At 44.3% G+C, this 47,076-nt stretch carries 37 protein-coding genes; 28 read left to right on the top strand and 9 right to left on the bottom strand.

Going from position 1 to position 47,076, the window contains the following annotated elements; genetic code table 11:
* Positions 1–600 precede the first annotated feature (600 nt).
* Complete coding sequence (gene htpG, locus AC37HE_RS02900; RefSeq protein WP_500781278.1) at positions 601–2,655, bottom strand: molecular chaperone HtpG; 2,055 nt, start codon at positions 2,653–2,655, stop codon at positions 601–603.
* A 329-nt stretch (positions 2,656–2,984) separates the two neighbouring features.
* On the opposite strand from htpG, the gene ahpC reads away from it, so the two are divergent.
* The 7 genes from ahpC (at position 2,985) to AC37HE_RS02865 (ending at position 12,357) form a co-directional block, all read left to right on the top strand.
* Entirely contained in the window at positions 2,985–3,548 is a 564-nt protein-coding gene (gene ahpC, locus AC37HE_RS02895; protein ID WP_500781277.1) for an alkyl hydroperoxide reductase subunit C, read from the top strand.
* 122 nt (positions 3,549–3,670) lie between these two features.
* A complete protein-coding gene (gene ahpF / locus AC37HE_RS02890) occupies positions 3,671–5,251 on the top strand; it encodes an alkyl hydroperoxide reductase subunit F (protein WP_500781276.1) in 1,581 nt (526 codons plus the stop codon).
* A gap of 474 nt (positions 5,252–5,725) precedes the next feature.
* Positions 5,726–6,628, top strand: a complete 903-nt coding sequence (locus tag AC37HE_RS02885; RefSeq protein ID WP_500781275.1) for an EamA family transporter — start codon at positions 5,726–5,728, stop codon at positions 6,626–6,628.
* Positions 6,629–6,721: 93 nt separating this feature from the next.
* Positions 6,722–7,234, top strand: coding sequence for an O-acetyl-ADP-ribose deacetylase (locus AC37HE_RS02880; protein WP_500781274.1), 513 nt, complete (start codon positions 6,722–6,724; stop codon positions 7,232–7,234).
* Between the two features lie 71 nt (positions 7,235–7,305).
* On the top strand, positions 7,306–9,717 hold the full coding sequence (locus AC37HE_RS02875; protein ID WP_500781273.1) for an ATP-binding protein: 2,412 nt from the start codon (positions 7,306–7,308) through the stop codon (positions 9,715–9,717).
* A gap of 116 nt (positions 9,718–9,833) precedes the next feature.
* Positions 9,834–11,192, top strand: a complete 1,359-nt coding sequence (locus tag AC37HE_RS02870) for a sigma-54-dependent transcriptional regulator (protein WP_500781272.1) — start codon at positions 9,834–9,836, stop codon at positions 11,190–11,192.
* Positions 11,193–11,454: 262 nt separating this feature from the next.
* Complete coding sequence (locus AC37HE_RS02865) at positions 11,455–12,357, top strand: Cbp1 family collagen-binding glycoprotein adhesin (protein ID WP_500781271.1); 903 nt, start codon at positions 11,455–11,457, stop codon at positions 12,355–12,357.
* A 141-nt stretch (positions 12,358–12,498) separates the two neighbouring features.
* On the opposite strand, the gene AC37HE_RS02860 is transcribed toward AC37HE_RS02865, so the two are convergent.
* From AC37HE_RS02860 to AC37HE_RS02850, 3 genes are all read right to left on the bottom strand, one after another.
* The gene (locus tag AC37HE_RS02860) at positions 12,499–12,876 is read right to left on the bottom strand and encodes an SRPBCC domain-containing protein (protein ID WP_500781270.1); all 378 of its coding nucleotides are present in this window, start codon (positions 12,874–12,876) and stop codon (positions 12,499–12,501) included.
* A 10-nt stretch (positions 12,877–12,886) separates the two neighbouring features.
* Positions 12,887–14,854, bottom strand: a complete 1,968-nt coding sequence (locus AC37HE_RS02855) for a DUF3078 domain-containing protein (protein ID WP_500781269.1) — start codon at positions 14,852–14,854, stop codon at positions 12,887–12,889.
* Positions 14,855–14,922: 68 nt separating this feature from the next.
* Entirely contained in the window at positions 14,923–15,396 is a 474-nt protein-coding gene (locus AC37HE_RS02850) for a CYTH domain-containing protein (protein WP_500781268.1), read from the bottom strand.
* Between the two features lie 341 nt (positions 15,397–15,737).
* On the opposite strand from AC37HE_RS02850, the gene AC37HE_RS02845 reads away from it, so the two are divergent.
* The 4 genes from AC37HE_RS02845 to AC37HE_RS02830 all read left to right on the top strand — a co-directional run bounded on the left by AC37HE_RS02845 (position 15,738) and on the right by AC37HE_RS02830 (position 19,814).
* Complete coding sequence (locus AC37HE_RS02845; RefSeq protein WP_500781267.1) at positions 15,738–16,211, top strand: NADH-quinone oxidoreductase subunit NuoE family protein; 474 nt, start codon at positions 15,738–15,740, stop codon at positions 16,209–16,211.
* Between the two features lie 4 nt (positions 16,212–16,215).
* Positions 16,216–17,403 (top strand): NADH-ubiquinone oxidoreductase-F iron-sulfur binding region domain-containing protein, encoded by a 1,188-nt coding sequence (locus AC37HE_RS02840; protein ID WP_500781266.1) that lies wholly within the window; start codon positions 16,216–16,218, stop codon positions 17,401–17,403.
* Between the two features lie 10 nt (positions 17,404–17,413).
* A complete protein-coding gene (locus AC37HE_RS02835; RefSeq protein ID WP_500781265.1) occupies positions 17,414–19,204 on the top strand; it encodes an NADH-dependent [FeFe] hydrogenase, group A6 in 1,791 nt (596 codons plus the stop codon).
* Positions 19,205–19,331: 127 nt separating this feature from the next.
* Positions 19,332–19,814, top strand: a complete 483-nt coding sequence (locus tag AC37HE_RS02830; protein ID WP_500781264.1) for a methylated-DNA--[protein]-cysteine S-methyltransferase — start codon at positions 19,332–19,334, stop codon at positions 19,812–19,814.
* Between the two features lie 10 nt (positions 19,815–19,824).
* Here AC37HE_RS02830 and hydE read toward each other — a convergent pair whose 3' ends face one another.
* The gene (gene hydE / locus AC37HE_RS02825) at positions 19,825–20,910 is read right to left on the bottom strand and encodes a [FeFe] hydrogenase H-cluster radical SAM maturase HydE (protein WP_500781263.1); all 1,086 of its coding nucleotides are present in this window, start codon (positions 20,908–20,910) and stop codon (positions 19,825–19,827) included.
* Positions 20,911–21,056: 146 nt separating this feature from the next.
* Between hydE and sigZ the strand changes: the two genes are divergently transcribed.
* The 10 genes from sigZ (at position 21,057) to AC37HE_RS02775 (ending at position 31,003) form a co-directional block, all read left to right on the top strand.
* Positions 21,057–21,665, top strand: coding sequence for an RNA polymerase sigma factor SigZ (gene sigZ / locus AC37HE_RS02820; protein WP_500781262.1), 609 nt, complete (start codon positions 21,057–21,059; stop codon positions 21,663–21,665).
* Positions 21,666–21,676: 11 nt separating this feature from the next.
* Complete coding sequence (arsN2, locus tag AC37HE_RS02815) at positions 21,677–22,939, top strand: arsenic resistance N-acetyltransferase ArsN2 (RefSeq protein WP_500781261.1); 1,263 nt, start codon at positions 21,677–21,679, stop codon at positions 22,937–22,939.
* Between the two features lie 330 nt (positions 22,940–23,269).
* On the top strand, positions 23,270–23,524 hold the full coding sequence (locus tag AC37HE_RS02810) for a TM1266 family iron-only hydrogenase system putative regulator (protein ID WP_500781260.1): 255 nt from the start codon (positions 23,270–23,272) through the stop codon (positions 23,522–23,524).
* 10 nt (positions 23,525–23,534) lie between these two features.
* Positions 23,535–24,926, top strand: coding sequence for a [FeFe] hydrogenase H-cluster radical SAM maturase HydG (gene hydG / locus AC37HE_RS02805; protein ID WP_500781259.1), 1,392 nt, complete (start codon positions 23,535–23,537; stop codon positions 24,924–24,926).
* Between the two features lie 93 nt (positions 24,927–25,019).
* On the top strand, positions 25,020–26,426 hold the full coding sequence (locus tag AC37HE_RS02800; protein WP_500781258.1) for an aspartate ammonia-lyase: 1,407 nt from the start codon (positions 25,020–25,022) through the stop codon (positions 26,424–26,426).
* A gap of 105 nt (positions 26,427–26,531) precedes the next feature.
* On the top strand, positions 26,532–26,780 hold the full coding sequence (locus tag AC37HE_RS02795; RefSeq protein ID WP_500781257.1) for a hypothetical protein: 249 nt from the start codon (positions 26,532–26,534) through the stop codon (positions 26,778–26,780).
* Between the two features lie 142 nt (positions 26,781–26,922).
* Positions 26,923–28,362 (top strand): nicotinate phosphoribosyltransferase, encoded by a 1,440-nt coding sequence (locus AC37HE_RS02790; RefSeq protein ID WP_500781256.1) that lies wholly within the window; start codon positions 26,923–26,925, stop codon positions 28,360–28,362.
* Between the two features lie 3 nt (positions 28,363–28,365).
* Positions 28,366–28,905 carry a nicotinamidase gene (locus AC37HE_RS02785; RefSeq protein WP_500781255.1) on the top strand — a complete coding sequence of 180 codons (540 nt, stop codon included), beginning with the start codon at positions 28,366–28,368 and terminating at the stop codon, positions 28,903–28,905.
* 807 nt (positions 28,906–29,712) lie between these two features.
* Entirely contained in the window at positions 29,713–30,444 is a 732-nt protein-coding gene (locus AC37HE_RS02780) for a DUF6261 family protein (protein WP_500781254.1), read from the top strand.
* 190 nt (positions 30,445–30,634) lie between these two features.
* The gene (locus AC37HE_RS02775) at positions 30,635–31,003 is read left to right on the top strand and encodes an endonuclease domain-containing protein (RefSeq protein WP_500781253.1); all 369 of its coding nucleotides are present in this window, start codon (positions 30,635–30,637) and stop codon (positions 31,001–31,003) included.
* 80 nt (positions 31,004–31,083) lie between these two features.
* Here AC37HE_RS02775 and AC37HE_RS02770 read toward each other — a convergent pair whose 3' ends face one another.
* Positions 31,084–31,863, bottom strand: a complete 780-nt coding sequence (locus AC37HE_RS02770) for a Mut7-C RNAse domain-containing protein (protein ID WP_500781252.1) — start codon at positions 31,861–31,863, stop codon at positions 31,084–31,086.
* Positions 31,864–32,379: 516 nt separating this feature from the next.
* On the opposite strand from AC37HE_RS02770, the gene AC37HE_RS02765 reads away from it, so the two are divergent.
* A complete protein-coding gene (locus AC37HE_RS02765) occupies positions 32,380–32,730 on the top strand; it encodes a Rieske (2Fe-2S) protein (protein WP_500781251.1) in 351 nt (116 codons plus the stop codon).
* Between the two features lie 59 nt (positions 32,731–32,789).
* A complete protein-coding gene (gene hydF, locus AC37HE_RS02760) occupies positions 32,790–34,025 on the top strand; it encodes a [FeFe] hydrogenase H-cluster maturation GTPase HydF (RefSeq protein WP_500781250.1) in 1,236 nt (411 codons plus the stop codon).
* A gap of 315 nt (positions 34,026–34,340) precedes the next feature.
* On the opposite strand, the gene AC37HE_RS02755 is transcribed toward hydF, so the two are convergent.
* Both AC37HE_RS02755 and AC37HE_RS02750 read right to left on the bottom strand, forming a co-directional pair.
* Positions 34,341–36,545, bottom strand: coding sequence for a patatin-like phospholipase family protein (locus AC37HE_RS02755; RefSeq protein WP_500781249.1), 2,205 nt, complete (start codon positions 36,543–36,545; stop codon positions 34,341–34,343).
* An 85-nt stretch (positions 36,546–36,630) separates the two neighbouring features.
* A complete protein-coding gene (locus AC37HE_RS02750) occupies positions 36,631–38,685 on the bottom strand; it encodes an acetate--CoA ligase family protein (RefSeq protein WP_500781248.1) in 2,055 nt (684 codons plus the stop codon).
* Positions 38,686–38,847: 162 nt separating this feature from the next.
* Between AC37HE_RS02750 and AC37HE_RS02745 the strand changes: the two genes are divergently transcribed.
* Together AC37HE_RS02745 and AC37HE_RS02740 are read left to right on the top strand one after the other, a co-directional pair.
* The gene (locus AC37HE_RS02745; RefSeq protein ID WP_500781247.1) at positions 38,848–39,663 is read left to right on the top strand and encodes a hypothetical protein; all 816 of its coding nucleotides are present in this window, start codon (positions 38,848–38,850) and stop codon (positions 39,661–39,663) included.
* A gap of 29 nt (positions 39,664–39,692) precedes the next feature.
* On the top strand, positions 39,693–40,685 hold the full coding sequence (locus tag AC37HE_RS02740; RefSeq protein ID WP_500781246.1) for a lipid A deacylase: 993 nt from the start codon (positions 39,693–39,695) through the stop codon (positions 40,683–40,685).
* Between the two features lie 79 nt (positions 40,686–40,764).
* Here AC37HE_RS02740 and AC37HE_RS02735 read toward each other — a convergent pair whose 3' ends face one another.
* The gene (locus tag AC37HE_RS02735; protein ID WP_500781245.1) at positions 40,765–41,379 is read right to left on the bottom strand and encodes a hypothetical protein; all 615 of its coding nucleotides are present in this window, start codon (positions 41,377–41,379) and stop codon (positions 40,765–40,767) included.
* A gap of 730 nt (positions 41,380–42,109) precedes the next feature.
* Between AC37HE_RS02735 and AC37HE_RS02730 the strand changes: the two genes are divergently transcribed.
* The 3 genes from AC37HE_RS02730 to AC37HE_RS02720 all read left to right on the top strand — a co-directional run bounded on the left by AC37HE_RS02730 (position 42,110) and on the right by AC37HE_RS02720 (position 46,989).
* On the top strand, positions 42,110–44,197 hold the full coding sequence (locus AC37HE_RS02730) for a tetratricopeptide repeat-containing sensor histidine kinase (protein ID WP_500781244.1): 2,088 nt from the start codon (positions 42,110–42,112) through the stop codon (positions 44,195–44,197).
* Positions 44,198–44,328: 131 nt separating this feature from the next.
* Entirely contained in the window at positions 44,329–44,676 is a 348-nt protein-coding gene (locus AC37HE_RS02725; protein WP_500781243.1) for a hypothetical protein, read from the top strand.
* Between the two features lie 219 nt (positions 44,677–44,895).
* Positions 44,896–46,989 (top strand): ATP-binding protein, encoded by a 2,094-nt coding sequence (locus AC37HE_RS02720; protein ID WP_500781242.1) that lies wholly within the window; start codon positions 44,896–44,898, stop codon positions 46,987–46,989.
* Positions 46,990–47,076: the final 87 nt, after the last annotated feature.

Here is a 47,076-nt window from a genome sequence, read left to right as displayed (position 1 = left end):
CTTTTGCGAAATGAAATTATTGGCCCGTTTCAGGAGTGGCTATCAGGAAATAAAAGATGCATGATTCCGGCGAATCACCAACAGGGATGAAAGTGGAGGAAAACAAGAGAAGGCAGTTGAAAACAATCGAATGAAGATGGAAGCTTGCCAGGAGCGAGACCAGCCTTTTTTTGTCGAAGGTGAGAAGCGAAAGCTTAATGAAACCGCTATACCTGGAGCTTGCAACTCGAAACATGGAACTTTGAGGGTTGACGGATTGATGGAGCTTCAAGTACAAAGCTGATAGCCCGGTACTTGTCCCGAACTTGCTTCGGGAGGGCTTTGATATCAGTAGAAAACACATCCCCATCCTCATCCGCGATGTTGGGAAACGCGCCAATGTTTAACCGCGGAAAGCGCAGAGAAGACGCAGAGGGATGGATTAACGATTGCCGATTAAGTAACCAGCAACAGCCACTGGCCGCCACAAAGGTAACTATGCCCGCAACTTGGAACTTGGAACTTGAAACTTGAAACTTGAAACTCAGAAGAGACTTTCAGAAAAAAAGCCACCGGGCTAAACCCGATGGCTAAAGGATATCACGTTTATAAAATTGAAACCTAGTTAATCAGGTCAACACTGCGACGAACAAATTTGTCCAGATCGGCACCTTTTAACAGGCCGTTTGCCAACAGTGCCAAATCAACCAATTGTTTGGCCAATTTGCTGTCTTTTCCGAAAGCTTCCAGTTTGCTGCGTTTATCAGCCTCCAGTTCAGTGATCTTCTTGCTCACATCATCCAGCTTTTCTTTATCGGCAGCAGGAATTTCTTCCTCCTCCTTACCTTCCTTGGCTTTCTCTAAAGTATCTTGTTCTGCTTTCAAGGTAGCCAAAGCAGCATTTGCAGTCTCTAAATCACCACTAAGTGCAGCATCTTTATCGGCCAACACTTTTTTCACCAAGGCGTGATCGGTATTAACGACCAGGTTCAGGCTTTCCGGCATATCGCCATAAAAATTCATACCAGCACCTTGCAGCTTACTCATATCTTTCATACGACGCATAAACTCGTTGCGGGTAATCACCATCGGCTGAGCATTCGAGCCCATCGCTTTGAAATCAACCACATAGTTTACACCATTATCGGCAGGGCAAACGGATTGGAAAACCGGACTCAATTCCTCGCGTTCTTCCTGGCTGATTTTGTCGCTTTCGTCTTCTTTGGCAATCAGGTTATCCACCACATCCGAATCAATACGAACAAAACGTTTTTTCGAATCTTTCTGCTCAAACTTGTTGATCAGGTGTGTTGACAATACATCATCCATCACGATCACATCGTAGCCTTTATTCTTCGCATCCTGAATAAACGTATATTGCTCCTCTTCGTTACTGGTATACAAATAAATCAGGTTGCCGTCTTTATCGGTTTGGCTATCCTTAATCAGTGTTTCATATTCTTCCCAGGTGAAGTACTTGCCTTCGGTATTTTTAAACAAGAAGAAATTCATGGCTTTTTCTTCGAACTTCTCTTCGCTCAACATACCGTATTCAATGAAAATCTTCAGATCATCCCACTTTGCCTCAAAATCTTCCCGGTTGTCTTTAAACAACTGCTGCAAACGATCGGCAACTTTCTTGGTAACGTGGCTGCTGATTTTCTTCACATTCGAATCGCTTTGCAGGTACGAGCGCGATACGTTCAACGGAATATCCGGCGAATCGATTACCCCATGCAACAGGGTCAAAAAGTCCGGCACAATACCTTCAACCGAATCGGTAACAAATACCTGGTTGCAATACAGCTGAATTTTATTCTTCTGAACCTCGATGGTATTTTTCAGTTTCGGGAAATACAGAATACCCGTCAGGTTGAAGGGATAATCCACATTCAGGTGAATGTTGAACAAAGGATCTTCACCATAAGGATACAACTGACGATAGAATGAAGCATAATCTTCATCTTTCAGGTCAACCGGCTTTTTAGTCCAGGCCGGGCTTGGATCGTTAATTTGGATGTCCTCGTCGGTTTCAACTTCTTTGCCATCTTTCCAATCTGTTTTCTTGCCGAAAACAACCGGGATTGGTAAGAACTTACAGTATTTGTTCAGGATCTCGTCCAAACGGGCTTTATTCAGGAACTCTTCCGACTCTTCATTCACATACATGATGATGTCAGTTCCTACTTCAGCGCGTTCAGTTTCTTCCAAAATATATTCAGGGCTTCCGTCGCACTCCCAGCGAACAGCTGTCGATCCTTCTTTGTACGATTTGGTTACTACTTCAACTTTATGCGAAACCATAAACGAAGAATAGAAACCCAATCCAAAGTGACCAATGATCGCATTGGCATCATTCTTATATTTTTCCAGGAATTCGTTTGCTCCCGAGAAGGCAATCTGGTTAATGTACTTCTCGACTTCTTCGGCAGTCATCCCAATACCATGATCCGAAACCGTGATGGTTTTCTTTTCAGCATCAAATGAAACGCTCACTTTGGCGTTCTCCACCGAAACAGCTGTTTCACCACGTGCAGCCAATGTTTTCAGCTTTTGTGTTGCATCAACCGCGTTCGAAACAATCTCGCGCAGAAAAATATCATGATCGGAATACAGGAATTTTTTAATAATCGGGAATAAGTTGTCGCTTGATACGCCAATTTTACCTTTTTGCATCTTCGTTGTATTTTAAAATAGATTAAACTTCAATTTTTACAGCTCCTGTTTTTCAAAGCCTGTGCCAAGTCCAAAATGTGACGAATTGTCACCTCATCTTTTCAAAACCCCGTCACACCCCTTTTTAACCTAGCTGTTTTTCAGAAAAAGTGGCACCATTTCAGTTCGAAAAAAAAAGCAAAACCATCCGATTAATGATATTGATTTGATTTACTGATTCCATAAATTTCGTCTATTAGTCATAGAATAAATCAGTTTGACACGTGTTGAATTCGTCCGTATGTTTGCATCAGATAAACTGAAAAACAAACATTTAAAAATTAATGAATATGTCACAGATTGGTAAACAAATCGTAGATTTCAAAGCTCAAGCTTACGTAAACAACGGATTTCAGGAAGTAACCAAACAAGATGTTTTAGGTAAATGGTCAATCTTCTTCTTTTATCCTGCCGACTTCACATTTGTATGCCCTACCGAGTTGGAAGATTTAGCTGATCTTTACGATCAATTCAAAGCAACCGGTACTGAAATTTATTCCGTTTCAACTGACACACATTTCGTACACAAAGCATGGCAAGATGCTTCAGCAACGATCAAAAAAATTAAATACCCGATGTTGGGCGACCCAACAGCTGTATTGGCAAGGGGTTTCGATGTGATGATCGAAGAAGATGGTTTGGCTGAGCGTGGAACGTTCATCGTAAACCCTGAAGGTGAAATCGTAGCTTACGAAGTTGTTGCCGGAAATGTAGGTCGTAACGCAGAAGAATTATTGCGTCGTTTGAAAGCTCTTCAATTTGTAGCAAGCCACGATGGTGAAGTTTGCCCTGCAAAATGGAAAGAAGGCGCTGCAACCCTGAAACCAAGCATCGATTTGGTTGGAAAAATCTAATTGATACGTCAACGTCATAACAACATTCAGGGAGGATTAATTCGTTTAATTCTCCCTTTCTTTTTCGAAAAAAGAAGTAATCGCGCGAGAACGAAGAACCCGAAACTTTAAACAGAAAAGCCATGTTAGATCAAGCATTAAAAGACCAGGTAAAAGGAATCTTTGCCAGTCTTCAAAACAAGTATACCTTCCGCATTTCAGTTGCTCCGAACCACCCGTCCAAAGCAGAGCTGAAAGGACTGCTGGACGATGTAGCTTCGTGTTCCGAAAAGCTGGATGTTCAGGAAACTGAAGGAGAAGGATTGGCCTTCACCATTCTGAAAAACGGCGAAGCCAGTCCGTTTGTCTTCCGTGCCGTACCTAACGGACACGAATTTACCACCCTCTTACTTGCTATTCTGAACCAGGATGGCATTGGTAAAAACCTGCCCGACACGATGATGGCAGAACGAATCAAGGGAATCGACAAGCCTGTTCATGTCAAAAGTTACATTTCGCTGAGCTGTACCAACTGCCCGGATGTAGTTCAGGCCCTGAACATCATGTCGATCTTCAACCCGAACATCCACCACGAAATTATCGACGGCTCCATCAATAAAGAGGAAGCTGAACAACTGAATATCCAGGCAGTGCCAACGGTTTATGCCAATGGCGAACAGTTGCACGTTGGCCGTTCGTCGCTGGGCGAACTGCTCGAAAAAATTGAATCACTCAGTGGTACCGAATATAAAACTGAAGCAGCCCCTGCCAAATCGTACGATGTCATTGTGGCCGGCGGTGGCCCTGCCGGCGTATCAGCTGCAATTTACTCGGCCCGCAAAGGATTCTCTGTTGCTTTGGTCGCCGAAAAAGTAGGTGGTCAGGTTACCGAAACGGTCGACATTGAGAATATGATTTCGGTACCTAAAACAACCGGATCGCAACTGAGTGCCAACTTAAAACTTCACCTCGACGACTACCAAATTGATGTGTTGGAAAACCGCCGCGTTACCAAACTCGAAGTGGTTGATGGTGTGAAAAATATTGAAACCTCTCTAAGTGAAAAGCTGTCTGCCCCGGCACTTATTATTGCCACCGGTGCCAGCTGGCGTAAGCTGAACGTTCCCGGCGAAAGCCAGTACATTGGCTCGGGAGTAGCCTTCTGCACCCACTGCGACGGACCATTTTACAAAGGCAAGCGCGTAGCGGTGGTTGGCGGTGGTAATTCAGGTCTGGAAGCAGCAATCGATCTTTCGTCTATTGCTTCGGAAGTAACGGTGCTCGAGTTTATGGATACGCTGAAAGGCGACCAGGTGCTTCAGAATAAGCTCGCTCAATTGCCCAATGTAAAAGTAGTTACCGCTGCACAAACCCTCGAGGTACTGGGCGACGGCAATAAAGTTGTGGGTATGAATTTTAAACACCGCCACGACGACCGCATTGAGCAATTAGATGTAGATGGCGTTTTCGTACAGATCGGCTTAACCGCCAACAGCGATGTTTTTGCCGGAGTAGTGGAAACCAACCGCATTGGCGAAATCATGATCGACGCCAACTGCCGCACCAGCCAACCGGGAATTTATGCTGCCGGCGACGTATCGCTGGTACCTTACAAGCAAATTGTAATTGCCATGGGCGAAGGCTCCAAAGCGGCCCTGTCAGCATTCGACGATAATATCAAAGGCGTTCAACTTGGTGTAGTTGAAGAAGCCCTTGCAAACTAACAACAGAAAGCTGCCCTTTACGGGGCGGCTTTTTATTCGACTGTCCCAACAATCCTCCCAACCCGCTCAGAAACATTACTGGCATAGTTTGATGCTCTACCGACACACTTAGAAGCTCCACCTCCACAGATCGAAGCTTCACCTCCACATATCGAAGCTTCACCTCCACATATCGAAGCTTCACCTCCACAGATCGAAGCTTTGTCGACACTCTTCGAAACAATACCGACACAGTTAGATAGAGTACTTCCACAGATCGAAGCTTTGTCGACACTCCCGGAAATGCTACCGACACAGATAGAAACTTCACCGACACGATTCGAAACTTAGCTGCCACCCTTAGCTGCATCACCGACATACACAGCTATCATGCTCCCCCATGAATTAAGGAATGATTAATCTTCCGGTATATTTCAGACAAGCCTCTCTTCAATCGCTGTAAAGCTTATAGCTTTGTCCGAAATTTTCGAAACTATGTGGGTTATTCTGGCGCTTATTTCAGCGGTTTTACTGGGTTTGTACGATGTATTCAAAAAGCTTTCGCTAAACGATAACGGGGTGTTGCCGGTTCTTTTTTTATCGACCGTAACTGCTGCCGTTGTAGTAACGCCTATCGTTCTCGGGTCAGTTTGGTTTCCCGATGCTTTTAAGCAAATCCACCTTTATGTGCCGCATATTACAGCCCGCGAGCATGGTCTCATCTTCTTAAAATCGGTTATTGTTGTCAGCAGCTGGATCTTTGCTTTTCACGCCATGAAACACCTGCCAATCACCCTCATCTCGCCAATCCGTGCTACCGGCCCTATCTGGACACTGATCGGAGCTATCATCATCTTCCAGGAGCGCCTCAACGCCATGCAATGGGTAGGCGTGGCGATCACCTTATTTTTCTTCTACCTGCTCTCAACAGCCGGAAAACTCGAAGGCATCAGTTTTCGCCGTAACATCTGGATATTTTGCATCATTGCGGCAACCTTGCTAGGTGCTGCCAGCGGCCTGTTCGATAAATTCATCATGCGCCAAATCGACCGGGTAGCCGTGCAAGCCTGGTTTTCATTCTACCAGGTTGTCGTTATGCTACCGGCAATCGCCTTGTTTCGTTGGGCAAAGCCCAAAGCCGAACGCCCTCCGTTTGAATGGCGCTGGAGCATTCCGATGATCGCTATCTTCCTGTTGTTTGCCGACTATGCTTATTTCTACTCACTCAGCATCCCCGACTCCATGATCTCGATCGTATCGGCTTTGCGCCGCGGTGGTGTGCTGGTTGCTTTTGTAACCGGTGCCATTCTGTTTCGCGAACGTAATATTAAAAGGAAGGGCATTTACCTGCTCGGGATCCTGCTGGGTATTCTCATCATCAGCTTCGGTACACACTAGCCATTAATTGGGGAAGAACTCAAGTTAATAAAGCTGAAAAATTAGACCGATTCATTGATTCAGTAACATTTCCTTTTAATTTTAAAGGAAAAAATGGAACACATTCAACTTTTCCAGGGAGACATTACACAATTGCATGTTGACGCAATCGTGAATGCAGCCAACAAAAGCTTGCTCGGTGGCGGTGGTGTTGACGGTGCGATCCATCGGGCAGCAGGTCCGCGCTTGTTGGAAGAATGCATCAAATTAAAAGGATGTGAAACAGGCGAAGCAAAAATCACCCAGGCCTATAAACTACCTTGCCGTTTTGTTATTCACACAGTAGGCCCGGTGTGGTACGGTGGCCAAATCGGTGAAGCCGACTTACTGGCTAATGCTTACCGCAATAGCCTCGAGCTCGCCCAAAAGCATCACTTAAAAACAATTGCTTTCCCCAATATCAGCACGGGCGTTTATCATTTTCCCAAAGAGGAAGCGGCCAAAATTGCCATTCAAACTGTTCGCGCATATCTGGCTGCCCATCCCCTGCCGGAAACGGTTATCTTTTGTGTATTTGATCAAGAAAACCTGGAGATTTACAGTCAACTATTAGAACTTGAAGAATAAACAGGCGTTAAAGAAGTGCCTCGCCAAACCAACATAAAAGCAGAATACAAGAAAACAGAACATTCATTCGTATGAAATTCTTTAAAATAGAAATTCAGATTACCGTTTTAACACTCATCATCGCAGCGGCTGTTGTTGGTTCCGGCTATTTGGTTTATACAAGCCTCTCACAAATCATCGAATCAATTCACAAAGAAGCACGTCCCGATTACAAACTACTCTTAATTAAAGATATCGCTCTCGACCTGAATGAAGTGGAAAACTCAGTGAGATTATACAGTCTGACCGGAAACGAAGATTTCATTTACAACTTCCACAAGTTAACAAAGGGGGTACACGAGAAGCTCAACAACCTGGAAGATTATGCCATTCCGGAAAGCAATGAGCTGCAACAAATTGATTCGATCCGGATGCTCTCGAACCGAAAACTGGTCATCTGGTCGCAAATTCGGAATTTACACAAGCAGAAGATCCAAAAGCCATCAACAAGCTTGTTAAGCGACCTGTCATCCAAGATTGACACAGTTCTGATTCAACCGGATACAATTACCTTTGAAAAACCCAAGACAGAAGGCTTTTTCAAACGACTGGGACGCGCGTTTACCAAACAGGACACAACAACAAAGGCACCTGTTATTTTGGATAAGCAGGAAGAAAAAGCGCAACTGAAGCAAGAACTGGCCGATGTAGAAGAAAAAATAAGCACCACCAATAAACAGCTGCAATACCAGGAAAAGCAATTGCTGGAGCGCAATATCAGTACCACAAACCAAATCAACCGGTTGATTATGCAACTGGAACAAAACGAGCAACGACGGCTCGAAAGTAAAACGGAAGAAGCCGATTTTATGGCCGCACAGATATACCGTCGCATTGTTCTTTTTACCGGAGCATCCATCCTGTTGTTGACGATTGTCTTGATTTTGTTCTACCGCAACCTGAAACAGAGTAAAGCCTACCAAACCATTTTACAGCAAGCCAGAAACGATGCAGAAAGACTGGCTCAGGCAAAAGAACGATTTGTAGCTACCGTAAGCCATGAAATGCGCACGCCGGTTAATGCCATCTTTGGACTAACCGAGCAAATGTTGCAACGGTCTGATGTTCCGGAGATGAAAAAAGATCTGACGATTGTGCAGAAATCCGCCGAACACCTGATTACCCTGGTCAACGACACCCTGGACTTTTCGAAAGCGGAATCGCAAAAGATGACTTTCGAGCATATCGACTTTGCGCCTACTGAACTACTGCAAGAGATTATTACGCTACATGAAGTTCCGGCTCGTAACAAAAGCCTAAAACTGGAATTGAAAAATTCCGTTCCTGATGACCGCGTCTATAACGGGGATCCGGTACGGCTGAAGCAAATACTGATCAACTTGTTTACCAATGCCATCAAGTTTACCGAAAAAGGAGGCGTAACACTCGAGGCAACAGAAGAACAACTCGATGAAGGACGCTTCAAACTTATCGTTGATGTTATCGACTCGGGAGCCGGCATGCCAACGAACCAGCTCGACAAGATCTTCGAAGCCTTTGTGCAATTGGATGGAGAGAATGCACAAAAACATCGTGGTGCCGGCTTGGGCTTAGCCATTGTCAAAAAACTGGTTGACATGCAAGGTGGACAAGTCTTTGTCAAAAGCCTGGTGGGTAAAGGCACCCGTTTCACCATTGAGATCCCCTATGCCCAAGGCAATCCGGAGGCTCTTGCTCAGTCTGCAACAACACCAATTGAAATCCCGGACTGGTTCCGCAATTTGCGAATTCTGCTTGTTGATGATGAAGAGTTTAATCTTTACCTCCTGAAAAATATCATGAACAAGTGGCAAGTTAGTTTCGAAGAGGCGCACAACGGACTGGAAGCAGTCGAATGCTATCAGAAAAAGCCATTTGACTTTGTGCTCATGGATCGGCGCATGCCGGAAATGGATGGTCTGGAAGCAAGTAAAAAAATATTGGAGATGGATGCTACCGCAAACATCATCCTGCTAACAGCAACCAACAGGGACGAAGATGAAGCAGAATGCCAAACGATTGGTATCCGTAAAATACTTCAAAAGCCTTTCCCGGAACGCTCCCTGTTCGATCTTCTCAATGGATTTGAAGTCAAAGGAATGGAAGCTTCGCCTCAAGCAACACCGTCAAGTTCTTCATTTGATTTGGAAAACCTAAAAACAGCTTTTGGTGGCGATGAGCAATTTATGCGCGAAATGATTGAGCTCTTCATCACATCGGCGAATAAATGTTTGCAAGCCTTTATGCAGGCTACAACAAATGAAGATCGTTCAAGCGTAATAGAAGCAGCTCATAAACTGGCAGCTCCTACAAAGCATATGATGCAGATGGATCTTTACGATCGGTTAAAAGAACTGGAGCACGAAGGCAAAACGGCTGAATGGCACATACTCCACGAAAAGATAGCAACAACAAGCCAACAGATTTCTGATTTGGTGAAGCAATTGAACGAGGTAATCGGTTAATTTCATTTAGAGAATATAAATCCTTCGCCTGTTGTAATTATCAAATTGAGAAAAAGGATCAAAATACGCACAATTATTACTATCTTGCGGCCTCAGAAAACAAATTAAAACAGTGTATGTCAGGAAAAGCTTTCAAAATTTTTGTTGTCGAAGACGACGAATGGTACCGTAGATTACTGGTACACAACCTTTCATTAAATCCGGATTACGAAATACAAGCCTTTGAAAACGGAAAAGATTGCCTGGCCCACATCGATGAGCAGCCCGATCTAATCACCCTGGATTACCGCTTACCCGATATGAAAGGGCTTGAAATCCTGAAAAAGGTCAAAGAAATTAATGAGGATATTCAGGTCATTCTAATTTCGGAGCAAGACGATATTTCAATTGTTGTTGAGCTGCTTAAAGAAGGAGCTTACGACTACATTGTCAAGTCGCGCGATATCAAAGAACGATTGCTCAATACAGTTCACAACATCCGTAACCGGAGTAATCTCAAAAAAGAAATCAGCAGCCTACGCAAGGAGGTTAAGAAGAAATACAGCTACCAGAATACCATTATTGGAAACAGCCAGGCAGCGCAGCATATCTTCGAACTGATTGACAAAGCCACCCGAACCAATATCACAGTTACCGTTACCGGAGAAACAGGAACGGGAAAAGAGCTGGTTGCCAAAGCAATCCACTACAATTCGAACCGTTCGAAAATGCCTTTTGTTGCAGTAAATGTGGCTGCCATTCCCAAAGATTTGATTGAAAGTGAACTATTTGGACATGAGAAAGGGTCGTTTACCGGTGCCAATTTCCGACGAATCGGGAAATTTGAAGAAGCAAACGGTGGTACCCTCTTTTTAGATGAAATGGCGGAGATGGACATTTCTCTTCAAGCCAAACTGCTAAGAGCATTACAGGAACGCGAGGTTATTCGAATCGGCAGCAATACACCGGTGAAGTTCGACTGTCGCATCATTATAGCAACCAACCGGAACTTGCTGGAAGAAGTGAAAAACGGGAATTTCCGCCAGGACTTATACTATCGGCTATACGGTCTCCCACTGGAACTACCACCACTTAGAGCCCGTGGAAATGATGTTATCATCCTGGCCAAGCATTTCATTCAACAATTTTGTTCCGAAAATAAGATGGTGGCAAAAAGTCTGAGTTCGGAAGCATCAACCAAGTTGATGGGCTACGCTTTCCCTGGCAATATCCGCGAATTGAAGTCGATCATGGAACTAGCCGTAACTTTGTGTGATCAGGATGAAATAACAGCAGACCATATCGTTTTTGGCGGCAGCCACGATGCCATGGCCGACATCACCAGCCAGGAATTGACATTGCGGGAATACGACATCCAGATTGTGAAAACCTTCCTGAAAAAATACGATAACAACACAAAATTGGTCGCCGAAAAACTCGACATCGGCGTTGCAACCATCTACCGTATGCTGAAAGAAGATAAAGCAATGGCTTAAGCAATAATTTCAGGCATTGTAAAGATTTTGAGCGAATTGGAAACCTCCGGTTCGCTTTTTTCATTTTAGTGCGTTTCATTTTGAGACTTCACCTATCAACGCTATCAAATTGATAAAATCTGAAACTCCCCTATTTTCAAACAAGCATTGATTTTCAACACATTACGCATATCAAAACTCCTTTGGCACTTCCTTTGGCTATTACTTGGCACAACTATTTGAAAGAGTTGATATTAAAAACCAATAATGGAGGATATGTACTATGGATAAGAAACAAATCAAAACGTTAGCTATTGCAGCAGTAGTCTTTGTAGTAGCAATTATGGGTGGAGTATACGTTTATACTCAAAAAGAGGCTCAATTAAAATCGCTGGATTCGGAAAAGACAGCATTATTTGAGCAAATGCAAGCTAAAGATTCATTAATGAATGATCTGGAGAGTACATTCAGTGAAATCGAAAACAGCTTAACATTCATCAAAGAAAAACGCAGCAACCTTTCAATTAAAGAAGGCGAAGGCGTAAAAGACCAAAAGAAGGAATTGATGTCTGACATCAGCCTGATGAACACCATGCTTGAACAAAGCAGTAAGAAAATTGATGAATTGGAAGCAAAACTAAAAAAATCAGGTATCAACCTGCGCGCTTTCGAAAAACGGATTGCTGCTCTGAACTCTGACATCAATACGCAAAACACACAAATTGCGGAGTTGAAGCAAATGGTTGAACAAAAGGACTTTCACATTGCAGAGCTTGAAACTAAAATCAACGAGCAAAATGAATTCCTGGCCACACAAACTGATTCTTTAACAAACGAATCGCAACGCTTAGTTGAGCGAACAAACGAGATGAATACCGGTCACGTAGCTTACGGAACCTACAAAGAGCTGAAGGATAAAGGTCTGCTGACAAAAGAAGGTGGAATCCTGGGTCTGGGTGCCAACACAGTCGTAAACAACCAATTTGATGATGATTACTTTACCAGTTTGGATATCCGCGACACAAAGATCATCCCAATACACGCCAAAAAAGCTCAAGTGATTTCAGAACATCCGGCAGATTCTTATTCAATGGTTGAAGAAGATGGTCAGATTGCTTATCTGCAAATCGACAATCCTGATGAATTTTGGAAGATTTCAAAATATGCAGTTATTGAGGTGAAATAAAATCCCGTTGTCTGGAAAATTGAAGTTCGAATAAATAATATTTTAAATATCCCTTACCTCGAATAATTGCGTTAACAAGCAAGAAGCCGTCACTGATTTCAGGACGGCTTCACTTTTTTATTCAGTTTCAAAAGTTGATTTCTACTCTTCAAAAAGTTGGTTCAAAGCATCAAAGTAATCTTCATTCCAACCTTCAACAATATTCTCATAGGCTTCATCCGGAATATTTACCTGCCGAACCTCCATACTTGTTCCACCCTTATGATCGTGCAACTTAATAGTTACCAAGGAGTTTTCCTCTTCCCCAAAATACCATTCCTGTACAATTTTATGGTTGGGTACAAACTCAATATTTTTTCCGCAAATAGCGCCATCCCACATGGAGAACTCTGTTCCTGCAACTGTTTCCATCTCTGCAGGCTCACCTGTCCATATTTCAATCATCAACTTATTTGTCAAGGCATTGTAAACGTCTTGAGGTGCTGCTGCCAGCTGATAATATTTCTTGAAGTCTTTCATAATTCGTGTACTAGTTCAATCGTTCGCGTTTATAAACCGGCTTATTCAACGTATAAGTAAAACCAATTGTTACAAACTCTTTGAGCTGCCATTTTGGTTTATAAATCGTGTTTCCGTCGGCGTCAACTCTATTCGTCGCAAAAGTAACATTGTCATCGTAAACCAAATGAAATAAGGCTTGCATATTAATGAAGTTACTCAATTTAAAGTTGAACGTATTTTCCCAGTCCACATCAAACTTCGAGAAAGGAGCTTTGTAATTGATGAACATTTTATACTTCGTCTGCAACGAGATGTCGGGTGTTAACTCCTTTTTAAGTGACAAATCCGCGTTGAGACCACCTTCCCACAAGCGCGTTTTATTCTCAGCAATACCAAAGTTTGTTTGGTCAATTCGGGCCGTATCCCGCACTGAAACTGTTTTGGAAGTTATCGGAGACAGCAACAAGGAGAAATTCTTATTAGGCTTATAATCGAGACCGAATTTGAATAAGGTTTTGGCTGGTGAACGGAACCCTGAAATTGGATTATCACGATCAGGATAATCATAGCCATTAAAGAACTGGGTTTCGTAGTCCAGCTCGACCGAATAATACCATTTCTTATAGGCCTGAATACCGTATCTTGTTATAAATTCAAATTTATCATCATTCTTTTGAATTCCATCGTCTGCCGGTTTCAACCAACCATTTCGCATCTCCAGTGAATTTTCCCATTTTGTTTTGTTTGAAGAATAATTTGCAAATCCTTTCAATACAAATAACAGGGCAAAAGAGCTTGTTCCACCCGACTTCCAGTTACTATAGTAAGTTTGCGTTAATCCGGTATTGAAGTTTCCTCCCAGTGTCCATGGGGTAATCACTTTGAAACGCTTATCAACTTTCTCCAGTGATCTGGGTTGTTCTATTTTTCCGAATTCAAAATCTTTCTTTTGCCGTTGCGAAAAGCGTGTAAATGTAACGCCATCATCAATCAGAAATCGTAACGAATTTCGGTTTAAAGCTTTCACCCGGACTCCCAGTGAATCATTTTGTTCGTTTTTAATGAACATACGGGATTGACCAGGATAGCTGTTACTCATGAAAACCTCCACCGAATCACTTGCTGAGTTATGCAACCAAATTGGGAGCTGCTCGGCATCGACATAATTCTGTAAAACGCGCAGGCTACTTTGGACCGAATCATTAACAACTGCCATCACCTGATCATTATAAGCTCTCAGCACAGTGTAATTGTTCAGTTTAATCGAATCAGAAAATTGTTTCTGCTCCCGGGCTGAATATTGTTTGATATATTCCTCACGGTAAGCTTCTGATACCGAATCAACATACTGCTTAACCACAAAGTCGTTATAACGTTTTCGGGCATCTTCCAAAATGGCTCTTTTGGTGCTGTCGAGCCTTTGTAAGCGTTTAAAATCATCCGGATTTGTAATCAGCGAATCAGGAAGCGCCCCAAAGTCCTTTAAACTATCAGGCATGGAAACATAACTGGTCCCCAACAACTGACTTCCCTCTTCAGGTTTCAAGGTTTTAACCTTCTGATCGAGATTGGTCAACAGCTGCTCCGGAATCGCAATTTGCTCCTTATGAATATTATCGCGCACCGATCGATCAATACGAGCCAATTGTTCTTTCAACTGGTCGTAAGGCACGTAACCGGGAACCTGTAAACTATCGGCTACATTTTCCGGAGTTCTGAAAAAATACCGTTCCCCCGAGGAATTGTATGAGTCTAGTTGTTTCATCAACGAATCAACCCGGTCATTTTGAATGTACTGAATTAATCCGCGGATCTTCGTTTCCAAACCCGAACTCTGCGGATACCAATTTCCTTGCCGATTTAATAACTGATTTAAATAATGGATGCTTGCTTTTACTGAATCCTGCTCTTCTCGCTTATCTTGAAGATTGATTGCCGACAAATTTTGAACGGAGAAAACAACAAGAATCCCAAACAGAATAAACCTGAACTTCATAATTTTAATCGTTTATAAGGCTAAAAAACTTTGCAAAGGTACGTCTTAAAAAAACAAATGCGAATGATCTAACTCTTTCCCTTCCAGTTAACATACGGATTTTGAGCCAGACAAGAGTTATGAAACCGTGGATCTCCACTAACTTCCCCGGCTACCCAATCCGGTAATTCAACAAGCTCGTCCGCATTTGAAAGTTCTACTTCAGCAATAATCAAGCCAGCATTTGCTCCATAGAACACATCGACCTCCCACTTTTTACCAAATTCATAAATCAAGTGGCGAACTTTATCGATTACCGGCCAAACGGCCAATTGCATCATTTCATGAGCATCACCCACCGGTATTTCATACTCGAACTCAGGTCTACTAATGCCCTCGATTTTCCCTTTAATCGTCAAATATGCTTTTTCATCGGCAATACGAACACGCACTGTCCTTTCCGGATCGGCACAAAGGTAGCCTTGTACGATTTTTATTTGTGATTCGCCCATGGGCACGAAATCACTTTTCACCAAAAATTTCCTTTCGATCTCAACAGCCATTTCCCTTACATTTATGCTACAAATATAACAGCCTGACTGAATGCCCAATCCATTTGACGGCGATGAATGACAGAAAAAACCTTGACTTAATTTTCGGATAAGCGTATCTCCATATTCATTAATGCGATTCAATGATGCTGAAAAACAGAATTTGAATGATAAAATCTAACAAACAGCCACATACTATTAAGCAAATGTTCTTTACCTTTAGATAAAACCGAGATGCTCATCCTAAAAAAGGATATCACTATGCACATCGACCCTGTCTCATCGAAGACCTACCTCATATTCAATCCGAAGTAAAAAAAACACCAATTTCTCATCACCCAAAACACAAGCATATGAATCCGATAAAGGACCTGATTAAAGATTTAGCTGATAACCATGGCCGAGGCAGGGAAAGTCTGCTTCCTGTTTTGCAGGGAGTTGTTGAACAGGAAAAATACCTGTCCGAATATGCCATGATTGAAATAGCCCGGGAAATGGATCTACCTCCGGCCGAAGTTTATGGTACCGCAACATTTTATTCATTTCTGGAGCAGAAAAAAGCCGGAACATATATCATCCGGGTTTGCAAAACCATTACCTGTTCGATGAAAGGGAAGAATCAAATCCTCCAATCGATCGAGGACATGCTCAAAATTAGTTTGGGTGAAACAACTCCCGATGGTCGTTTCTCGCTGCTGCAAACCAATTGCCTTGGCTGGTGTCACAAGGCTCCTGCCATGCTTATCAACGATGAAGTGTTTACCGATTTAACGCCCGAAAAAGTTCGGGACATCTTGAAAACCTTTCTTCAAACAACTCAAAACTAAAGCTATGGCATTCGATACCTATTTACTAAAAAGAGCTGATTTCATTTTCAAAGATGAGAATGATTGGAGAAGTATTCTGAGCCGAACATTAAAACTTCAGCCCAACGAAATTATTAATGAGCTGATGAGTTCGGAATTGAAAGGAAGAGGCGGCGCCGGATTCCCTACCGGCCTAAAATGGAAACTTACAGCCGAAGAACCAAATGCAGAAAAATATGTGGTTTGCAATGCCGACGAAGGCGAACCCGGAACTTTTAAAGACCGGGAAATACTAACGCTGGTTCCCTACAAAGTACTTACAGCCATGGCAGTATGTGGCTATGTAATTGGCGCCAAAACAGGTTATATCTATCTGCGTGGCGAATACAAATTTTTAGTTCCTCAACTGAAGCGTGCTATTTCAGAGTTTCAGCAATTCTGTCAATCGTTCAACTGCCATTTCGAAATAAAAATATCCCTCGGCAGCGGTGCATATATCTGCGGCGAGGAGACAGCGCTCTTCGAATCGATGGAGGGGAAACGTGGCGAACCACGCAACAAACCACCTTACCCGACTCAAGCCGGATTTAAAAACTGTCCGACTGTAATCAATAATGTTGAAACGCTGGCCCATACATTTACCATTTTGAAATACGGAGCAAAAAAATTCTACGATCTGGGGGTTCAGTATTCCCGGGGCTCAAAACTTTTTTCGGTGTCAGGAGACACACCAAAACCGGGAATCTACGAACTCGAACTTGGTATGAGCTTGCAGGATTTTGTGAATGAATTTGGCGACGGAGATACCAAAGCTGTTCAGGTTGGTGGTGCTTCCGGCTTTCTGGTTCCGCGCAAAAAATTCCAGGAAACCGCCATTGGGTACAAAGGTAAGCTGTCTGGAATTTCTCTGCCAACCGGGGGATCGATGATGCTTTTCAACAGCTCCCGATCGATGTACAATGTGCTGGATAATTACCTCGAATTTTTCAGAGAAGAAAGCTGCGGACAATGTACGCCATGCCGGGTAGGATGTCAACAACTATATCAAGGGATAAAAGCTGTCAAACGCGGAGAAAAGCCAGTCAGCTATCTCGATAAATTATTAAAGCTGACAGAAACCATGAAACTAACCGCCAAATGCGGCCTTGGTCAATCCGTTGCAAACTCTTTTTCATCGATCGTCGAAAATTTCAGAGAAGAAATGATTTACTAAACCTGAGCTTATGAATTCAAAAATCAACATCAATATTAACGGGATTGAGATGGAAGTTGAAAAAGGAACAACCATCCTAGCTGCGGCTGATCGAGCCGGAATCCTCATCCCGACACTTTGTTACCATAAAGACCTTTGTATTGCCGGGAACTGCCGGGTATGCGTTGTCGAAATCCTCGGACAAAAACGCTTGTCGGCTGCCTGTTCTACACCTTGTGAAGAAGGTATGGAAATCAGAACCAACAGTCTGCATGTTCGTAATTCCCGCAAACACATCATCGAACTTCTCTTATCAGAACACCGGGCTGACTGTACCTCCTGCTATAAAAACGGCAATTGTGAATTGCAAAAACTAGCCTCGGATTATAAAATTATGGCACAGGATTTTATCCCCCTGGCCCCGCAAAAAAAATATACCATTGACCAATTTTCACCATCTATATTAAAAGACGATAGTAAATGCATCCGCTGCCAGCGCTGTGTGCGAACCTGTGCCGGTTTGCAAGGTGTTAATGCCCTGTCTGTAGCCTACAAAGGCGACCGGATGAAGATCACAACCTTCTTTGAGAAAGCGATAACCGATGTTGTTTGCACCAACTGCGGCCAGTGTATCATTCATTGTCCGACCGGGGCCTTAGTCGAACGCAACTATATCGAAGAAGTTTGGGATGCCATCTCCAACCCGGACTTACATGTTGTTGTACAAACAGCACCGGCAGTTCGCGTTGGATTGGGTGAAGCAATGGGCCTACCTGCCGGAGAACGAGTAACAGGAAGAATGGTAGAAGCACTAAAACGACTCGGATTTAATGCCGTTATGGATACCGACTTCACAGCCGATCTAACCATTATTGAAGAAGGTACGGAGTTACTCGAACGGCTTCGGAAAAAACTAAAAGAAAATGATCCGAATATAAAATTGCCAATGGCAACATCGTGCTCCCCGGGATGGATTAAATACATAGAGCATATGTATTCGGGCTGTTTGGAACATCTTTCAACCTGTAAGTCGCCACAACAAATGTTCGGAGCCCTGGTGAAAACCTATTACGCCCAAAACCGGAGCCTGAAGCCCGAAAAGATCGTATCCGTTTCAATTATGCCCTGCACGGCCAAAAAATTTGAAGCCTCTCGTCCGGAAATGCACGCCAGTGGGTACACCGATGTCGACTATGTTCTCACAACCCGTGAACTGGCCATCATGATCAAACAGGCAGGAATCGATTTTCAAAAACTACCCGAGTCCAAATTCGACCGGTTAATGGGTGAGTCGAGTGGAGCCAGCGTAATTTTCGGAGCTACCGGCGGCGTTATGGAAGCTGCCCTGAGAACGACCTACGAATTGGTAACAGGCAGAGAGATTCCCTTTGAAAACCTCAACATAACTCCACTCCGCGGTTCCGAAGGCATTCGCGAACTCAGCATCAGGATAGAAAACCCACATCCACACTGGAGCTTTTTAGATGGCGTTGAACTGAAATGTGCCGCAGCACATGGTCTCACTCAGGCCAAAAAACTCATGGAGGACGTCAAAGCAGGAATAAGTCCTTACCACTTTATCGAGATTATGGCCTGCCCCGGCGGATGTCTGGGCGGTGGCGGACAACCAATACCAACCAATCCGCAGATACGGAAAAAACGAAGCGAAGCAATTTATGCAGAGGACGAAAACATGCCCATCCGTAAATCGCATGAAAACCCGGAAGTATTAAGGCTTTATGAAAATTTTCTGGGAGAACCATTGGGCAAAAAATCACACCACCTGCTGCACACAAGCTACATCGAACGAAATCGTTTCTAAGTGATCCAGCTAAAAAAAGATCAGAATTCGTTTAAAATAGAAGTACTTTTTTTAATCGATTTTTGATCTTTTTTCGTATTCAAATGTTACCTGTTTGTTAACTTAGCATCAACTAAATCATAATCGATTGATAGAGCAATTTACATACTTTTCACCCATAGGTCCACTCTGCATTGAAACAGAAGGTGATATAATCGTCGCTGTTCATTTCTGCGAGAAAGAATTGACATCAGAGCATTTCAATCCGGACCTTCAACTAAAAGTTACAGAACAGCTGGATGATTATTTTGCAGGCTCCTTATTCGAATTCGATCTACCCTTAAAACCACAAGGCACTGAATTTCAAGAGAAGGTCTGGGAGGAGCTAACACATATTCCTTACGGGCATCTGACCAGTTACGGTGAGCTCGCCAAGATTATGGGCGACAAAAACCTGGTTCGTGCAATTGGAGGGGCAAACTCCAAAAATCCGATTGCCATCATCATTCCCTGTCATCGTGTCGTTGGGGCAAATAAGAAGTTGGTAGGATACGCAGGCGGACTATGGCGCAAAAAGTGGTTGTTGCAACATGAATTGGAAAACAATCCTGATCACTCAACTTTGTGGTAAAATGATTTTTCTATTGCTCTTGCCTGTTACCGAAATGTTTTGAATCGCCCCACTCGCCATAGCCAATTTCACTACCAGCGAGCTCAATACGAGCTTCCAAACAATTTCGACATTGATCGGCATCCTCGTCCAAACATGGTTTATCTTCGTACAATTGGTAGTCTTTCCGAAAGGCTCCCGGCGTTAAGTTCGGCATGATGATATTGGCCCCAACCTTCAGTGCTTTTTCCCGGCCGGCCGGATCAATCGCCTGTAGGGCCGTTGCTGCAGCAATATTAATATCGGGCAACAATAACCGAAGCGCAGCAACCATACGTAACGCCAAATCAAAACGCTCCTGTTTGGTCTTTATTAAATTTCGAAATTCATAAAGCGGCGTATCTTCATGCTCAATATATGGGCCCATTCCCACCATGTCGACATCAATCTTCTTCAGGAATAAAAGGTCATTCGCCAGATCATCCATGGTCTGAAAGGGTAAGCCAATCATCACTCCTGTTCCAACCTGGTAACCACAAGCCTTCAACAGGCGCAAACATTCAATGCGTTTTTCAAAAGAGTGATGATCATTGTTGGGATGAATCTTCGCATATAGTTCCGGAGACGAGCTTTCGATCCGCAACAGGTAACGATGTGCACCACTCTCGAACCAACGTGCATAGGTTTCGCGTGTTTGCTCGCCACATGATAAGGTTATGCCAAGCTCTCCGTTGGATAACGCTTTGATTTGCTTCACCAGATGATCAACCCGATTGATAAAATTTGACGACGACAGCTCACCGGATTGCAAAACCACCGAACCAAATTTATTTTCCCAGGCAAAGCGGCAGGCCGCCAGAATATCCTCATCAGCAGCTTCGTAGCGGACAACTTTACTGTTGCTATGACGGATACCGCAATAAAGGCAATCTTTGGAGCACTCATTCGAAAACTCTACCAAACCTCGGAAATAAACCTTCTTCCCCACAATTGCTTCCTTGCGTGCAGCCGAAGCTGTAAACAAGGCTGTGCGATCGGCACCTTCTGCTTCCAGCAAACGGACCAAATCTTCATGCACAAATTCGCTTTGCTTTAAGATGTCGTCAAACTTTTTCACGTTGCGAAGATAATCATTTCCGCACCATCACTTTTCTTCCAATTCCACCAACCCAAAAATTTAACAGAAACTGTGTCCGAAAATGTCTTAGACCGTCCATTAATAAACGAGCAAAATTATTTTTTTCCTTATTATCTTTATTGAAAATGAATACAACCGAAATGCATGCAGATATCAGTCAAATTTGGCAGGAACATCACGACAAACTACTGGCCTTTATCCGCAAACAGGTAAAACAAAAGGAAGTCGCGGAAGATTTACTACATGATGTTTTTCTGAAAATCCGGGATAAAATCGGGCAACTGAAAGACCAGGAAAAGCTCCAGAGCTGGATGTTTCAGCTGACTCGTAACGTCATTATCGACTACTTTCGGAAACAGGCCCGTCACTCTGATCCCAAATGGGATGACGAAGATGAACCGGAACAAGAGATTAACCGGATGGAGGAGGCTGAAAACTGGATTGGCTCCTACATTATGAATTTGCCGGAAAATTACCGGGAAGCAGTTGTTTTATACGAATTGGAAGGAAAGTCAATTGCAGCTATAGCCGACCAACTCCAAATCAGTTATACAAATGCAAGAGCACGGGTTCAACGCGGACGTCATACGCTGAAAAAAAATTTATTAGATTGCTGTACTTTTCATGTCGACGCCTATGGCACCATCATCGACTACGAACGCAGGCAAAAAAAAGAAAACTGCAACTGTGACGACAAAAGCAAACCATCGTCTACAAAACGGAAAAACAAATAAAAGCATTCAGGATGGACACTAAAGATCAATATCAGAAAAGAGAGGCCGTGCGCCAAAAATACAGTTCTGTTGCACTTGCTTCGGAGCAAAATAGTTGCTGCACGCCATTCTCCAGCTGCTGCGCACAACCCACAGATTTCGATATTCAATCCCTAAAACTGGGCTATACAAAGGAAGAACTGGAGTCTATTCCCGAAGGAGCAAACCTGGGGCTTGGCTGCGGTAATCCCCATGCCATTGCCCGCTTAAAAGCAGGAGAAGTGGTTCTTGATCTGGGATCAGGAGCCGGATTCGATGCTTTTCTGGCTGCTAATCAGGTGGGTAACAGAGGGCTTGTAATCGGGGTGGACATGACACCCGAGATGCTCAGCAAAGCACGCGAAAACAAACAAAAACTAAACCTTTCACAGGTGGAGTTTCGATTGGGCGAAATTGAACATCTTCCGGTAGCCGACCAAACTATTGATGTCATTATCTCGAACTGTGTAATTAACCTCTCGCCTGAAAAAGAACAAGTTTTTGGGGAGGCATTCCGGGTATTGAAACCCGGCGGACGACTGGCAATTTCCGATATCGTCACTTTGGGAGAGCTTCCGCAATCCATCCTTTCTGACACAGAGTTGTACACCGGTTGTGTTTCCGGAGCCTCTTCTGTTGAGGACTTGAAAACCATACTTCATCAAGCCGGTTTTCGAGAGATTGAAATTCGGGAGAAAAACGGAAGTAAGGAATTGATCGCAGATTGGGATCCCAACAATAGCTTCTCCGAGCTTGTCATCTCCGCTTCCATCGAGGCGATTAAACCAGCTCAATTTGAGTTTTCAGAACTATCCCCCCTCCGGGAGATCGATAAATCCAAATGGGCCGTTGCAATGGAACTTCTGGAAGCATCCAAGCTGCCAACTTCCGATCTCGAAGAAGCTACCGTTCGATTATTTGGAGTTTTACACCGTGAAAATTTGATTGCCATTAGCGGATTGGAGATTTACGGTAAGGAAGCCATTCTTCGTTCCGTTGCTATCCATCCGGCCTACCGGAGCAAGGGGGTAGGTACTTTATTCGTAAATGCAACCGAGGTAAAAGCCCGGGAATTACATCTAACTGATCTTTATTTGCTGACCAGTACCGCCGAAAAATTCTTCCGGAAAAACGACTACCAAACATTTGATAGAGAAAGCTGTCCCGAAAAGATCAGACAAAGCCAGGAGTTCTCGAATATTTGCCCCTCAACAGCAGTCTGCTTACACAAGCACCTGCCAACAATCTCAAGTTAAGAGCTGTTTCAAAAACAAAAATACAGGACTGATATTCGTGTTGGAAGAGCTAATTACCTGGGCACTCAACAACCAGGATAAAAGAGCACAATTAAAGACCTATTCGTCTCATTTTCAAAACTTAAATTTTTCGGTATTCTTTCAATTTTAAAACAAAAAACAACCACTGCAATGCAAAGAATTGTATTTTTGCCACGCAACCTGCGGGAAGGTCACGCGACTGACTTCAAGGGAAAGCAAAACAAGGTTGATTAATTTTTATTGACTAATGATGAATTCGCCGAACATGGGGGATTCATACTTTCCTGCTTCCCGCAAAAACCAAAAATCATGAATACGGAAAAACGATTGGGTTTTGTGGGAATTATTATTGAAGATCGCGAGCAATCTGCCCCGCTGGTTAACGAACTTCTCTCAAAACATGCCAACATCATCCTTGCCCGAACCGGTATACCTCACATCAAGGGGGATAATTCAGTCATCACCCTGGTGGTAGACTGCACAACCGACGAACTCGGACAATTAACCGGACGACTGGGATCTATTTCAGGCGTTCAAGCCAAATCAGCCTTATCAAAAAAGTAATTTTTTAATCATGACATCAGCACAAAATACTTACATCAACGACAACGAAATCTGTTCGATCCTCGAAAAGTACGAAAACCCCGATCCAGCGCTGGTCAAAGATGTTTTGGCCAAAGCCCGCGAAATGAAAGGTCTTTCGCTCGAAGAGGTAGCCATACTCAACAGCATCAACAACCGGGAGCAATTGCAGGAACTGTTTGACACAGCCAACCACATTAAAGACACCATTTATGGCAAACGCCTGGTGATGTTTGCCCCCTTATACATTACAAACCTCTGTGCCAACGAATGTACTTATTGTGCCTTTCGTGCCAAAAACAAGGGAATTGTACGCCGTGCCTTAAATCAGGAAGAGATTAAAAGGGAAACACAGGCCCTGATAAAACAAGGCCACAAACGCGTCTTGCTGGTTGCCGGCGAGAGCTATCCTAAACAAGGGTTCCAATATGTGCTCGACTCGGTACGCTCGGTTTATGAAGCCCGCTACAACGATGCCGATATTCGACGCGTGAATGTGAATGTGGCTCCCCTTTCAGTTGATGAATTCAAAGCATTGAAGGCCGAGAAGATCGGTACTTACCAGATTTTCCAGGAAACCTATCACCGGGGCCAGTACAAAAAAGTACACGTTGGCGGGAAGAAAATGGACTACGATTTCAGGGTAAGTGCACTGCATCGCGCTATGGAAGCCGGAATTGATGATGTGGGCATCGGTGTTTTGCTGGGCTTGTACGACTACCGCTACGACCTGTTGGCCATGATGCAACACATTAAAGAACTGGAACGGGCTTTCGGCGTTGGACCGCACACCATCAGTGTTCCGCGGATGGAACCGGCTACCGGCTCCGATATGTCAATTGATCCTCCCTACCCGGTTTCTGACGACGATTTTCGTCGCATCGTTGCGATCCTTCGTTGTGCTGTTCCGTATACCGGCATCATCATGTCAACCCGCGAAAGTGCTGAAATGCGCCGCGACACCTTTGCACTTGGCGTGTCGCAAATTTCGGCAGGAAGCCGCACAAACCCGGGAGGATACGAGGAAGAAGATGACATCTCCGGTCAGTTCAGTCTGGGCGACCACCGACCAATGGACGAGGTGATTCGCGATGTTGCACAAATGGGCTATGTACCATCATTCTGCACCGGATGTTACCGCCTCGGACGTACCGGTCAGGATTTTATGGATCTGGCTAAACCCGGTGCCATTAAAGCACACTGCGGACCGAATGCTTTGTCGACTTTCATGGAATATCTGACCAATTATGCAACACCCGAAACCCGTAAAATAGGGATGGAGCTGATCGATAAAACCATTGCCGGCATGGATGGTCTACCTAAAAGCCGCGCAGAAAAATTGGTTGCCCAAGTGAAAAACGGTCAATCTGATGTATATTGCTAAGAAGAAGTCGTGAGTCTTGAGTAACGAGAAACAAGTCATGAATCTCAGGTCTCAAGACTCACGACTCATCCCTGAAACTTGAAACTCGAAACAATGAAACCTGGCAACGCTTCCTTCCGAACCGAACACGACTTTTTAGGCGAACTGGAAATTCCGGCCGATGCCCTTTACGGGATCCATACGGCCCGGGCCATGCAAAACTTTAACATGGCCCGCCGACCGGTAAATGCAGAACTTGTGAAAGCTTACGGATGGGTAAAGTTGGCTTGTTTTCAAATCAACAGGGAGCTGGGCTATTTCGATGACGATACGAAAGCCGATGCCATTGAGCGGGCTTGTCGCGAGCTGACAGAAGGCCGGCTGACTGACTGGATCAGGGTGGATGCCCTGCAAGGCGGAGCGGGGACTTCAACCAATATGAATGTGAACGAAGTGATTGCCAACCGGGCACTTCAACTCCTGGGTAAAGAGCCGGGCAATTACAGTGCCGTTTCGCCCCTCGACGACATCAACCTGCACCAATCGACCAATGATACATACCCCACAGCCCTGAAGCTGGCTGCTATTTTGCAACTTCGCAACTTAGAACAAGCTGTACTGGAGCTGCAGGAAGCTTTTCAGCAAAAGGAAAAAGAAATGGCAGATGTGGTAAAGATTGGCCGTACGCAACTGCAAGATGCGGTATTGACAACCCTTGGACGCGAGATGGCCGCCTATGCTGAAGCCTTTAACCGGGATCGCTGGCGCATCTACAAATGCGAGGAACGATTGCGCGTGGTTAACCTGGGAGGCACGGCTATCGGCAGCGGACTGGGAGCACCGCGCCATTTTATTTTCCGCGTAACCGACCGACTGCGTGAACTGACAAACACCTCGCTGGCCCGCGCCGAAAACCTGATGGAGTGCACCCAGAACACCGATGTATTTGTTGAAGTTTCCGGGATACTGAAAGCATGCGCTACAAACCTGTTTAAGGTGTCGAACGATTTACGTCTGCTCGCGAGCGGCCCCGATGGTGGACTGGGTGAAATCAATCTTCCGGCTGTTCAGGCCGGCTCATCCATCATGCCGGGCAAGATAAACCCCGTAATTCCCGAAAGCGTTGCCCAGGCAGCCATGCAGGTGGTTGCCAACGACCAGCTGCTTACCCAGGTCTGTATGAACGGCAACCTCGAGCTCAACCAGTTTATGCCGGCTATTGCCGATGCACTGCTCTACAGCCTCCAATTGCTAACCGATGCTTCAGTAAGTTTGCGAAAAAAATGCGTACAAGGCATCACGGCCAATCGCGGGAACTGTCGTAAGCGCATGCTCAACTCAACAGCCATTATTACCGCCCTTATTCCGCGATTAGGCTACGAAAAATGCACGCTTATTTTACAAAAAACAAAGCAAAAGGGGCTATCGATCCGCGAGATCATCCTGGAAGAACAAGAACTAGAGGAGCAAACATTTGAGCAACTCATTAGTCCTGATGCAGTCAATAAATTAGGCTTTTAGAAACAGGAGTCGCTCAAAAAAATCTCAAAAAATTTGTTAATGCTATTTTAATTTAGAACTAATCTTAATAACTTGGGTCAGTTATAAATCCTAAAATTGAATAAAATGAAAAAGCTGGTATTAATGATGGCGATTGTTTTTGCATCTGCTGTAACTTTCGCGATCCCCGTTAACACACAAGACGAAAAGCCTAAAACAGAGCAAACATCGAAAGACAAAAAAGACAAGAAAGATAAAGCTTGCTGCAGTGAGAAAAAAGAAGCTTGCTGCTCTGAGAAAAAAGCATGTTGCGACAAAGACAAAAAAGCTTGCGACAAAAAAGCTGAAAAGGCAGAAAAAGCAGAGAAGGAATAAGATTTCCTCATACCAATATAAAGAAGCCGGGATTCCCGGCTTTTTTTATTGATTTTACATTGAGCCAGATGCCTGACAATAAAAAAAGAAACAGCCCCCTTTCAAACTATACCGTTTATAATCCGTTTCTTAGAAAAAAGGGATGATGAAGATTACCAACATCAACACCGGGCTATTTACCGACTTCTACGAACTGACCATGGCCCAAGGCTATTTCCTTCAGGGCCGCCAAAACGAATATGCCTGCTTCGATTATTTTTTCCGCAGGAATTCTTTCCACAGTGGATTTACTGTTTTTGCGGGCCTCGATGATCTCTCCGGCTTACTAACCCTCTTTAAGTTCGGGAAAGATGATATCCGGTTTCTGAAAGATTACGGTTTTAATGACAGCTTTCTCGAATACCTAGGCAACTTGTCCCTGTCTTTGTCGATCCATGCTGTCAGAGAGGGTGAAATTGTCTTCCCGAACGAGCCCCTGGTGCGCGTGGAGGGAAAGCTGATTGAACTGCAGCTGATCGAAACCTTACTGCTAAACGTCCTGAATTTTGAATCGCTGATTGCCACCAAAGCACGACGCATAAAAATGCAGGCCGGAGACCGGCCGGTAATTGATTTTGGTTTGAGACGGGCACAGGGATTGGGGGGCTTGCAGGCTACACGAGCCGCTTACATTGGAGGAGTAGAAAAAACCTCGAACGTATTTTCGGCCAGTCGTTATGGGATTCCTGCCACCGGCACTATCGCCCATTCCTGGATCCAGTCGTACGATGACGAGCTTACTGCCTTCCGCGACTACGCCCGCTTATTCCCTGAAAATTGCATTCTTCTGATTGACACTTATGATACCCTCAACTCCGGACTGCCAAATGCGATTACCGTAGCAAAGGAGATGCAGGAAAAAGGCCAACAGCTGTTTGGTGTGCGCCTGGACAGTGGAGATTTAGAGATGCTGAGCAAAAAAGCGCGGCAAATGTTGGACGAAAATGACCTGAATTTTGTGAAGATTGTGGCTTCGAACCAACTGGACGAACATGTCATTCATAAGCTGAACCGGCAAAACGCTCCGATAGATGCCTTCGGCGTAGGAACCTCGCTGGTTACCGGGCAAGACGACCCCGCCCTGGATGGCGTGTACAAACTAGCCTATGCCGGTCACAAACCCCGTATGAAGTTTTCAGAAAATCCAGCCAAAACCTCACTACCCGGGGTAAAAACAATTTATCGTTTTCTGGATGAAAACAAGCAATTTATGGGCGACGGAACTTGTTTCGAGGATTATATACCGGCCGGAAACCGGGATTTTTACAAAGCCCCCCTCGGTAAAGAACGGATTGACTACAGCAATGCTGATTTCGAAAAAATACATTTCCCTTTCTGGATTCATGGTGTCCCGGTGAACGAACGGAAGACGCTGGAATCCATCCTGCAGTTCTCGGAAAAACGACTGGCTCAGTTGCCCGATCATTATAAGCACCTCCAAAAATCGCCCGATTACCCGGTGGCCATTGAAGCTGACATTATACATCTTCAGACCAAAACGATGCAGGAGCGAAGGTTGAAATATCAATTCAAAAAACAATAAATTATGAAAGCGCTGTTAATTGTGGATTTGCAGAATGACTTTTGTCCGGGCGGAGCACTGGCCGCCCCCGACGGTGACAAAATAGTGCCGGTAATTAATACCTTAATGGACCGTTTCGAGCTGGTTACAGCATCCAAAGACTGGCATCCTGAAGCATCGGTACACTTTGAAAAATGGCCGATTCATTGCGTACGCGAAACGCCCGGGGCAGCCTTTCATCCAGACCTTCAGTCCACGAAAATAGACCAGGTTTTTCTGAAAGGAACCGGTAATAGCGACGATGGTTATTCAGCTTTTGAAGCAACCAACCTCAAGCTGAACGAGTACCTAGTTAACCATGAGGTTGACAGCCTTTACATTTGCGGACTAACAACCGAATACTGCATCAAAGCCTCTGCGAGCGATGCCCGAAAAGCGGGTTTTCAAACCTATGTTGTTGAAGACGCCATTAAAGCCGTAGAACAACATCCGGGCGATGGTCAACAAGCCATTCAGCAAATGACAGCTGAAGGGATTCATCTTATTCTTTCCTCTGAAATCTAAAAAACAAAACAATCAACAGGCATTTCGGACGATTAAATTTCCATTGATAAAATTACGTCCCTTCAGAGCATCAAGCCACCATTCGACGTTTTTTCTCCTCCTGGCCTGTCCTTCAAACCAAAACGCACCCCAATATTTAGCCCCTTATTCAGACACAAAAAGTCGCTTCGTATAGCCAACATGTCATTTCATCATCCCAAACGGCTCGTTCATGAAGTTGTTTGAATTTCATAGTTCTAAACTCCTCCTTTTTTGATAAATTAGTTACAGCGTATTGAAACAGAGCAAACAGGACAAATTTGCCACCTATCCGATTTGAATTTACAAAAGCCCGACACAGGTCGGTTAGCCGCTAATTACTCCTTCCTTTAATTGACTTGAGGAGATTCTGTTTCAGGTTGAAATTGCAAAAAACGCAAAACAAAAGCTTGTAGTTCCCAATTGTTTGGGGTCAACGGAGAAACCGTCAATTTTCTACCATTGGCAGATGGTCCACCAGAGGTGCCGCCAAGCTTCTACCGTTCGTAGAAAGGTCGCGGTAAGTGCGGTGGAACTTCTACCGTTTGTAGATCCTTCCCGGCGATCGCTTTGACCGTCTACCGTTCGTAGAATCACCACCAGAAGTGCCGGGAATATTCTACCGTTCGTAGAAACGCCCCGGCAATCGGTTTGGCATTTCTACCATTGGTAGAAAAATCAACGGCACCCTGATGCAGGAACCTGCCAAGCTTTTTGCTCGAGAAACTAACCGGGACAAAGCAGCTAAAAGCTGTTTCACCCAATTCTAAAACAATAAAAACTGAAGTCATGAACACTTTAAAAATTAGCATTCTGCACGTAAACAACCTCAGTCTAAACAACCTGTTTTCCATTTCGGCAACTACATTAAGCTATGCCAAGTCCGCAATTGCCGAGATTGGTGGTATACCCCAGGCAACCTACACCGAGTTAGAAACAGCCAACACAGCGATGGGTGCCCGAATGAACCGATCGCAAAAAGAAGGCCTGACACCCCAAATTATCGAAGCCGACAACGAACGGGATGCCTGCGGGCGTGAATTAAAACGCGAGATCCGCACAGCCAGCGAATCGCGTAACGCCGACAAAAGCGTTCCGGGCAAGAAACTGTTGTTATTCCTCGATCCAACCTGGAATTTCGAGAACGAAGCCCTGAACACCGAAACCGAAATTCTGGATAAAACGCTCACCACCTACGAAGCTGATGCCGACTTGCAGGCTGCAGCAACCGCACTGGGCATTGCCGAACTGTTTACCGAACTTCGCACGCTGAATAACACCTTCGAAACCCTGTACAACCAGCGAAACAGCTCGGAAGCCAGCAAAAAAGGTCCATCAGCATCCGACTTGAAGCCCGAAACAGTAGCTGCCTACGAAGCTTTTTGCACCTCCATTGAACAGGCTGCGAACTATACACCAACCGAAGCAATCACCACGCTCTTTAACAAGATGGATGCCCTGCGGAAGAAATATGCGGCCCTTCCTAAAACCGGGGAAACAGAAGCTGAGGCGGGAGAATAGCCCTGTTCGATGAATTATATTGAAGTACCCACCCATTTAAGCAGAGCCCTATTCACCGGGCGACTTGAAGTCACCCGGTGAATAACAGAATTAAACGCACATACAACCTTAAATGGACCCACCCAGGCCCTCCCTTGCAAGGGAGGGCCTGGGTGGGTCCATCTGCGATTAATCCAAATTAATTACCACGATGAGCGAAGAATCACCAATACACCGAGCCCGAAAACTTCGGCGGTCCCTAACCCCATCTGAAAAACGGTTATGGGAGAAGTTGCGAAAACGGCGATTCTTCGGACTTCGTTTTCTCCGGCAATACCTAATTCCCTATCAGCACAACAAGTCGAAAGCAGATTATTTCATTGTCGATTTCTATTGCCACGAGAAAAAACTCATCATTGAAGTTGACGGAAAAGTTCACGAAAAGCACAAAGAAGAAGATCAACAACGGGAAGATATTCTTCGAAATCTGGGCTACCATATTATTCGATTCAAAAATGACGAACTAAATCATATGCACGAAGTTCTTTACCGCTTGATGCGCTATGTTGAGACACTTTAGCACAACACATGAGCAAATATACCTCCCATTTCGACACACTCAAAAACAGTTTTATCCTAAAGAACAGGATAAAATCAGCATCATACCCCATACCCCTTCATTCCTTCAATCCAGTTAAGAATCTTACTGAAATGCGTACCTTCCCAGTAGATCTGTCCGCAGCCTTTGCATTGCCAAAACTCGCTGCACATCTTAAAAGTATCCTCAGGCACCCTGCCCCTAACCTCATTCTTGTCAATTGCAGTTAAACTTCCATTACAGATAGAACAGCGGGAAAATGGTCGGAAACTGTTTTGCAATTGCAATCGCCCGACAACTTCGCTAAGCTGTTTCTGAGGATCGCTGTTGCGTACCCAGTAACCGTGAGTTACGGCGGTATGTTTCAGGATGCCTTTATCGCGTGTTAAAATAATGCGGTTATCGCTAACCGAGATCTGTACAATCTCATCATCTTTCAGGTCGTTTCGGAATAGGGTGTCAAATCCCAGCAAGCGTAATTTTAGTGCTAGTTTCCCAAGGTTAACATCGACTACAAAGCGCAATTCCCGCAAAGGGTTCGGGCGTAAGCGAACGACAGGTGAAATATCCAGTGACTCAAAAACCGGGTACACCGAAACCTGCTCTCCTCCTTCCAGCAAAGTCGCAAAATCCACAGAGACACCGTCAACCAGGATCAAGTCCACTTCGGTATGTGGCACACCGATAGCTTCGATGGTATTTTTCACTGATGGCGTACCTGTATAGGTATATTCAAACGATATTTTACGTTGATGGACAGGTAAAAACTCATTCAACTCTTCGTAAAACCTAAAAATGGATGTACGCTGAACTGCTTCATGATTTGTTGTAGATTTATTCACGCCGGTGCAGTTATATCAACATTAAATTTACGACAATTTCCTCATGAAGTAATAGCCTGACTAAGGTAAAGTAGGAATGCGACATTTTTAAAACTAACCGGTATAAAAAAGTGAATAATGGCATATTGACCGGGTAATTGGCAGTCACCGGGTCAATTGCTTTTAGAGATGGAACTCCTTGCCAGCAGGAAAATTTGTGGCTAACCACACGAGCTCACCGGACAAATAGTTGCCATGGGTTGCAGATGTTCTATTCACCGGGTGTCTTGAAGTCACCCGGTGAATCCTGAGTTCGATTCTAAAATATATTCACAGAAAGTCATAATGGCGTGAGAAAGACTTTCCCTCCCGGTGCTTTGCTCTTTTTGTCCTAAACTTCCCCAATTTTCTTGAATTATCCCGATAGTACTTCGAAAAACCGTGAAAGTTTCTGATCAAAAAGAGTTAAAGTTGTGAATCGTTTTAAAATTAAACTCAGGTTATTAGATTTACTGGACGATTGAAAATTGGATAAACATGAACGAAATCAAACTGTGTACGGTAAAGGAACTCGAAAAGACGAGTAAAAAGGTATTTGAAATTGATGGTCAGGAAATACTGCTGATTCATACCGATGGTGAATACTTTGCAGTAGGTAACATATGCCCTCATGCACAAACCAGGCTAATTAGCGGGCGGGTTGAAGACGGAACATTAACCTGTTCGAACCATGGCACTTGCTTCGACTTGAAAACCGGCGCTATACGAATCGACAAAATTGATGAAGACCTGCTGGAACAAATCGATGTGGACAATCTTCCCTTTGGTCCTCTCGAAACTTATCCCTTACTCATCGAAGATGAAACGATTATCATTCAGTTTCCCTAATTCGTCCGCGAAATTGAATAGCTGCAAAATCCTTTGTAATTTCGTCCAAAATTTTTTAGATGAAGTCACCCAAGTCCTTTCGTTTGCATATTGGCCTGTTTGGTCAGCGTAATGTTGGTAAATCATCCTTGCTGAATGCCTTAACCAACCAGGAAGTATCCATTGTTTCCGACATTGCCGGAACAACCACCGACCCGGTTGAAAAACCAATGGAGCTTTTACCGCTTGGCCCGGTTTTGTTTATCGACACCGCAGGGGTGGACGATGAAGGGGCACTGGGAGAACAACGCATCCGCAAAACCATGGCGGTAATCGACCGCACCGATCTGGCCATTGTGGTATCGAATGCCGAAGTGTGGGGCAGTTTCGAAGAAAGGCTGATTGAGCAGTTCCGCGAACGGGAAGTTCCTGTGCTGCTGGTCTTCAATAAGACTGACCTCTACCCCACGCGCTCGTGTATGCAGAACAGCCTGGCCGGTGAAAAGCTGAAAACAATTGAAACGTCGGCTGCGACTGGAGCAGGAATCAGCGAACTGAGGGAAGCGATTCTGAAATCGGCCCCGGACGACTTCATCAACCGCCCGGCCATTGTCAACGACTTGGTGGGTCCCGGGGAAATGGCGATGCTGGTTGTTCCCATCGACAAAGAAGCGCCCAAAGGACGACTGATCTTACCACAGGTACAAAGTATCCGCGACCTGTTGGATGGCGATTCATTTTGCATGGTGGTGAAAGAACGAGAGCTTCGCGAGGGGCTCAAACGCCTGAACACACCACCAAAGCTGGTGGTTACCGACAGCCAGGCATTCCTGAAAGTTGCTGCCGACACGCCACCAGAAATTCCACTGACCAGCTTCTCCATTTTGTTTGCCCGTCATCAGGGCGATTTGGCAGAGATGGTTCGCGGGGCTATGGCCATCGACAAGCTACAGACCGGCGACAAGGTGTTGATTGCTGAGGCCTGCTCGCACCACCCTATTGGCGAAGATATCGGCACGGTGAAAATTCCCCGTTGGCTGACCCAATACGTTGGCGGCAAGCTGGAAATTGATAATGCTCGTGGCCGCGACTTTCCGGATAACATTGCCGACTATAAACTAATTATTCATTGTGGTGCCTGCATGTGGAACCGCCGCGAGATGTTATCACGCATTATGAAAGCCCGCCAGCTGAATATCCCGATCACCAACTACGGACTGACAATTGCTTATTCGCTGGGAATTTTTGAGCGCGCACTGCAACCATTCCCCGGAGCATTGGAAGTGTATCAGGAAGCTAGAAAAAATAAAATGTAGCATATCGAACATTCAATAAGAAATGTAAAAGTAGGAAAGTGCAATCGTTAAAGTTTCGAGTTTCGAGTTTCAAGTTGCGGGTTACTACCTACTGAGACTGATAACTGGGTTCTTGCAGCTCCTCACCCAATCGTTAATCCCAAAAGTTTCAAGTTTTGAGTTTCAAGTTGCGGGTTACTGCCTACTGAGACTGAAAACTGCGACTGATCAAGCTTTCTGCCAGCGCCCTTTTGAAATTTGGAATTTAAATCCTGGAATTTGAAACCTCTTGCAGCTCTTCAATCCATCAATCTAATAATCCAAATTGATTTGACGCTAGAACCACAAGCCCAGGTTGGCAGCAAAAGTCGGTTTTTTGGCAAAATCGGACGAGCCAACAGTAATATCCAAAGGACCGGCAAAAGTTTTCAAGCTATACTTTACTCCACCGCCATAAACGGCCAAATCCGGAACAATTTCATCGAATTGGCGCCCTTGTTGAAGGCTGTTGAACACCAGCGATAAATATTGCGAGGACGACAACTTAAAGCGCAATCCAATCAAACCAATACCCGTAAAGCGTTCACCAATCATTACCGGACTCATGCCTGTAAACGGCAAGTGATAATTGAAATAGCGGGAATAAGGCTCTCCTCCAATTAAGGTTGATTTAATCTCCGGGTAGCCATCGTTTAAGATTCCTCGCCCATACACATTAACCAGAAAGGCCACCTTCGGACTGACGGGGAAAACATTCTCCATATTAAACAGCAGGTAGGGCGAGTGCTTTCTTTCATTTTTAAGATCTGTGTTATAGGTAAACTCAGCATACAACCTGGTTCCCTTTCGTGGAAAATAATAATGATCCATATTATCAAAGGAAACATAAAAGGAAGCGCCACTTAGCAGAAAAGAGGTTTCATCAGAAAGTGTTTGTGAACCATCGTTGGAGAAAACATCACCATCAAAATACTCCTGCTGAAAAGAAGCGCCGGTACGGAAGGTACGGTAGCGTTGCTCCAGATACATTCGCCCCGAAGTGTAAAAAAGCCCGGCATCGTACACCTTTTCTCCGTCGTCATAAATGTTGAAATTCTGAAATTTACCCTTCATCTCAAATCCCAGATCGGGAAAAGCATGCCAGTTTGTTTCAGCTAACAGATCAAGTCCCGGGTTTGCCGAAAGCTCAGTACTTATGGAAACCATGCTAAAGGTGCGGGAATAGTTCTTCCAGGTTACATTCAGGAGCAAGGCTGCTGCCTCAGTTGTGTTCACCCGGAAACCGATATTTTGTGAGCGTTCTTCTTGTGGAAGCAAATGAACGTTTAAGGTTTTTCCGGTATCATTATCTGTTAAGTCGAAGTGCACATTTCGAAAACCACCGGTTCCGTAAATCCGATCAATTCCTGCCTTAATATCCGGATAGCTGTAAGTTTCCCCTTTCTCTAGTCTCAGGGTTTTCAGCAAGAATTCTTTATTCAGATTATCATCACAGTCGAGCGTAATATCCGTGATATGCCAATTTTGTATTTGGGTATATTTTTTCGAAATAGTTCGCGGTTCCAAATGATATTTTTCTTTAAGCGCACGCAACTTTGGCCTCAAAGCAGAAGCTGCATCAACACCTCGCTGAATGAGTGTATCGGCTGCTTCCTGCGAGAAACTACCGCCCGTGTAGCCCGAACCATCCGGTTTGATGATGACATCACAAAAATCACGGTTAGCTTTATCTTTTTCCTTACTGTAAAAATTGATCAGATTCAGCAAAATCTCGCCCAGCGATTTAATGTCGGTCTTGTCGAAATAATCGGCACGAATATCCACACCGATAATGATATCGGCTCCCATTTGTTTAGCCACATCAACCGGGAAATTATTCACAACACCACCATCTACAAGTAGTTTACCATCACGTTCTCCTGGCATGAAGACACCGGGAATAGCCATACTGGCATACATGGCTGTGGGTAAAAATCCATGATTCAATATTTCTTCGTTACCATTTTCGATGTTGGCAGCTATACAGGCATACTTGATCGGGAACTTCGAAAAGTCAGTATCGACAGGCACATTCGCCGTTAAGCCACAAAACAGATTCAGAACATTCTGGGCCCGAATAGCACCAATCGGCAAAGTCAGTTTATTCTCTTTATTAAACGGAAGAGAAAATAAATACCGCTGTTTGAGTGCCTGATCATTCGGCGACAAATACAAGCGCGAAACATCGTTAGAGAGCAACTCATCCCATTTTTGACTCTGGACAATTCTCTCCAAATCATCAGCCGTATAACCAATCGCATAAAACCCGCCAATCAAACTACCAATACTGGTACCAACAATGATATCAACCGGGATACCCTCTTCTTCCAGCACCTTCAGTACGCCAATATGCATAAAGCCTTTGGCACCACCACCACTCAACACCACCCCAACCTTGGGCCGATCGGGTACTTCCGCCTCCTGAACCTGTGCCCTGCTAACAGAGGGGATCAGAAAGATTAGAATGAAAAGGATTGACGAGAGTCGGCTATTTGTTTTCATAAGAATTGTTTCTGCACTCAATTTAAAACAAAAAAACAGAAGACCCAACATCGAAAGGAGCAACAACGAAAAGTTAACAGATATCTTATTTTTTATTCAGACAAATACGAATATCAACAGGTATAAACTGGTTCTCTTCAGCCAAAATCGGATTGAAATCCAATTCTGAAATTTCGGGGACTACACCTAACAAAGCCGAAACTTTCGAAATCATTTCGGCAAAACACGCCACATTTATTCCCGCTTGCCCTCGATAACCCTGCAACAAGGGGTAAGCTTTCAGTTTCGAAATCATCTGTATGGCTTCGTCTTTGCCCACCGGAGCAAGAGCTAGCTGCACATCTTTCATTATTTCGAGCCACACACCGCCCATCCCGCAAAAAATAAGGTGCCCAAAACCCGGTTCGTACTTCGCCCCCACATACAGCTCCAACCCACTCACCATCGGGCTCAGTAGTACAGCTTTTGTTCCGGGAATAGCCATCAGCCTTCGAAACTCAACCAAAACCTGGTCAGGCGTGCTCACATTCAATGAAACGCCTCCAACATCACTTTTATGCAGTGGACCGACAACTTTCATTGCTATTGGAAAGCCCAGCTGAGTGGCTGCTTCGGATGCTTCATCATCCTTGTCAACCTGAATTTGCCCGATGGCAGGTAAGCCGGCCAACTTTACCAATTGATATGCATCAGCTGGTGCTAAAAAGCCATCCGACAAATCAGAAACGAATGTTCGTATTTCCGGTGAATCTATTTTCTCCATCTCCTCAACAACCGGTACCGGTTTGTCTTTGAGCTTAACAAGCGCCTGCCCGAACTCCACCTCATCGGTAAACGCAATGTTCCCGGCATGGATAAACTCGCTGATTGCTTCATCGGCATTGACAACCGATGGCAAAACCGGAAAGATCGGCTTTGTACCCTGCTTCATCTTTTCGCCAAGCAACCGGTACACATCATTCACCGGGACCAAGCCCGGGCTTCCGAATATCACAGCCATGGCATCTACTTCCGGAAAGTCAGCTTCGCAACAAGCAATAATCTCCCCTAATTGCTCGGCAGTACCTGTAGCCAAAAAATCGATGGGGTTTTCAACCGATGCTCCCGGGTAAAGCTTCAACTTTAATTCCTCTTTAACGGGCGAGTCAGGAAACTGAGGTACCCGGATCCCGCCTTTTTCCAGGCAATCCGTCAGCATAACTGCAGGTCCGCCGGCGTGCGTAACAATTGCTAAATTAGGTCTATTCATTTCCGGCAAAAGCAATAATCCACCAACGGTCGTCAATTCCTCTCGTCCAAAACAACGAATGATTCCCGCCTTCCGAAACAAAGCATCAACAGCAATATCCGGAGATGCCATAGCCCCGGTATGTGACTGTGCCGCCCGACGGCCCGTTTCCCCCGTTCCGGCTTTGACCGCAGCAATCCGGCAACCTTTCAGGCTAAGCGAGCGAGCATGTTTCAGCAGTTTTTGCGGATCATGAATACTCTCCAGATACAGCAATTTCACCCGGGAGCTATCTTCGTTAAAATTTTCATCCCAATACTGCAAAACCTCCTCTACACCAACCTGCGCCGAATTACCCACTGAGTAGACAGATGCAAAGCGCAATCCTTTCTTCATCCCTGCCTCCATAATAAAAACAGCAGTCGCCCCTGAACCGGAAACAAAATCAATACCCATTGGATCGAGCTGCGGAACAGGACTGGTAAAGACTCCCGCGTAAAAAGGGCTGATAACACCAATGCAGTTCGGGCCAATCAAACAAGCCTTGTGTTTGCGCATCAAATCTCCCAGCTCCTTTTCCAATCTTTTTCCGGCCTCGCCGCTCTCTCCAAAACCAGCCGAAACAACAATAAATGCTTTGGTACCTTTCTCCTCTGCCAAAAGCCGAATAGCATCCACACAAGCCGAAGCCGGAATCGCCAGGATAGCCAGATCTACCTCCGGCAATTCATTAACCGACTCCTTCGCTTCAATACCTTGTACAACTCCACCATGGGGATTTACAACATACAACTTTCCTTTAAACTGATTTTGAAGCAGATTTTGAAGCAAATGTCCTCCCGGTTTAGCCGGATTTGCTGAAGCTCCGACCACCACAATGGATGCAGGATGAATTAGCGCTTGGTTTAGCATGCTTGACTACTGTTGGTTTTTATCAAATATACAAAACGCGAATGCTTTATCGGATGATATTGGTCACGCTTATAAAACAAGCAGAATGACAGGCCAACTTATTTCTTATTTAATTCGAGAAAGCCGGTACATCTAGGAAAAAATAGATAGTTTTGAGGCGCTATGAGTAGAAATTCAGAACAACGAATCATGGTTTACTGCGACTTTTCCGAGACGATGAATGATGCGATCGTTCACGGATTACGGATCAGTCAGATTTTTAAGAAAGAGCTTTGCCTCTTTCACCCCTACGGATATGGGAAAAAGGAAACCAAGCTCGATGCACAGCGTGGACTAGGGCTCATTATTCGCCGAATGAAAGAAGACTTTCCTTCGGTCACCATTTCAAGCCTTACGCTGAAAGGCAACCTGGAACAAAACATCACCCGCATTGCTGAAGATTATGACGGCATCATGATGGTACTGACCTCAGATAGTCTGAAACCCAAAATTCGCGCCCTGCAGCAAAGTCAGATTCCTTTTTTGTTCGTGAAAGGCAGCTCTCCGCAATCCTTACGCTACGATCGCCTTATACTTCCGGTTGATTACCGCAAGGTGATGAAAGACACCTCGCTGTGGGCATCCTATTTTGGCCGGTTTAACCAGTCGGAGATCAATGTATTTTGCGCCCGTGAAAGGAATAAGGATAATGCAATCATGGTCAAAAAAAACCGGAAGTTTATCGAACAGCTACTCTACAAACTAGAGCTTGAGGTCAACTTTGAATCGGCACAAAAAGGAAGTTTCGGTCTTCCTTTTGAGGCATTAAAACAATGTAAGGACAACGAGAATAACCTGTTAATAATTCCGGCCAGCCAGCAGGTAAGTTTGATCGATTTAATTATCGGCTTACCCGAAACCAAGCTCGTTGGACAAGCCGGAGAAACACCGGTTATGTGTATCAACCCCAAGCGCGACATGTACATTTTATGCGATTAATGAAATAAAAATTGAATAAGACCCAAGTGATGAAAAAACTCTATTTCCTATCCTTTCTTCTGCTGATTGCTTTTACCGGACAGGCTCAAAAACTGGAATACAAAGTTTTGTTTCAAGGCATCGGTGACAACCGGGAGTTTACCCATGAATACAACTTTCCGCAAACAATCCTGGGCGAACGAACTTCTGTTGAGCTGGGTACCACCATTGACAGCCTCCACCACTTTCGGTTTGGAATTAGCCACTTCTTTGAATTCGGTGCTGAAGCTGACGGCGTGAAACCCGATTTAATCGCCTATTACCAATACGATGACGGTAAAGATGAGTTTTTCTTTGGATCATTCCCCCGACTGGAGCTGCTGGACTTCCCCTTAGCAATGATAACCGATACCTTTTTGTATTACCGCCCCAACATTGAGGGTTTATACGGTAAACACCGTTGGAGCTGGGGACATCAAGGCGGTTTTATAGACTGGACCGGACGCCAAACCATGACTCGTCGCGAAACGTTTATGGCAGGTGCATCCGGGGAAATGCGCTTCGGGAATTTCTATTTTCAGAATTACCTGATCTTGTTCCACCACGCTTTAACGGCTGCTGAAAATCCGGATGAGCACATTACCGACAACATGGGAGCAACGCTTTACCTCGGCTATAATTTTGCAAAAATGACCGGACTTCAGAAAGCCTACTTAAAAATGGGAGTCATGGAGTCGGCCATTCGCGAGCGTGGCGTTGACGATAGTTATACCACCGGCACCAGCCTGACCGGGCAACTTTATGGCGAAGGAAAACGCTTTGCCCTGCGGTCAACTTTTAGCTTTGGCAACGGTCAGCACATGATGAACGGCGATCCTTATTATGCCCAGGATAGTTATGTGAGAACCGATATTATCTGGAAATTCTTACAGCATAAGCAACTGCAGGGTAATTTTAACCTGTCCTTCCACCTGATTGATGGCAGTACTTTGGATCAACAACAGCAATTGTCGCTGATATACCGCTTTGGAAATACCAATTAACCAACATGCAATCTTTTCAGATCGAAAAAAGAGCTGACTGCAACCAAACAGTCAGCTCTTTTTTTTTGTCAGGAATAGCTTACTCCATCAGCTTCAGCCGAAAGCAATTATCATCACTAAAGGCCAGCGAATCATTCCGGTACTGAATCACAAAATCTTGCAACTCGATTGGCGAAGCTGTCAAGAGATAATCGCCATCTTCTTCTTCATGCTTCAAATCCAGTGTCCCTTTTTCAAATTGATCTTCCATCCATTTCGGATCCAGCCACCGAATCTCAGCATTTCCCTTATTCAAATCCAAACGTGCAAAACTATGTACCGGAATCAGGTGAATATCGAACAGATCCGAACCGGAACTTTCGCCTTCCCTGTACTCTTCAAGATAGAAGTCCAGAAAATAAGTTCCCTCCAGCTTGATTAGGTGTACGTTGAAATAAGTGTTTGCAATCACTTCCTGCCCTTTGGGTTGTAACTTTACAAAGTAGGCAGTACTATCAACAGTTTTCCGGGTCACAGAGCCCTTCTCTGCAAAGGAGAAGTACCAAATCATACTATCCTGATCGATCCATCGCCCCAACATGAGATCGTTTGCAAACAAATCGTCTTTCGTGTATAACGGGTGATAAGAAAGAACAAGGCACGAAGTTGCCAAAACACATAAAACGACAAACAAATACTTAGAATAGCTTTTCATATCTATTGAATTAAAAAAATAGCATACGGAACAAGTAAATACCTTCCATCTCCTATCTTCCCAAAATCGTTAGCATTTCAAAATACTGCTAATTAAAACGCAAACAGACATCAAATGTTGCCATTCTTAATTCCATCCTGATTAACAACATAGTAAAACTCACTTACGAACTGGAAAACTCAACTCTGTATAATAAAATTATTTTAGTGTTTTCTATTCCTGCAACAACTCTGTTTAATTAAATTTTTGTATGTTTATACAGTTTGATTAAACAGACAAGAAGAAAACAAGACACATTCTACAAGTGTATAATTAACCTTAGTACGAACAATTTAAACTGAAACAAAATGATTAAGTACATTAAGTTTCCTGGTTTGGCGCCTAACGATGGTGGCGGAGATACACCTGATACCGGTAGCTCCGATGGATCTGATGATGGAGTAGATACTCCACAAGGAAATTGACCAAGAAAAAAGGGATTCCTGAGGAGTTCCTTTTTTCTGTGAAAGTATTGATTCGATTGCCTTCAATTGTCTTCAACGTTTTCAACGGCCTTCTCTTGTTTTCATCCACTTCACTCCTATTGGTGATTCCCTCCGAATCATGCTGGTTTTTTCTGGTCTTAAAATCCGGCTAGTAATATGATCATCAAAAGTGCTCACTTCCGCCTATTGAGTTATTGCATCAGCGAACTTTTTGGTATCTTCGACAACTGACAACCTGATTCATCATGTCTAGACGTATTCGTGCACTCATAACAATCATTTTGAGTTTACCGGCAACTGTTTGCGGGGCTCAACAGAGCGACTCGACCTTATTCAAAAATATGATGCAGCAGGTTATTCGAATGACAGACATCAACCTGGATAGTGCTCTCTATTTAAACCGAAAAGCTGTAGCCATAGCCATAGATGCAAACATTCCACAACTATATTGGGATGCCTCAACGCACGAAGCCTCCTTACTTGAGAAGCTAGGCTATCGGGATAGCGCAATTTTAATTCTCAACAATGTTCTTCAGCAAACCAAGGAACTAAAAGATACGGCCCAGCAAATTATTACATTAGATAATTTGGCCGACAATTATTCCGGCAACTGGAACCTGGAACAAGCCATCGATTATTTACTGGAAGCACAGAAGCTGTTGACCAACTCAACCAAGTTCGACCTGCGGTTTAAAATTCTGAATACACTCGGACAAACACACCGAAAGCTAAAAGACTACCAAAATGCGCTGAAGTATTACGGCTTACTGGAAAACGACTTTTTCTATCAATTAAATACCGCTCAAAAATTCCTGGTTTATCTGAACACGGGCAATGTATACCTGCAACAGCTGAATTATGCCAAAACGGAAGAATACTACAATAAAGCATACCGGGAAATTCAAACAATCGATGATCCGAATAACGAAGCACTGATTGTTTACAACCTGGGGAATCTTTATTTCCATCAACGCCAGTTAAGCAAAGCAAACCAATACACCCAAAAGGCCTTAGAACATTACAATAAGCTTGGTGACCCGAAACATATCGAACTATGCTCACGGTTATTGGGAGCCATCCAGTACATGCAAGGGAATTATGCACTGGCTGAAAAGTATTACCTGAATGCTCTTCGGATCAGTAAAGACATCAATAGCTTGGAAGCACTCAAATCGAACTACAAAAATCTCTATTTAAGCTCACTAAAGCAGGCTGAGCAAGATAATAACATTAGTAAGTACAAAGATGCAGTAGCCTATCAGCAGAAATTTTCGGACTTACGGGATAGCATGTACAAGACGAACCTGGCCGATCAACTACTGGAAAAGGAAAAGAAATACGAAACCGCCAAGAAGAATGCACAGATTGAACTGCTGGGGAAAGAAAATCAGTTGAAAGCAGAAGAACTGGTCATTGAGCAGCAACAACGACGTAACATGTGGGTTGTCATCGGCACCCTGCTGTTGATTACCATCATCATCACCTATTTCGTTATTCATTACCGACGATTCAACCTGCAATTACAAGAACAAAGCCGACTCATCTTCAATCAAAAAGAACAGATCGAAAGCCAAAACACCCAACTACAAAAGGCGATGCATACGCGCGACAAACTTTTCAGCATCATTGCTCACGACCTTCGCAGCCCGCTGGTTTCCGTTTCAAACTTCGTGCAACTGCTCAATTTCTATTTGCGCGATGGCAAGTACGACTCCATCCAACGAATGGCATCAGATATGGATCGCAAAAACCAGCAGGTTCTTGATCTAACCGACAACCTGTTAAAATGGGCACGTAGCCAGTCGGACGGGATGAAAGTTCAAAACGAACGCGTTAACCTGAACGAGATCCTGGATGAGTGTTATGAACTATACTCCCCGGTGGCTGAAAACAAGGCTATCACATTAAAGATAGAACAGCGCGACCATTGTTTACTTTGGGCCGACCGGGATATGCTGCGAACCATTTGCAGAAACCTCATTAATAATGCACTGAAATTCACCCCGCGTAATGGAGCGGTAACCGTCAGCCATTGCTGCAATAAAAAACAAGCCCGGATTTCGGTAACTGACACCGGCATTGGTATCAGCCAGGACAAACTGACACGCCTTTTCAAACCGGAAAAAAGAGATGTACAACAGGGAACCGATGGCGAAAAGAGTAGTGGTTTAGGGCTCTCCGTATGCTTTGAATTTTGTCGTATCATGCATGGAGATATTCAGGTTGAAAGTTCCGAAGGTTCCGGAAGTACCTTCACCTTTACAATGCCCTTATATTCAGGTGAATTAAAGGAACATGGCAGTTTGAGCGAGCTAAGCGAAAAAATCAGCTAATACAAACAAGTAAGCGTACAGCTGCCCCCTTTCCTATTTACCAATAATTCATATGAATTAACCGGTATTTCATTTTCATCCTGTTAATTATGAATTACCTTTAAGCCTACTAATTATCAAATTAATTATTTATGAAGACTTACAAACCTTACCTCGCCTTAACAAAGGGCAGTAGCGGTAACTACACACTCGATGCCGTTTTCCAATGTCCCAAAACCCAAAACATCGTTAGCATCGAGCAACAGGAAATCACGAAAAGCGGAAAAACCTACTGGGGTGTTATCATCAGTGTTTCAAGCGATATCCAGCTGATGTGCGGTCCGGAACTGAATGTACTATTTACATCGGTGGAAATTGCCGCTTCAGCCAGCAGCTATGGAACTGTTAAATGCGTAGTGCAGCAAACAAACACAGCAACAGAGCTAAAGGATCCTGTCCCTATTGAAACAGACATTGATTTTGGCGACGGCAGTAATTAATCGACTGTTTTTTCAAGTCCGAAAACAGAACACTATGACTTCATCCAGTTTCAACCATTGAACTGGTTGAGTTCGGGTGAAAGCCTAAAAAAGGGAATCTTAAGGATCCCTTTTTTTAAACTCGAATGGCCGCATAATCTCTCCTTAAATTCAGATAAATCGAACTTAAATTGTTTTTGTATCTTCATGCCTTGTTAAACACCAAATCCCGAATAAATTATGTTCCGGAATTCACGGTTAATTATTATCCTGCTTTTTGTACTTTTTCCCAATCTTGGATCAGCACAGGAATCAAAGGAAGCTGAGAATAACATCATAAATCAGTTACTGAAGCAGGTTGAAACGATTGGTGACAGCCAGTTGGATAGCGCCCTGTTGTTACGCAGGGAGATCCAGGTGGAAGCCGCGAAAGCCAACTTAGCGCAATTAGTCTGGGATTCACGTTACGAAGAATGTAAGATACTGAGTAAACTTGGTCAAAAGGACAGTGCCCTGTTCGTGTTAAACCAACTCATAAATGAGGCTAAAAACAAAGCTGACACCATCCAACAAATCAAAGCACTGACGCAAATAGCAAGCATCCAACAGACAAACTACGATTTCAAATCAGCAATTGCGAACTTAGTGAAAGCGCAGGAATTGCTAGCTGTATCAACCCCCTTCAATCTCCGCTTTGATATTCTAAACACACTGGGACAAGCCCATCGAAAGATGAAAGATTATGACAGTGCTCTGATCTATTACCGAATTCTCGAGCACGATTTCTTTTTTCAACTCGACACCAAGCAAAAATACCTGATCTTCATGAACATCGGCAATGTTTATGCAAGTCAGAAAGATTACGCAAAAACCGAAGCGTATTACCGAAAAGCATACTCGGAATGTATTCAATTAAATGAACCTGACCAGCTGGCACAGTTAACCTACAATATGGGTGCGCTAGCCTACAGACAGAAAAAATACAAGGAAGCTTCGGATTATATCACCGAAGCTCTTGAAGCATACCAGGAAATTAAAAACCAATTATATATTGAACGTTGCTACCGGGTTTTGGGGGCCATCCAGTATGATCAGGGGAACTTTGAAAATGCCAACAAATTCTATCTTACAGCCTTAGAAATTGCAAAGAAAATAGATAACCCGAAGTCGATACAAGGCAATCTGAAGAATCTATTCATGAGTTACCAGGAGCTAGCCTTCCGTACCAAAAAAGTAACTTACTATGACAAAGCACTAGCCTACCAAACAAATTGGAGCACATTAAAAGACAGCCTCTACCAAGCCAATTTGGCCGATCAACTGCTGGAACTTGAAAAGAAATACGAAACCGATAAGAAGAATGCCGAAATTGCCTTATTGGGAAAGGAAAACCAACTGAAAGCAGACGAGTTATTGCTGGATAGAAAAAACCAGCAATTTATGGGACTGGGCATGGGATTCCTGTTACTCGTGATTGCCGTAGTGGTTTATTTCATGTTTTACTACCGCAAGGTGAGTGCTATGCTCCAACGGCAGAGTAAACTTATTTTCGAGCAGAAAGAGCATATTACCGACCAGAATGCGCAACTGCAAAAGTCTGTGAATACGCAGAACAAGCTATTCAGCATTATTGCCCACGACCTGCGCAGCCCCCTGGTATCGGTTTCCAACTTTGTGCAGCTCATTCATTTTTACCTCAACGCCGATAATTACGACGGTATTAAGAAGCTGGCCAAGGATCTGGATCGCAAAAACGAACAGGTACTCGAGCTAACCGACAACCTGCTCCATTGGGCACAAAGCCAGTCGGGTGAAATGACTCCCCTGTTGCAACGAATTAACCTGAACGAGGTTTTAGATGAATGCTACGAGTTGTATCTCCCCGTTGCCGGAAGAAAAGGAGTGACACTGGAGCTAACTGATGCTGCCGATTGCCTGCTGTGGTCCGACCGCGACATGGTACGCACCATCTGCCGCAACCTGCTAAACAATGCGCTGAAGTTTACCCCCAAAAACGGAAAAGTAAGCATCAACTATGCCTGTAACGGAACCAAAGCCCGCATTTCGGTCAGCGACACAGGCCTCGGCATCAGCCCCGAAAAGCAGAAGCGACTGTTCAGCCTCAACAAAGAAGATGTGCGCTACGGTACCGATGGTGAAAAAAGCAGCGGGCTGGGCTTGTCGGTCTGCAAAGAATTCTGTGAGATCCTGCATGGCACGATTGAAGTAAACAGCACCGAAGGCCTTGGTTCTACCTTCAGCTTTACGCTGCCCATGTATTCAGATGAACTGAAGAAACTGACCGCAGCAAAAGTGCAACAAACTGTCAGCTAATCCGGAACCAAACCAACAGCGCACCCCTCCAATGCATTGCCGCCTCGTGTACACGAGTTGCCGTATGATGTAGATGACTTGCCGCCT

It is taken from the genome of Mangrovibacterium sp. (assembly GCF_059905295.1).
The sequence above is the reverse complement of the archived record's forward strand: the minus strand, read 5'-3'. Positions and strand labels throughout refer to the sequence as shown.

Excerpts from the sequence above, each read along its gene's own strand:
- htpG (WP_500781278.1), bottom strand. The coding sequence starts at position 2,655 with ATGCAAAAAGGTAAAATTGGCGTATCAAGCGACAACTTATTCCCGATT.
- ahpC (WP_500781277.1), top strand. The coding sequence starts at position 2,985 with ATGTCACAGATTGGTAAACAAATCGTAGATTTCAAAGCTCAAGCTTAC.
- ahpF (WP_500781276.1), top strand. The coding sequence starts at position 3,671 with ATGTTAGATCAAGCATTAAAAGACCAGGTAAAAGGAATCTTTGCCAGT.
- AC37HE_RS02885 (WP_500781275.1), top strand. The coding sequence starts at position 5,726 with ATGTGGGTTATTCTGGCGCTTATTTCAGCGGTTTTACTGGGTTTGTAC.
- AC37HE_RS02880 (WP_500781274.1), top strand. The coding sequence starts at position 6,722 with ATGGAACACATTCAACTTTTCCAGGGAGACATTACACAATTGCATGTT.
- AC37HE_RS02875 (WP_500781273.1), top strand. The coding sequence starts at position 7,306 with ATGAAATTCTTTAAAATAGAAATTCAGATTACCGTTTTAACACTCATC.
- AC37HE_RS02870 (WP_500781272.1), top strand. The coding sequence starts at position 9,834 with ATGTCAGGAAAAGCTTTCAAAATTTTTGTTGTCGAAGACGACGAATGG.
- AC37HE_RS02865 (WP_500781271.1), top strand. The coding sequence starts at position 11,455 with ATGGATAAGAAACAAATCAAAACGTTAGCTATTGCAGCAGTAGTCTTT.
- AC37HE_RS02860 (WP_500781270.1), bottom strand. The coding sequence starts at position 12,876 with ATGAAAGACTTCAAGAAATATTATCAGCTGGCAGCAGCACCTCAAGAC.
- AC37HE_RS02855 (WP_500781269.1), bottom strand. The coding sequence starts at position 14,854 with ATGAAGTTCAGGTTTATTCTGTTTGGGATTCTTGTTGTTTTCTCCGTT.
- AC37HE_RS02850 (WP_500781268.1), bottom strand. The coding sequence starts at position 15,396 with ATGGCTGTTGAGATCGAAAGGAAATTTTTGGTGAAAAGTGATTTCGTG.
- AC37HE_RS02845 (WP_500781267.1), top strand. The coding sequence starts at position 15,738 with ATGAATCCGATAAAGGACCTGATTAAAGATTTAGCTGATAACCATGGC.
- AC37HE_RS02840 (WP_500781266.1), top strand. The coding sequence starts at position 16,216 with ATGGCATTCGATACCTATTTACTAAAAAGAGCTGATTTCATTTTCAAA.
- AC37HE_RS02835 (WP_500781265.1), top strand. The coding sequence starts at position 17,414 with ATGAATTCAAAAATCAACATCAATATTAACGGGATTGAGATGGAAGTT.
- sigZ (WP_500781262.1), top strand. The coding sequence starts at position 21,057 with ATGAATACAACCGAAATGCATGCAGATATCAGTCAAATTTGGCAGGAA.
- arsN2 (WP_500781261.1), top strand. The coding sequence starts at position 21,677 with ATGGACACTAAAGATCAATATCAGAAAAGAGAGGCCGTGCGCCAAAAA.
- AC37HE_RS02810 (WP_500781260.1), top strand. The coding sequence starts at position 23,270 with ATGAATACGGAAAAACGATTGGGTTTTGTGGGAATTATTATTGAAGAT.
- hydG (WP_500781259.1), top strand. The coding sequence starts at position 23,535 with ATGACATCAGCACAAAATACTTACATCAACGACAACGAAATCTGTTCG.
- AC37HE_RS02800 (WP_500781258.1), top strand. The coding sequence starts at position 25,020 with ATGAAACCTGGCAACGCTTCCTTCCGAACCGAACACGACTTTTTAGGC.
- AC37HE_RS02795 (WP_500781257.1), top strand. The coding sequence starts at position 26,532 with ATGAAAAAGCTGGTATTAATGATGGCGATTGTTTTTGCATCTGCTGTA.
- AC37HE_RS02790 (WP_500781256.1), top strand. The coding sequence starts at position 26,923 with ATGATGAAGATTACCAACATCAACACCGGGCTATTTACCGACTTCTAC.
- AC37HE_RS02785 (WP_500781255.1), top strand. The coding sequence starts at position 28,366 with ATGAAAGCGCTGTTAATTGTGGATTTGCAGAATGACTTTTGTCCGGGC.
- AC37HE_RS02780 (WP_500781254.1), top strand. The coding sequence starts at position 29,713 with ATGAACACTTTAAAAATTAGCATTCTGCACGTAAACAACCTCAGTCTA.
- AC37HE_RS02775 (WP_500781253.1), top strand. The coding sequence starts at position 30,635 with ATGAGCGAAGAATCACCAATACACCGAGCCCGAAAACTTCGGCGGTCC.
- AC37HE_RS02765 (WP_500781251.1), top strand. The coding sequence starts at position 32,380 with ATGAACGAAATCAAACTGTGTACGGTAAAGGAACTCGAAAAGACGAGT.
- hydF (WP_500781250.1), top strand. The coding sequence starts at position 32,790 with ATGAAGTCACCCAAGTCCTTTCGTTTGCATATTGGCCTGTTTGGTCAG.
- AC37HE_RS02755 (WP_500781249.1), bottom strand. The coding sequence starts at position 36,545 with ATGAAAACAAATAGCCGACTCTCGTCAATCCTTTTCATTCTAATCTTT.
- AC37HE_RS02750 (WP_500781248.1), bottom strand. The coding sequence starts at position 38,685 with ATGCTAAACCAAGCGCTAATTCATCCTGCATCCATTGTGGTGGTCGGA.
- AC37HE_RS02745 (WP_500781247.1), top strand. The coding sequence starts at position 38,848 with ATGAGTAGAAATTCAGAACAACGAATCATGGTTTACTGCGACTTTTCC.
- AC37HE_RS02740 (WP_500781246.1), top strand. The coding sequence starts at position 39,693 with ATGAAAAAACTCTATTTCCTATCCTTTCTTCTGCTGATTGCTTTTACC.
- AC37HE_RS02735 (WP_500781245.1), bottom strand. The coding sequence starts at position 41,379 with ATGAAAAGCTATTCTAAGTATTTGTTTGTCGTTTTATGTGTTTTGGCA.
- AC37HE_RS02730 (WP_500781244.1), top strand. The coding sequence starts at position 42,110 with ATGTCTAGACGTATTCGTGCACTCATAACAATCATTTTGAGTTTACCG.
- AC37HE_RS02725 (WP_500781243.1), top strand. The coding sequence starts at position 44,329 with ATGAAGACTTACAAACCTTACCTCGCCTTAACAAAGGGCAGTAGCGGT.
- AC37HE_RS02720 (WP_500781242.1), top strand. The coding sequence starts at position 44,896 with ATGTTCCGGAATTCACGGTTAATTATTATCCTGCTTTTTGTACTTTTT.